Annotated in this window: 57 protein-coding genes, 1 tRNA gene and 2 other RNA genes (2 of these 60 cut by a window edge); 16 read left to right on the top strand and 44 right to left on the bottom strand. The window is 61.4% G+C overall.

What is annotated here, in order from left to right; all coding sequences use genetic code 11:
- The 18 genes from C3Y92_RS05780 to C3Y92_RS05700 form a co-directional block, all read right to left on the bottom strand.
- Positions 1-245, bottom strand: partial view of a tape measure protein gene (locus tag C3Y92_RS05780; RefSeq protein ID WP_129350504.1) — the 5' portion only. Its footprint begins 4,141 nt before the window's first position; the window shows 245 of its 4,386 coding nt (coding positions 1-245); its start codon is at positions 243-245; its stop codon lies off the left edge, out of view.
- 3 nt (positions 246-248) lie between these two features.
- Positions 249-386 carry a hypothetical protein gene (locus C3Y92_RS21095; RefSeq protein WP_165352070.1) on the bottom strand — a complete coding sequence of 46 codons (138 nt, stop codon included), beginning with the start codon at positions 384-386 and terminating at the stop codon, positions 249-251.
- A 71-nt stretch (positions 387-457) separates the two neighbouring features.
- A complete protein-coding gene (locus C3Y92_RS05775) occupies positions 458-955 on the bottom strand; it encodes a hypothetical protein (protein ID WP_129350501.1) in 498 nt (165 codons plus the stop codon).
- A 25-nt stretch (positions 956-980) separates the two neighbouring features.
- Positions 981-2,150, bottom strand: coding sequence for a phage tail tube protein (locus tag C3Y92_RS05770; RefSeq protein WP_129350498.1), 1,170 nt, complete (start codon positions 2,148-2,150; stop codon positions 981-983).
- A gap of 12 nt (positions 2,151-2,162) precedes the next feature.
- Positions 2,163-2,603, bottom strand: a complete 441-nt coding sequence (locus tag C3Y92_RS05765; RefSeq protein ID WP_129350495.1) for a phage protein Gp37 — start codon at positions 2,601-2,603, stop codon at positions 2,163-2,165.
- On the bottom strand, positions 2,596-3,093 hold the full coding sequence (locus C3Y92_RS05760) for a phage virion morphogenesis protein (protein WP_129350492.1): 498 nt from the start codon (positions 3,091-3,093) through the stop codon (positions 2,596-2,598). The genes C3Y92_RS05765 and C3Y92_RS05760 overlap by 8 nt, the downstream gene beginning before the upstream one ends.
- The gene (locus C3Y92_RS05755; RefSeq protein WP_165352069.1) at positions 3,093-3,548 is read right to left on the bottom strand and encodes a gp436 family protein; all 456 of its coding nucleotides are present in this window, start codon (positions 3,546-3,548) and stop codon (positions 3,093-3,095) included. Before C3Y92_RS05755 ends, C3Y92_RS05760 begins: the two co-directional genes overlap by 1 nt.
- A 9-nt stretch (positions 3,549-3,557) precedes the next feature.
- Positions 3,558-4,532: a major capsid protein gene (locus C3Y92_RS05750; protein ID WP_129350486.1), complete on the bottom strand. Its 975-nt coding sequence runs from the start codon at positions 4,530-4,532 to the stop codon at positions 3,558-3,560.
- A 12-nt stretch (positions 4,533-4,544) separates the two neighbouring features.
- Entirely contained in the window at positions 4,545-5,141 is a 597-nt protein-coding gene (locus tag C3Y92_RS05745; RefSeq protein ID WP_129350483.1) for a hypothetical protein, read from the bottom strand.
- Positions 5,142-5,150: 9 nt separating this feature from the next.
- The gene (locus tag C3Y92_RS05740) at positions 5,151-6,098 is read right to left on the bottom strand and encodes a hypothetical protein (RefSeq protein ID WP_129350480.1); all 948 of its coding nucleotides are present in this window, start codon (positions 6,096-6,098) and stop codon (positions 5,151-5,153) included.
- Positions 6,099-6,555: 457 nt separating this feature from the next.
- Positions 6,556-7,836: a phage minor head protein gene (locus C3Y92_RS05735; RefSeq protein WP_129350477.1), complete on the bottom strand. Its 1,281-nt coding sequence runs from the start codon at positions 7,834-7,836 to the stop codon at positions 6,556-6,558.
- On the bottom strand, positions 7,829-9,337 hold the full coding sequence (locus C3Y92_RS05730) for a phage portal protein family protein (protein ID WP_129350474.1): 1,509 nt from the start codon (positions 9,335-9,337) through the stop codon (positions 7,829-7,831). The genes C3Y92_RS05735 and C3Y92_RS05730 overlap by 8 nt, the downstream gene beginning before the upstream one ends.
- Positions 9,334-10,803 carry a hypothetical protein gene (locus C3Y92_RS05725; protein WP_129350471.1) on the bottom strand — a complete coding sequence of 490 codons (1,470 nt, stop codon included), beginning with the start codon at positions 10,801-10,803 and terminating at the stop codon, positions 9,334-9,336. The genes C3Y92_RS05730 and C3Y92_RS05725 overlap by 4 nt, the downstream gene beginning before the upstream one ends.
- Entirely contained in the window at positions 10,800-11,411 is a 612-nt protein-coding gene (locus C3Y92_RS05720) for a hypothetical protein (protein ID WP_129350468.1), read from the bottom strand. Before C3Y92_RS05720 ends, C3Y92_RS05725 begins: the two co-directional genes overlap by 4 nt.
- 3 nt (positions 11,412-11,414) lie before the next feature.
- Positions 11,415-11,660, bottom strand: coding sequence for a hypothetical protein (locus tag C3Y92_RS05715; protein ID WP_129350465.1), 246 nt, complete (start codon positions 11,658-11,660; stop codon positions 11,415-11,417).
- Complete coding sequence (locus tag C3Y92_RS05710; RefSeq protein ID WP_129350462.1) at positions 11,660-12,070, bottom strand: hypothetical protein; 411 nt, start codon at positions 12,068-12,070, stop codon at positions 11,660-11,662. Before C3Y92_RS05710 ends, C3Y92_RS05715 begins: the two co-directional genes overlap by 1 nt.
- 1 nt (position 12,071) lies before the next feature.
- Positions 12,072-12,524, bottom strand: coding sequence for a hypothetical protein (locus C3Y92_RS05705; protein ID WP_129350459.1), 453 nt, complete (start codon positions 12,522-12,524; stop codon positions 12,072-12,074).
- A gap of 2 nt (positions 12,525-12,526) precedes the next feature.
- Positions 12,527-13,027 carry a lytic transglycosylase domain-containing protein gene (locus C3Y92_RS05700; protein WP_129350456.1) on the bottom strand — a complete coding sequence of 167 codons (501 nt, stop codon included), beginning with the start codon at positions 13,025-13,027 and terminating at the stop codon, positions 12,527-12,529.
- A gap of 194 nt (positions 13,028-13,221) precedes the next feature.
- Between C3Y92_RS05700 and C3Y92_RS05695 the strand changes: the two genes are divergently transcribed.
- Both C3Y92_RS05695 and C3Y92_RS05690 read left to right on the top strand, forming a co-directional pair.
- The gene (locus tag C3Y92_RS05695) at positions 13,222-14,046 is read left to right on the top strand and encodes an Ig-like domain-containing protein (protein WP_129350453.1); all 825 of its coding nucleotides are present in this window, start codon (positions 13,222-13,224) and stop codon (positions 14,044-14,046) included.
- On the top strand, positions 14,046-16,997 hold the full coding sequence (locus C3Y92_RS05690; RefSeq protein WP_129350450.1) for a tetratricopeptide repeat protein: 2,952 nt from the start codon (positions 14,046-14,048) through the stop codon (positions 16,995-16,997). The genes C3Y92_RS05695 and C3Y92_RS05690 overlap by 1 nt, the downstream gene beginning before the upstream one ends.
- Positions 16,998-17,030: 33 nt before the next feature.
- On the opposite strand, the gene C3Y92_RS05685 is transcribed toward C3Y92_RS05690, so the two are convergent.
- The 10 genes from C3Y92_RS05685 to C3Y92_RS05640 all read right to left on the bottom strand — a co-directional run bounded on the left by C3Y92_RS05685 (position 17,031) and on the right by C3Y92_RS05640 (position 23,274).
- Complete coding sequence (locus C3Y92_RS05685) at positions 17,031-17,483, bottom strand: helix-turn-helix domain-containing protein (RefSeq protein ID WP_129350447.1); 453 nt, start codon at positions 17,481-17,483, stop codon at positions 17,031-17,033.
- Positions 17,480-17,896 (bottom strand): hypothetical protein, encoded by a 417-nt coding sequence (locus tag C3Y92_RS05680; protein ID WP_129350445.1) that lies wholly within the window; start codon positions 17,894-17,896, stop codon positions 17,480-17,482. The genes C3Y92_RS05685 and C3Y92_RS05680 overlap by 4 nt, the downstream gene beginning before the upstream one ends.
- Positions 17,897-17,965: 69 nt before the next feature.
- Positions 17,966-18,307, bottom strand: coding sequence for a hypothetical protein (locus tag C3Y92_RS05675; protein ID WP_129350442.1), 342 nt, complete (start codon positions 18,305-18,307; stop codon positions 17,966-17,968).
- 3 nt (positions 18,308-18,310) lie between these two features.
- Complete coding sequence (locus C3Y92_RS05670; RefSeq protein ID WP_129350439.1) at positions 18,311-18,889, bottom strand: phage protein GemA/Gp16 family protein; 579 nt, start codon at positions 18,887-18,889, stop codon at positions 18,311-18,313.
- A gap of 63 nt (positions 18,890-18,952) precedes the next feature.
- Positions 18,953-19,019, bottom strand: an RNA gene (locus C3Y92_RS05665) — hammerhead ribozyme type II.
- A gap of 3 nt (positions 19,020-19,022) precedes the next feature.
- Entirely contained in the window at positions 19,023-19,298 is a 276-nt protein-coding gene (locus C3Y92_RS05660) for an HU family DNA-binding protein (protein WP_129350436.1), read from the bottom strand.
- On the bottom strand, positions 19,295-19,828 hold the full coding sequence (locus C3Y92_RS05655) for a host-nuclease inhibitor Gam family protein (RefSeq protein ID WP_129350433.1): 534 nt from the start codon (positions 19,826-19,828) through the stop codon (positions 19,295-19,297). Before C3Y92_RS05655 ends, C3Y92_RS05660 begins: the two co-directional genes overlap by 4 nt.
- Entirely contained in the window at positions 19,821-20,441 is a 621-nt protein-coding gene (locus tag C3Y92_RS05650; RefSeq protein WP_129350430.1) for a hypothetical protein, read from the bottom strand. Before C3Y92_RS05650 ends, C3Y92_RS05655 begins: the two co-directional genes overlap by 8 nt.
- The gene (locus C3Y92_RS05645; protein WP_129350427.1) at positions 20,438-21,160 is read right to left on the bottom strand and encodes an AAA family ATPase; all 723 of its coding nucleotides are present in this window, start codon (positions 21,158-21,160) and stop codon (positions 20,438-20,440) included. The genes C3Y92_RS05650 and C3Y92_RS05645 overlap by 4 nt, the downstream gene beginning before the upstream one ends.
- Entirely contained in the window at positions 21,157-23,274 is a 2,118-nt protein-coding gene (locus C3Y92_RS05640; RefSeq protein ID WP_129350424.1) for a Mu transposase C-terminal domain-containing protein, read from the bottom strand. The genes C3Y92_RS05645 and C3Y92_RS05640 overlap by 4 nt, the downstream gene beginning before the upstream one ends.
- Positions 23,275-23,373: 99 nt before the next feature.
- Here C3Y92_RS05640 and C3Y92_RS05635 point away from each other — a divergent pair, with 99 nt between their 5' ends.
- Positions 23,374-23,736: a hypothetical protein gene (locus tag C3Y92_RS05635; RefSeq protein ID WP_129350421.1), complete on the top strand. Its 363-nt coding sequence runs from the start codon at positions 23,374-23,376 to the stop codon at positions 23,734-23,736.
- Between the two features lie 56 nt (positions 23,737-23,792).
- Here C3Y92_RS05635 and C3Y92_RS05630 read toward each other — a convergent pair.
- The 4 genes from C3Y92_RS05630 to C3Y92_RS05615 form a co-directional block, all read right to left on the bottom strand.
- Positions 23,793-23,858: hammerhead ribozyme type II (locus tag C3Y92_RS05630), an RNA gene on the bottom strand.
- 14 nt (positions 23,859-23,872) lie between these two features.
- Positions 23,873-24,055 carry a hypothetical protein gene (locus tag C3Y92_RS05625; RefSeq protein ID WP_129350418.1) on the bottom strand — a complete coding sequence of 61 codons (183 nt, stop codon included), beginning with the start codon at positions 24,053-24,055 and terminating at the stop codon, positions 23,873-23,875.
- A gap of 145 nt (positions 24,056-24,200) precedes the next feature.
- On the bottom strand, positions 24,201-24,419 hold the full coding sequence (locus C3Y92_RS05620; RefSeq protein WP_129350415.1) for a helix-turn-helix domain-containing protein: 219 nt from the start codon (positions 24,417-24,419) through the stop codon (positions 24,201-24,203).
- A complete protein-coding gene (locus C3Y92_RS05615) occupies positions 24,416-24,850 on the bottom strand; it encodes a hypothetical protein (RefSeq protein ID WP_129350412.1) in 435 nt (144 codons plus the stop codon). The genes C3Y92_RS05620 and C3Y92_RS05615 overlap by 4 nt, the downstream gene beginning before the upstream one ends.
- A 319-nt stretch (positions 24,851-25,169) precedes the next feature.
- On the opposite strand from C3Y92_RS05615, the gene C3Y92_RS05610 reads away from it, so the two are divergent.
- The 3 genes from C3Y92_RS05610 to C3Y92_RS05600 all read left to right on the top strand — a co-directional run bounded on the left by C3Y92_RS05610 (position 25,170) and on the right by C3Y92_RS05600 (position 26,780).
- Positions 25,170-25,679, top strand: a complete 510-nt coding sequence (locus tag C3Y92_RS05610; RefSeq protein ID WP_165352067.1) for a helix-turn-helix domain-containing protein — start codon at positions 25,170-25,172, stop codon at positions 25,677-25,679.
- A 360-nt stretch (positions 25,680-26,039) separates the two neighbouring features.
- The gene (locus C3Y92_RS05605) at positions 26,040-26,384 is read left to right on the top strand and encodes a P-loop NTPase family protein (protein ID WP_129350406.1); all 345 of its coding nucleotides are present in this window, start codon (positions 26,040-26,042) and stop codon (positions 26,382-26,384) included.
- 102 nt (positions 26,385-26,486) lie between these two features.
- Entirely contained in the window at positions 26,487-26,780 is a 294-nt protein-coding gene (locus C3Y92_RS05600; RefSeq protein ID WP_129350403.1) for a hypothetical protein, read from the top strand.
- Positions 26,781-27,335: 555 nt separating this feature from the next.
- Here the strand turns inward: C3Y92_RS05600 and C3Y92_RS05595 are convergent.
- Genes C3Y92_RS05595 through C3Y92_RS05585 form a run of 3 tightly spaced genes read right to left on the bottom strand, consistent with a single transcriptional unit; the run spans position 27,336 to position 31,196 of the window.
- Positions 27,336-28,298 (bottom strand): glycyl-radical enzyme activating protein, encoded by a 963-nt coding sequence (locus C3Y92_RS05595; RefSeq protein WP_129350400.1) that lies wholly within the window; start codon positions 28,296-28,298, stop codon positions 27,336-27,338.
- Between the two features lie 55 nt (positions 28,299-28,353).
- Complete coding sequence (locus C3Y92_RS05590) at positions 28,354-30,744, bottom strand: glycyl radical protein (RefSeq protein ID WP_129350397.1); 2,391 nt, start codon at positions 30,742-30,744, stop codon at positions 28,354-28,356.
- 53 nt (positions 30,745-30,797) lie between these two features.
- Positions 30,798-31,196, bottom strand: a complete 399-nt coding sequence (locus C3Y92_RS05585) for a GlcG/HbpS family heme-binding protein (protein ID WP_129350394.1) — start codon at positions 31,194-31,196, stop codon at positions 30,798-30,800.
- Positions 31,197-31,702: 506 nt separating this feature from the next.
- On the opposite strand from C3Y92_RS05585, the gene C3Y92_RS05580 reads away from it, so the two are divergent.
- Positions 31,703-33,679: a PocR ligand-binding domain-containing protein gene (locus tag C3Y92_RS05580; protein WP_129350392.1), complete on the top strand. Its 1,977-nt coding sequence runs from the start codon at positions 31,703-31,705 to the stop codon at positions 33,677-33,679.
- Complete coding sequence (locus tag C3Y92_RS05575) at positions 33,669-35,132, top strand: sigma-54-dependent transcriptional regulator (RefSeq protein ID WP_129350389.1); 1,464 nt, start codon at positions 33,669-33,671, stop codon at positions 35,130-35,132. The genes C3Y92_RS05580 and C3Y92_RS05575 overlap by 11 nt, the downstream gene beginning before the upstream one ends.
- A gap of 319 nt (positions 35,133-35,451) precedes the next feature.
- Here the strand turns inward: C3Y92_RS05575 and C3Y92_RS05570 are convergent, their stop codons facing one another.
- From C3Y92_RS05570 to C3Y92_RS05545, 6 genes are all read right to left on the bottom strand, one after another.
- A complete protein-coding gene (locus C3Y92_RS05570) occupies positions 35,452-37,542 on the bottom strand; it encodes a S8 family serine peptidase (protein WP_129350386.1) in 2,091 nt (696 codons plus the stop codon).
- 476 nt (positions 37,543-38,018) lie between these two features.
- A complete protein-coding gene (locus C3Y92_RS05565; RefSeq protein WP_129350383.1) occupies positions 38,019-39,749 on the bottom strand; it encodes a hypothetical protein in 1,731 nt (576 codons plus the stop codon).
- 1,091 nt (positions 39,750-40,840) lie between these two features.
- Positions 40,841-42,337 carry a WG repeat-containing protein gene (locus tag C3Y92_RS05560; protein WP_129350380.1) on the bottom strand — a complete coding sequence of 499 codons (1,497 nt, stop codon included), beginning with the start codon at positions 42,335-42,337 and terminating at the stop codon, positions 40,841-40,843.
- Positions 42,338-42,760: 423 nt separating this feature from the next.
- Positions 42,761-42,836, bottom strand: a tRNA-Thr gene (locus C3Y92_RS05555).
- Positions 42,837-43,015: 179 nt separating this feature from the next.
- A complete protein-coding gene (locus C3Y92_RS05550) occupies positions 43,016-43,429 on the bottom strand; it encodes a MucR family transcriptional regulator (RefSeq protein ID WP_129350377.1) in 414 nt (137 codons plus the stop codon).
- 342 nt (positions 43,430-43,771) lie between these two features.
- Complete coding sequence (locus tag C3Y92_RS05545) at positions 43,772-44,491, bottom strand: EAL domain-containing protein (RefSeq protein WP_235669627.1); 720 nt, start codon at positions 44,489-44,491, stop codon at positions 43,772-43,774.
- A gap of 153 nt (positions 44,492-44,644) precedes the next feature.
- Between C3Y92_RS05545 and C3Y92_RS05540 the strand changes: the two genes are divergently transcribed.
- The 8 genes from C3Y92_RS05540 to C3Y92_RS05505 all read left to right on the top strand — a co-directional run bounded on the left by C3Y92_RS05540 (position 44,645) and on the right by C3Y92_RS05505 (position 53,303).
- Positions 44,645-45,988, top strand: a complete 1,344-nt coding sequence (locus C3Y92_RS05540; protein WP_129350372.1) for a radical SAM protein — start codon at positions 44,645-44,647, stop codon at positions 45,986-45,988.
- Positions 45,985-46,563, top strand: a complete 579-nt coding sequence (locus C3Y92_RS05535) for a DUF4416 family protein (RefSeq protein ID WP_129350369.1) — start codon at positions 45,985-45,987, stop codon at positions 46,561-46,563. The genes C3Y92_RS05540 and C3Y92_RS05535 overlap by 4 nt, the downstream gene beginning before the upstream one ends.
- On the top strand, positions 46,548-47,429 hold the full coding sequence (locus C3Y92_RS05530) for a YicC/YloC family endoribonuclease (protein WP_129350366.1): 882 nt from the start codon (positions 46,548-46,550) through the stop codon (positions 47,427-47,429). Before C3Y92_RS05535 ends, C3Y92_RS05530 begins: the two co-directional genes overlap by 16 nt.
- A gap of 96 nt (positions 47,430-47,525) precedes the next feature.
- A complete protein-coding gene (locus C3Y92_RS05525; protein ID WP_006920716.1) occupies positions 47,526-47,786 on the top strand; it encodes a DUF370 domain-containing protein in 261 nt (86 codons plus the stop codon).
- The gene (gene gmk / locus C3Y92_RS05520) at positions 47,776-48,408 is read left to right on the top strand and encodes a guanylate kinase (RefSeq protein WP_129350363.1); all 633 of its coding nucleotides are present in this window, start codon (positions 47,776-47,778) and stop codon (positions 48,406-48,408) included. Before C3Y92_RS05525 ends, gmk begins: the two co-directional genes overlap by 11 nt.
- An 87-nt stretch (positions 48,409-48,495) precedes the next feature.
- Positions 48,496-49,386 (top strand): tetratricopeptide repeat protein, encoded by an 891-nt coding sequence (locus C3Y92_RS05515; protein ID WP_129350360.1) that lies wholly within the window; start codon positions 48,496-48,498, stop codon positions 49,384-49,386.
- Between the two features lie 490 nt (positions 49,387-49,876).
- Positions 49,877-51,577 (top strand): single-stranded-DNA-specific exonuclease RecJ, encoded by a 1,701-nt coding sequence (gene recJ, locus C3Y92_RS05510; protein WP_129350356.1) that lies wholly within the window; start codon positions 49,877-49,879, stop codon positions 51,575-51,577.
- Positions 51,578-51,851: 274 nt separating this feature from the next.
- Positions 51,852-53,303 (top strand): outer membrane homotrimeric porin, encoded by a 1,452-nt coding sequence (locus C3Y92_RS05505; RefSeq protein ID WP_129350353.1) that lies wholly within the window; start codon positions 51,852-51,854, stop codon positions 53,301-53,303.
- Between the two features lie 393 nt (positions 53,304-53,696).
- Here the strand turns inward: C3Y92_RS05505 and C3Y92_RS05500 are convergent, their stop codons facing one another.
- The 3 genes in view from C3Y92_RS05500 to C3Y92_RS05490 are tightly spaced (at most 2 nt apart) and all read right to left on the bottom strand, a layout consistent with a single transcriptional unit that may run on beyond the window.
- Entirely contained in the window at positions 53,697-54,302 is a 606-nt protein-coding gene (locus tag C3Y92_RS05500; protein WP_129350350.1) for a PqiC family protein, read from the bottom strand.
- A complete protein-coding gene (locus tag C3Y92_RS05495; RefSeq protein WP_129350347.1) occupies positions 54,299-55,309 on the bottom strand; it encodes an MlaD family protein in 1,011 nt (336 codons plus the stop codon). The genes C3Y92_RS05500 and C3Y92_RS05495 overlap by 4 nt, the downstream gene beginning before the upstream one ends.
- Before the next feature lie 2 nt (positions 55,310-55,311).
- A protein-coding gene (locus C3Y92_RS05490; RefSeq protein WP_129350344.1) for an ABC transporter ATP-binding protein crosses the window boundary here: on the bottom strand, positions 55,312-55,431 show its 3' end. It continues 690 nt past the right edge of the window; only the last 120 of its 810 coding nucleotides appear in the window; the start codon falls outside the window, past its right edge; it ends in the stop codon at positions 55,312-55,314.

Genomic DNA, 55,431 nt, shown 5'->3' with positions numbered 1-55,431 from the left:
ATGGCCGCGCCGGCGTCCTCGCCAGCCTTCTTGACCGTGGCCCCCAGGCCGTCCACGGCTTGGGTCGCCTTGGCCACCGGCTGCGTCACCGCGCTGGCATCCAGCTTGAGCACGCCAGCGAGGTCGACAGCCTTCCCCTTGGCCGCCAGGGCATCCAGGTCGGCAACGGTCTCCTGGATGCCCCGACGTCCCGAGGCGTTGTCGGTCTCGATGACGATGCGGACGCGGTTTTCGGGGGTGGACATGGCTTAAAACAATCTCGGTTGCTGGCTTTGGTAATAGAGTTCGAGAATTCCCAGATCGATCCAAGTTTGTTCGGCCAGGTCCTCCTGGCCGAAGGGATAGCCGCCCAACCGCTTGGTGCGCAGGTAGATCAGGTAGCTCACATACGGGCTACGGACGGCCTGGCGCTTGTCGCAACCGGCGCAGGCCGCCCGCAGCCACGGCCCATTGGCGTCTAGGCATTCGGCAAGGGGGCGGTCTGGTCCGGCGCATCCTTCGAAGTGTCGCCGGACAACGGATTCGAAGGGTCCTCGCCGAAGTCCTCCACGACTTCGAAGAGGCCTTCTTCCTCGGCGGTTTCCGTGGTTTTGAGGACCCGCTGCCCGACGGCGGCCAGGAGGTCCGGCCGGTACTTTTCGAGCAGATCCTTCCAGTCCGGATTGAAGTCCGGATCGGTCTTGTCCGAGCTGATGATCCGGCCGCTTTCATCGGCCAAGGGGCCTTTCTTGAAGCCCATCAGCACCCGTTTGCCCAGGGCGGCCTGCTCGGTGAAGACGTTGGCCTTCGACCGGACCTTGTTTCCTTTGTGCTGGACCGTGGCCTTGGTGTAGGCGTCCCGCTCGGCCTGGATCGGCAAACGGTAGTGGAACTCCAGGTTCGCCCCGGACAGGCGATCCTTCATCTCCAGGACGTACTTGCCGCCCAAAACGAGCATGGGCTGGTTTCCCGACATACGTGCTCCTTTGCGTGAGAAGGGGTTAGAGGATGGTCATGCGCCATTCGTCGTCGCCTTCGTCCCGGTGGGCGTTGGCGATGTAGTTGGCTGTATAGGCGGCGATGCCCGAGCGCTCGGCGTGTTTGAGGCCGTCGTATTGGGCGGCCGGCAGCTCCAGGCGAACCCGGTTGCCGGGGTCGCTGCCGAACAAGGTGGCGATGCGCGAAGTTTGGGCCGCCTTCCACTTGGTCCAGGGGTTGAAGCTGGCCAGGGCGTCCATTTCCGGATTGACCGTGCCGGTGGCTTCGCGGCCGGTGATGAGCACGCCCACCATGCCGTCGGCGGCGTTGGCGTCCAGGCGATCCACGATGGTGTTGCCCATGGCGTAGGTGAGTTCGGTGACCACGGGCCGGTAGTCGTCGATGACCAGGTTCGCGCCCATGAACATGGGCGGCTTGTGCTTGGGGTAATCCGGGACGGGCATGGTCGGGGCGTCGGCCGGATCGGTCCAAAGGCCGGTCAGCGTGTATTCGATCAGCGGATACTTGTTGACGCCGCAGTTGAGGGTGAACGTGCCGCGCGCCCCGACCACGGTGTAGAGGATGGCGTTTTTGTGGAACAGGACCGAGGTCGAAGCCTGGTCCTGGGGGTCGGCGGTAATCGGCCGGTACTCGATGCCGGGCGCGGCCGAAGTCACGTCGGCCAGGGTGGTGGACGACGCGCCGGTCACCGGTTCGGGTTGGAACGTGCCGGTCACGGCCTTGAGCACCAAGGTATTGTCGCCGTCGATATGATGCAGGGTGCCCTTGGCGTTGGAAGTCGAGCCGGCAATCTCTTCGCCGAGCAGGAAGCCGGCCACCGAGGACACGGCCAGCCGCACCACGTCGGTGCGCTGGACGCCGCAGGCCAGCAGGAACGGTTCGGAGTCCGGCGGCAGCACCTTGCCGGTGGCGTCCAGGCCGCCGCCGCGCAGTTCCACCGTGGCCTTGAAAATGATCTTCTTGGCCCCGATGACCGCGCCGGCCGGCGAAAAGGTGCGGCGCACCACGTCGCGCTTGACCTTTTCGCCCGTGGGTTCCACGTCCACGCCGTTGTTGACCAGGACGCCGTTTTTGGCCTCCATGGCCGGCGGCTGGCCATAGGTCTCCTCGACCTTGGCCAGAACCACGGCCTTACGGGTCAGCTGGGTTTTCTGTTCTTGCTGTGCGGGCATGTGCCTGTCTCCTTATTCGCCGAGCAGATACGGCTGGGCGATCTCGTAAACCGCGTAACAGGCCGTCAGATCCGGCCGGGACAGAAAGGTTTCCTGGCGCTTGAGCAGCGCCGGCATGTCCGGGAAGATTTCCTGGCCGTGCAGGGTCCGCCGCACCAGGCCAAGGAGCGGATAGACTCCCATCGCGCCGCCCCGGGCGTCCTGGTTGCTGCGAAGCGACTTGGCGCAGGCAAAAACGAAGTAGGCTCCCCGGTCGACCTGGCGCTGGCCGTGATCCACGATGACCGAACCGGCGTAGACCACGAGCAAGGCCGGCAGGTTGGGCAAGAGCTTGGGCAGCTGCTCGGGAGCCAGATCGTCGCCGTAGGTCTTGATCTCGCGCACGCCGTGGCTGTCCCGAAGGGGTTCGAGTCTGGCCACCAGCGCGTTTTCCATCTCGTGGATTTCAACCATGGGCGGCGACTCCCAGGTATTCGATGAGCACGTTCCCGATGGTGTTCCAATCTTCGGCGCTCATGCCCATGTAGGGCCGGGCCGGGATGCGGACCACCTGGACCGTGCGCGCCTGGCCGTCGGCCCCCCGGAAGAACAGCGCCTTGGCCGACTTCGGGCGAATCTCGCCGCCTTCCTGATGGATGCGCGCATACTTGAGCGAGGGACCGCTCGGCCCGACGGTGACCTGGTCGGCGGCGGCCTCATGCACGATGCCGTTCATGAGCGCGCCGGTATCGACCAGGGTCTGGCCGCCCTGGAGCACGGCCCGGCGGCTCGGTTTCCAGCGCTGGCCGTCCGGGGAGTGCCCCAGCTCGAAGTTTTCCTGGATCGACGACACCAGGGCCAGGCCGATCCGGTCCATGGCCGGCGTCATGTCGCCAAGCAGGGCCGCGATCCGGCCAAGCAAACCGGCCGCCGGGCCGACGATCACTTCAACGAGCAGGTACATCAGCCCATCCTCCGCCAGAAATCGTCCCCGAACCGGCGGGGGGCGCTGGCCACGGACAGGCCGCTATCGCCCGCGACAATCGGTTGGCCATTGACGGTGCCGGGCAGTGTGAGCGTGCCGGCGGCGAACTGCGCCAGGAGGTCAACGGCCCCTTTGTAGTCGGCGGCCACGGGTTTGATGATGTCCCCGAGGTTGGGGCGGCGCTGGTAGAGCCGGTACCGCGCGATCCGGGCGGCTAGGTTGCGCACGATCTTGGGCGGCGTGGCCAGCGGCACCTCGGCCACGCCGGCCAGATGCGCGTCGACCTCCTGGGACGCCTGGTCAAAGACCTCGGCCAGGATCAGGGCCACGGCCGGGTCGGTCAGGTCCGTGGCTGTGCCGGCGTCGTTGACCAAGTCCAGGATGTCGCTTTCCTGGATGACCGCCCGGAGGTCCGCGAGGGTGACGTAGGCCATGGCCATGCCTCACAGCACCACGGCGTCGCACACGCCCCGGGTGTTGACGACCGGGAACGGCTTGGACTCGGCGATGAGCTGGTAGCCGCTCGGGTTGTCGGTCTTGACCGGTTTGACGAACAGCGGCAGCGGCTGGAGATTGGCGTCCAGGTCGTCCACGGCGCAGTACGGCAGCTTGTGGCCGGCATCGAGGGCGATCATGCGCACGGTGCCGTTCGGCACGGCCGGGACCATGGTGCCGGACTCCGGGTCGCGGTGCTTTTCGGACCGGCGCTTGACCAGGTAGCCGCCGACGTTGATGCCCTGGCTCGTGATCTCCACCCGGATTTGCGCCGTGGTCTTGGAGTTCTCGGCGATGACGAAAAGGGCGTTGTAGGCGTCCTTGCCGGCCCAAATCTCAACCTGACCGCCGAAACCGCCGTCCTGGATGGCTTCTTCCATGTCGGACAGGCAGGTGTAGACGTCCTTGAGTTTGACGTCGGCGGCGTTCCAGGTCTTGTCCGGGGTGACCGACAGGATCGCGCCATAGACGACCTCGAACACGTCGAAGCCGCCTTTTTCCAGGGCGACCGGCCAACGCAGCTTGCCGGACAGCGCCCGGGCGCACAGGGCTTCGGTGGTACGGCGCACGGCCCGGCGCAGGTAGTCGGTCTTGCCCCGGGCCCAGGTGTCCAGGCTTTCGCCCTTGAGCACCTGCAAGGTGCTCAGGTCGGCCGCCGTGGTCGACTTGTGGACACGCACGGGCAGCGGTTCGTACATGGCGATGCCGCCGCCCTCGGACACGGCCGCTATGCTCGGGCCGCCTCGCCGGATAAAGGGCAAGGGCACGGCGTCCACAGCGATGTCGTCGGCTCCGAGCAGCGCCAGGGGATGCTGGGGCCGTTCGGTGAAGATGGCGTCCATGACCGGCGTCTTGAGCACCGGCAGGGACTTCAAATAGGCGATGATGGCTTCGCGGGTAAAAAGGCCGCGCAGGTTGAGCATGTCGGGACTCCTTTAGTTGGGCCAGATGCCGGCTTCGGCCAGCAGCGACAGCACGGCGGCCGAGGGCGCGGCCGGGGCGACGGCCCCGACCTTGAGCACGTCCTTGCGGACGCTGCCGTGGACGATGACCAGGCCGGAACCGGACGCGGCGGTGTCCACGACTTCATCCAGCACGCCGCCCAGGCGGCGGCAGTAGGCGGCGGCGACCTCATTGCCGTTCGCCACGTTGGCGGCGAATTCCACGGCCACGGCTCCGGTGACGTAATTCACAGTCCCAAGGCCGCCGGCGCTGCCGACGAGCCGGCCGAAACCGTCGTCGGCAAAGGTCTCGACGCCGTCGGCCACGACGACCGTTCCGGGCTGGACCGGGGCCTTGGCCAGGACGTCGGCGTAGGCCTTGACGGCTCCGGTGCCCATGCCAAGGGCTTCCCCGGCAACCGTTTCAAAGGGCACGGCCAGGTCCGAAGCGTCCCGGGCCAGGAGCAGGCCCACGGGCAACACGCCCTGGCCGGGTTTGAGTTTGCGTCCGACAATGACCGGGGGATGCCCGTCGCCCCGGGCGCGCTGGTCGTCGTAGCTGATGCGGGTGACGACGCCGTCGATGGTCATGGCTCCCCCTTAGACCTTGCCGGTCAGGTCGACGGCCTCGCCGCCTTTTTGCCCGCCGCCATGGGCCGGCGCGGCGAGTTCCGTCAGCAGGCCGTTTTCCGGCCGGTCTTCCAGCTCGCGCCAGTAGGCTTCCTCGTGGCCGACTTTCGCGGTCTTGCCGTCGCCGGCCGCCAGTTCGATCTCGCCGCCGGCGTTGCCCAGGGCGGCGGCAAAGGCCAACACCTTGGAACGCTCCCCGGGCAGGGCTTTGCCGGCGGCCACCAGGGCGTCGAAACGGCTTTCCCGGCCCTTGGCGGTCTGGTCGTTCTTGAAGTCGGCGAATTCCTTGACCGCCTTGTCCCGGTCGGCCTCGGCCGCCTGGACGCGCCTGGTCAGATCCTCGATCTGGACCGCCAGCTCCTTGGTTTTGCCTTCGCCGGCCTTCTCGGCCTTGAGCCGGGCGATTTCGTCCCGGGTTTCCTGCAAGGCCTTCGTGGCGTCGGCGAGTTCCTGCCGCAGCCGCGCCAGTTCATCCATGTCCGTCTCCTTGGTCGCCTCCTTGGCGAATTCGAAGGTGTATCCGTCCTCGGCCCCGGCAAGCCGGACTTCCTTGAGGCCCGGTATGGCCGGCTGGGCCGCGCCCAAAAGCCCGACGTGCCAAAGCCGCCAGCCCTTGGCGAACTTGGCCGAGACGTTGCGGTAGCGCCCCTGGTCCACGGCCTCGCGCACCGGCTCCGGGACGTCCCCGAAGCGGGCCAGCAGCACGTCGCCGTCGCGTTTGACCTCGGTCAGCCAACCGAAGGCCGGGTCGTCGAGCTTGGGATGCCCCAGGACCAACGGCACGCGGCGGTCGGCCGGCGCGAAGCTGGCCACGGCCGCGTCGAGGTCGTCGCGGGTGATGCTGACCGCCTCGCCGGACAGGGCCGTAAACGGGCCGCCGGCCCGGGCGATCTCGATCCATTTGGTGCGTGCTGCCATGGCCCCTGGTATGCCCGAGGCGGCGAACACAAAGGAGCGCGCTACGGACGCGCACGGACACGATTGCGGCAATGCCCCGGGTTTCGGGGGAGAGGTGGGATAATCCCGGGATAATCCTAGGTCTAAAATGGGTCTAGGATTTGCGGAGGCGATTGCAAGGGATGGGAGGCCTGGGCGGCCGGGGGAACGGATCACGGATGCGGGATAGGATCAGGCGGTCAAAAGCAGGCCAAGGCTCTCCAGCGCGGCTTGACCGCACCGGGTAGAGTTCCTACAGGATGCTTGCGAAGCAATGACGCCGCACCTGAACCTCGCCCGGGCGGGGGTAGCAGCAAGGGCGGCGTCTGTTCGGCTGGCCCGGGACGGCCGGATGCTTCGCGTCTGGCGAAGCCATGGCGTCGCGGCCGAGCCCCGGCACGGGGGATCGGTAGGCCGCATGTCGGCTCCGGAGCCGGCCCTACCGGAGCGCTTCGCGGTAAACCAGCGTTCCCACCCTCTGCTTTTCCAAGTAGGCCATCATTCGGGCCGAGCCTTCGGCCGTGACCTTGGGAGTGAAGGCCGTGGCCGCGCGCCACTGCCGCCCCCGCACCAGGTTGAACACGGCAAAGCCGCCGATCCGCTTGTCCTCGGTGGTGAACAGCCGGATGAGCCGCAGCACGTCCGTGGGTTTGCCCGCCACCTCGGCCGGGGTCATCCACACCTCGTAAGGCGACAGGATGGTCCTGGCCAGGAGCCGGACGAAAGGCTCGCGGCCTTCCTTGTCCACCTTCCAGCCGCCGGTCCGCTTGTCGATGAAAAATCCCTTGCCGACCACCATGGGCAGCTCGACGCCGGGCAAGGTCACGACCTTGGTCCCCTCAATGTCGGCAATCCCGAACTCGGACAGGAACGCTTTCACGTACCGATCCGGAGCCAAGCCCGCCGGAAGGATGTCGGCCGCGTCCACGGTCAGGACGTGCCGGGGATCGATGCCCGCCAGCGGCGGCCGGCAAGGATCGTCGGCAAAGGCCAAACCGCCCCGGCAGATGGCCCGGGAGACGAGCGGCCTTATCTCCTCGGCCAAGGGGCTTGGCGTCAGGGAGTCCAGCCAACCTTTTCCCACATTGGTTGCAAAACCCTGGTCGGGCGTCAGGCGCACCGGACCGGTGGCCGTGTCGATCTCCTCGGGAATCTCGCTCTCGACGGCAAGTCCCCGATCCTCGACCTGGGACCGGGTGAGCGCCCGGACAGAACAGCGGCAGTTGAAGCCGTTGGGCGGAAACCAGGTGTCCCAAAAGGGATGGCCGGCCGGGTAGACCTTGCCGGAGAGCGCCCGGTGGGCCGGCCGGGTGCGGCCGTCGTTGACCGCCGAATACTGCCAATAAGGAAACGTGTCGGCCATGGCCGTCATCTCGGCGTAGCGGCCGGCCATGTAGGCGGACTGGACGTTGGTGCGAAAGATCGTTTCCAGGCGAAGCGCCCGGTCTCCGGTGTATCCGGCTGCTTCCAGGGCCTGGCCCACGCTCGCCTTCCACTCCTTGAGGGGGATGCCCTGTTCCATGGCGTCGAGCATGGAGCGGCGTACGGCCTCGACCATATCCACCCGGGCTAGGCCCGAGACGGTGAAGGCCCGGGCCTTGGCCGCGTCGGAAAGCCGGTCGAATTCCTCACGAGTGACCGCAACCTTGTCTTGCAGGAACCGGATGGCCTCGGCCGGCCGCACCGGCCCAAAGACGATGGACGTCGGACGATCAGGCACGGCCGGTCTCCAGGCGCACGGCATGGCGGCCAAGCAGATCGGCGGCGACCTGGGCCGCTTCCACGGTCTTTTGGAAATCCCCGTTGTCCAGGTCCGGGAAGGCTTCGAGCAGGAGCAGTTCCGCGTCTTCCCAGGACTCGGCGCGCTCCATAAGGTCCACGATGCGGCCGGCCTGGGCGCGCACGGCCTGGCCGCCCTCCTTGAGGGCTTCGGCCACCAGCCGTTCCACGGCCTGCTGGTCCGGGGTGAACCGGTCTTCCCCGGCCGCGAATGCTTCGCCGTTTTCCGGGCCGGCCGCCACGGCCGCTACGCTGAATTCCTCGGATGTCAGGCCGAAGCTCTCGAAGTACGGCGCTTTGAAGCGCGCGCCGAGGTCGTAGAGCTTCTTGCCAAGCGTCGCTTTCTTGTCCAGGTCTTCCGGCTCCACATAGGCAAAGACCGGCGTCAACGCGTCCGGCGCGTTAACCTGGCCATACATCCAGGCCAGATCATTCATGCCCGTGACGACCAGGGTCTGGTCGGCCTCGGCGTAGTCCGTCAGCACGTCATAATGGGTCTGGCTGGCGGCGTAGCTGCCCTTGGAACCGATTTCCTGAGTGAGCGTCTGGCCCTGGATGACCTGGGCAATAGCCGCGTCCATGTAGCCCACGATGGACAGGTGGATGCCGCCCGTGGCCTTGCCTTCCACGGATTCGATATGGACCTTGGACCCACCCGAAACCACGGCCACGGCATCGCGGACCATGGCCGACAGGCTGGCCAGCATATCCCGACGCTCCGGTTCCAGGGCTCCGGGCCGGGCCTCGCCCACCACCCAAGGCATCCCGAACTTCTCGGCAAAGCGCATCATGAATTCAATGCCGCCCCGCTTGAAGGCCACCGGGAACAGACAGCGGGAGAGCAGGCGCAGCCCGTAGGGATTCTTGAAGGTCGGGAAGTGCCGGGAGACCATCATCTTGAAGGGATGCACCTTGTCGCCGACAATGGCGTCCTCGCCCCGGAAACACAGCGCGCCGTCGACGTCGAAGACGAACCACTCGCGCGGTTTGGGAACCAGGTCGCGCACGCGCAGCCGGTCGCCGTCCCGGCGCCACAGGATTTCGGTCGGCGTAAAGCCGTAGTACGGCGCATCGAGCACCTGGGAGAACAACGCATAGAGGTCCACCCGTTCCAGGTCGCGGGTCAGGTCGTCGCACAGCCGCTTTGCCTCGGGCGTGGGTTCCTGGCCATCGGCCTTGCCGGGTGAAAACCGGTAGTCCCGTTTGTTGAGCGTCTTGATCTTGCGCCCTTGGATCGAGGAGCACACCTTGCCGTCGGCGGTCAGGTCTTCGAGCACCTTGACGTCGTCGCCGCGCTCCCGAAGCACCGGGTCCGGATCGGGCAGCAGCCCCAGCGTCCCCCAGGAGGCCGGAGCCACGGCGACTTCGCCGAGCAGCCCGGCCAGGGGCCGGGTGCCGAATTCCATGAATCGCTTTTCGTCAAGCCACAGGCCACTGGTCATCGAAACCCCCGAAACAGGTTGCCGGCCGTGTAGGGCATGGCCGTGGTCACCGTGAACGGCTCGTATTGGATGGTCTTGACCGCGAACACGGCCAGGGCAGCGGCCACGCCGGCGTCGCCGTGGCGCTTCTCGCCCTTGGCCCCGGTGCGGGCCTCGGGAATCTTGGCCACCCCTTTGATGACCTTGAACGCGCGCAGATCATCCAAAATGAGCGCATCCCTCGGGGCCAGGAAGGTCTTGTCCTCGAAGGCCGCCTTGAGCTTGGGCATGTGCTCCCGGTACCAGCCCTCGGTCAGCATGACCTCCTGGATGATCTCCGGGCCGTAGGCCTGCCGGGCCACCTCGGCCAGGTACTGGCCGTTGCCGCGCGCATCGAGGGCCGCGCCGGAGAACCGGGGCAGCCGGTCGCAGATGAAAAAGAGCATCTGCCGCTGTTGGTGAAACGGGCAATTGCGCAGTTCCAGCACAAACGGCGTCACCAATTGCAGGTTGGGCATTTCCAGTACGGGCCAGTTGACGCTCAAGTCGCCGGTGCGGCCGAAGTCCTCGCCAAGGTAGGACCGGGCATCCCGATGCAGGATGGCCAGGATCGGCCCCAGCTCGGCGTCGAGCCAATCCCGGACCTCCCGATGCCGGCGCTCCTCGGGCCAGTCCACGAAATCGACGGCCGGCGGCGACCAGCGCAGCACCGGAATGTCCGGCGACATGCACGATTCAATCATCTGGCGAGTCAGATAGGTGCCCGTGCCCTGGGACGGGACGCAGAACAGTTCTTCATCCGCGCCTTCGCCGTAGATTTCGACCAGGCTGGCCCGCCAGGCGGCTTCCTCTTCGGGCGACCAGGTCAGGCCGCGCACCTGGCAGATGCGTTGATAGAGGCCTTCGGCCAGGGCGTCGTCGAGGGTGATGCGGTGCAGGCTGTAGGGCAGCTTGCCGGCGCGGATGTCCAGGATGTAGTTGTTGAAGGGATTGGTCTCGCCGTTGTGGGTGGAAATGACTTCCACCATGCCGCCCCACATGGTCAGGGCGATGGCGGCTTTCAAGAGCTCTTCCAGGTCGTCGCAAAAGGCAGCCTCGTCGATGACGATGCGGCCTTGCTTGGAGCGCAGATTTTTCGGCTTGCCCGAAAGCGCGATAACGGCCTGGCCCGAGGCGAAGCGCACCCGGTAGGCCAGCACGTCCTTGTCCTCATCTTCCAGGACCACCTCTTCGAACTCCGAGGCCGCCAGATTGAGGCGTTTGGCCCAATCGGCCACGTCCTTGATGTAGGTCTCGGTCATCTCCTTGTTGTAGGAGATATAAAAGGTGTTCATGCCGCCGTCGCTCTTCTTGAGGCTGGCCAGCATGGCGGCTTCGGCCGCGTCAGCATAGGACAGGCCGATGCGCCGGGACTTCTCGCAGAACTTGACCGGGTTGCGATCCTGGTTCCAACGCACCTGATACGACAACAGCGGGGCGTCGTTCATGCCTGCCCCCCGAGCAAGGCGCGCAGCCGGTCGGCGGTGTCGGCGGACAAGCCGTTTTCCCGGCCCGGCGTCTTCTCGGCAGCAGCGCCGGCGGCGGCCCGCATGTCCTTGAGCAGATCGAGCACCTGCTTGACCTCGCGAAGCGCGGTCAAGGTCACCTTGTCCGGGCTGGCCAGCATGGCGTTAAGCCGCAGGCCCACGGCTTCCTCCAGGGCGGCCACGGCGTCGGACTCGGTGGCGATCTCGCGCATGGGAAGCCCAGCCGGCGCGGCCTCGGCCCGCTTGTCCGCGACCTCGGCCGCCTTGATGGCCATCTCTTCCATCTTGGCCACGGCAAAGGCGTCCATGGCGTTCATGCTGGCCAGGCAGTTCTGGATGAGCCGGGCGCGCAGGCGGATGGTGTCGGCCCGGATGGACGCCAGGGCCTGCCGGATTTCATCGCGCTTGGCGCGCCAGCCATACCGCTCGGCCCATCGTTTGAGGGTCGAGGCGGCCACCCGGGTGCGCGTCGCCACCTCGTCAAACGTGAGGCCGTCCACGCACCACAGTTCTTCGGCGCGCTCCACGGTCTCCATGGGATGCTCCCGGCGTCCGGCCACGGCGGGCATGGGTCAGCTCCCCAGGTGCTTGTTGATGGCCACGATCTCGGCGCGGACGGCCCGCAGCCCGATCACGGTTTCGGCCAGCTCCAGGGCCTGGGAGGCGATGCGCTCGTCATTGAGTTCTTCCACCGGCGTGGTGAGCAGCAAGCTCAAGCGCAGGGAGTCCCTCAGGCCCGACGCCTTGATGGCCAGGCCCTTGGCCGTGAGCTCTTTTTCGGTCTTCTGGCCGACCATGGCCGCGCGTTCGAGGTTCATCAAATTCCGCTCCTCAAGGGGCTTTCGCCCTTGGCAATGCGCCCCGACGGGCAAAACTGGTTGGTGCAAATGGCGTCCACCATGCGCTGCATGACCTGCGTGTTGAGCACGACCTGATCGTGTAGGCTCGCGGCCAGGGATTGGTAGCCCTCGACCAGCTTGACGTTGTCCTTGTAATAGGCGGTCACCAGCCGCAGGTCGTCGCCGTAGGTCTTGAGCAGGTTGTCCATGTCCTGGCGATACCGGGCTAAGTCGGTTCGCCGGCGGCGATCCTCGACCTGCCAGAAGACCACGATGAGCAGCACCAGCCCCATGGGCGTGAGCGTGACAAGGCCCGCCACAAACGCAATCGTGCCCGCGTCCATGGCCGACAGGATTTTAAGCAAGGTCGCCGCCAGCGATTGATCCATGTTACGCCTCGATCCGCCGGCCGCCCTTGATGGTGCGGGCGGCGATGTAGATGCCGGCCACGCCGGCGATGCACACCTGGGTAATGGGCGACAGCTCGAACCCGATGGGGTGCTGGACGGCCAGGGTGGCCACGGTGCCGATCATGGTCCAAAAGCGGCTGGACGTGAGCAGCGGTTCCCGGACCCGGCCAACCTGAGCCGCCATCGGCAGATCAAGGACGTCGGCGAAGCGCGCGATGCCCTCGACCGAAGTCGGTAAGGCGGCGGCCGGGCCGGCAGTCGTTTCGGTCGCGGGCGCTTGCGCCAAATCGGCCGCAACCGGTTCAGGTTTGGCAAGAAGCCCCTTGGCCACTTCGCCCAGGATGTTCAGCGCCGAAGCCACGGCTTCCGGGGTGATGGCCGGGGTGTGGCCCGGGGTGGTGGCGGGCGCGGGGGGTGGGGTTTGCGTCTGCATGGTTAAAAGCCCTCCTGCGGCCAGACGCCGCCCGGCAGATGCGCCAGCACCTTGGCCGGATAGGTGTTTGCGGGATTGTGGGCATTGCCGGGACCGCCGTTGTAGGCACGACAAACGACTTCCCAGCCGCCGGCATTCAGGAACCGGTCGCGCAGCCGAGCCAGATATTTGCAACCCCATTCCAGGCCGACTTCCGGGGTCAGCAGCTCGCCGAACCAGCCGCGAAAACCGATGGAGCGGGCCGTTTCGCCCATGATCTGGAGCAGGCCCCAGGAGGTGGCGCGGCCGATGGCCTCGGTATCTTTGGAGCAACCGGGCGGGGCGAAGGATAATGGCTTGCCTTTTATGTAGCGGTCGTAGAATATTTGCTCGAACCGCATAGCAAACGGGTTTATACCGGATTCAACTGAGACGATGGCTTGGACGATTTCTGGCGGCTGGACATGTTTTATTGCTGCGGATTTGATGTGGTTTTCAATGTTTGTATCAGAAAATTGAGTCATGCTTCACCTCCAGAAGGTATAGGGTGAACATAGACAGTTTCGTGTTTTAGGTCAGATGTCGGCTGGACGGAAATGGACTCAAAATAATGCAGCAATGTGAGAGATGTTTTTTGAGCAACTGTAGACCTCCCTTAAAATAGGACCAACGAGAAGTTGAGATTTCTGTCAAACCCACCCCAGGAGGACGCTAGGCTGTGAAAAAGAGTAATCCTAGAATTTCTTATAGATTAATTGTTGTGGTTTCGTTGTTCTTGATTGTAGGGACATCTATAGCGATTCACTTCTTTCAGGATATTCAACGAGCTGAATGGATTGTTAGGCTTGGACTTGCAAGGAGTATTTATTATATAATATTATGTATCCTTGCTGCTTCTGTTGCAGGCTTTCTTTTTGGCATTTTGCCATCATCGGGTACGTATGAAGGCGATGTTTTAGGGGGCAAATTAAAACTCGGCGGTGCTGTAGTCGGCTTTGCACTTGTTCTTGTAGGAGGGTATGTTTTTCGTCCCTTGGAAGATTTCTCAGTTATAATTTACGTTCATGGCGAAAAAGGGCGAAATGACCTCGTCTTAAAGAGCAAAGGTGTTGTCCTGTTGGATGTAAAAGGGCGCAGAAGCGAAGCTATTGACGCCAAGGGGCAAGTGCATTTTTCAGGACTGTCAAGTAGTTATCGAGAGAAAGAGGTTGTCGTGTCGTTGGAGGGGGTTGATTTTGAGCCGATAAACAGCTCCGTCTCCTTGAGTGAAGAGGTTTATCTTGCTGTTCGTCCTATGACATGCATTGTCTCTGGCACGGTTCAGGACGAAGACGGAAATCCAATTTCTAACGCCAAGGTGACTCTAGATCGAGTTACGCTACACTCGGACGAGAGCGGTTACTTTGTCGCAACGCTCTCATCGGACCTTGCAATGAAATCTGAATTATCCATGGTAGTCGAAGCTTATGGATTTAGTGTGTGGCGAGGCCGTTTGATTCCTCGTGGAAAATCTCCGGTTGTTCAGCTTTCAAGGAATCTGTAATGCGTAGCATTGCTGTCATTATAATATGTGTACTGTATCCTTTCTGTGATGGTCTTGCGTCTGTTGTGCTAAAGGGTAAAGTGGTCGAGAATAGGCTTGGAGGGCCTGCGGTCGTAAATGTTCAAATTCATGCAAATGGGGCGAGTGACACTGTAACGGGTAATTTTGGAGATTTTTCATTAGTTTTTGAAACTCGAAATATTGGTGATATTACAGATGTTACAGTCAAGAAGTTGGATTACGAAGTTGTGAATTTTTACGAGCTTTACAATGTTGTGTTGCCCAATAATCCAGATATTAAACCTTTATTGGTTGTTATTTGCAAATCTAGCGCGCGCGAAGAGATGGCTAGGCTGTATTACGGCATCAAAGGCACTGAAGTTGTTGAGACTAATTATAGAAAACGCGTTGAGGATTTGATGAAAATTAATGATGATGCGGCTAAGGAGATTGCCAGTCTTCAGAAAGAGCGTGACCGCCTCTTGGCAACTATACCTAAATTCGCTGAAGAGGCTGCCCGCATTAAGCCGGGACAAATGTCGGACATCTATCGGGAGGCTATGCGTTTGTTTTTAGGCGGGGATATTGATGCGTCCCTGAATGTCTTGAACCAGGAGAGATTACGTCAAGCGATGGATGCAGCGAAGCTTAAGAAAAAAGAGGCGGAGAAGGAGATTGAGAACGTAGTTGAGGCCTATTTGTTAAAAGCAAATCTGTTTGCCCTCAAATTTCAGTTTGCAGATGCAGAAAATGTACATCAAGAGCTCGTAGATACTGTTCCGGACAATTTTAATGCTCTATTAGCTTATGCTAGATTCGAGCACAATTTAAACAACTTCGCAAAAGCTCTGCCTCTTTACGAGACTTGTCAGATAATTGCTATTCAGTCTAAGGACTTGTCAAATAAATCTGTTGTACTCAATGGGTTTGGCAACTTGCTCTCTGATTTGAACCGCATGAACGATGCGCGGGCGGCATACGAAGAGGCCCTCAAGATCAGTCGCGAACTGGCCGCGACCAATCCGGCAACTCACCTGCCCAAAGTGGCCACGACGCTCAATAATCTAGGCAATCTTCATCATGTTCAGAACCGCATGAACGATGCGCGGACGGCCTACGATGAGGCCCTCAAGATCAGACGAGATCTGGCCACAACCAATCCAATTGCTCATCTGCCCAAGGTGGCCTCAACGCTCAACAACCTGGGCAACCTGTTCTCTGATTTGAACCAATTGGACGAGGCGCGGGTGGTCTACGAGGAGGCTCTCAAGGCCTTTCGGGATTTGGCCGCAGCCGATCCGGCCACCTATCTCCAGGATGTGGCCAAAACGCTCAACAACCTGGGCAATCTGCTCTTTGGTATGAACCGCCTTGACGAGGCACGGGCGGCCTACGAAGAGGCCCTCGAGGCCTTCCGTGTTTTGGCCGTGACCAATCCGGCCACCTATCTCCCGGATGTGGCCAAGACGCTCAATAACCTGGGCATCTTGCACAGCGATCAGAACCGCATGGATGAGGCGCGGGTGGCCTACGAGGAGGCCATCAAGGCCTTCCGTGATCTGACCGTGGCCAATCCGACCATCTATCTGCCATATGTGGCCACTACGCTCAACAATCTGGGCAATCTTCTCAAGAGATTGAACCGCATGGATGATGCGCAGACGGCCTACGAAGAGGCCCTCGAGGCCTTCCGTGTTTTGGCCGCGACCAATCCGGCCACTTATCTGCGAGATGTGGCTAAGACGCTCAACAACTTGGGCAATCTATTTTATCATATAAACCGCCTGGGCGAGGCGCGGTCGGCCTACGACAAGGCCCTCAAGGTCTTTCGTGATCTGGCCGCGACCAATCCGGCCACCTATCTGCCGTATGTGACCACGACGCTCAATAACCAGGGCAATCTGCTCTCTGATTTGAACCTCATGGATGAGGCTTGGTCGGCCTATGACGAGGCCCTCAAGGGCCTTCGTGATCTGGCCGCGACCAATCCGGCCGCCTATTTGCCGGATCTGGCCATGACGCTCAGTAACCTGGGCAATTTGCTCTCTGAGTTGAACCGCATGGACGAGGCGCGGTCGGCCTATGAAGAAGCCCTCAGAATGAGACGCGATCTGGCCGCGACCAATCCGGCCACCTATCTGCCGTATGTGGCCAAGACGCTCAACAACTTGGGCAACTTACTCTATCGATTAAACCGTCTGGATGAGGCGCGGGCGGCCTACGAAGATGCCCTCAAGATCAGTCGCGAACTGGCCGCGACCAATCCGGCCACCTATCTCCCGGATGTGGCTATGACACTCCACAATATTGGCAGCCTACATCGCGAACAGGTCCGCCTGGACGAGGCGCAGGCGGCCTACGAAGGGGCCCTCAAGATTAGATGTGATCTGGCTGCAACCAATCCGGCCACCTATCTGCCGTATGTGGCCATGACGCTCAACGATCTTGGCAACCTACATCGCGCCCAGAACCGCCTGGGCGAGGCGCGGTCGGCCTACGACAAGGCCCTCAAGGTCTTTCGTGATCTGGCCGCGACCAATCCGGCCACCTATCTGCCGTATGTGACCACGACGCTCAATAACCAGGGCAATCTGCTCTCTGATTTGAACCTCATGGATGAGGCTTGGTCGGCCTATGACGAAGCCCTCAAGGGCCTTCGTGATCTGGCCGCGACCAATCCGGCCACCTATCTACCTTATGTGGCCATGACGCTCAACGATCTGGGCAACCTACATCGCGCCCAGAACCGCCTGGGCGAAGCGCGGGCTGCCTACGAAGAGGCCCTCAGGATCTACCGTGATCTGGCCGCGACCAATCCGGCCACCTATTTGCCCAAAGTGGCTGAGACGCTCAACAACCTGGGCAATATGTACCGCGACCATAGTCGTATGGAAGATGCACAAGCAGCTTACGATGAATCATTTAACATTATGAAAAAGAACAAGAAGTGAGTGCTGTGGACTACAATTGAGGAACAGTAAATATCATGATAGATAAACGTCGGTTCTCTCCAGCTCTTTCCTGACGCTCTCCGTAAGCACTCGCGCTGGCGGTGAATCCGGATGCTTCTCCAGTCTCCCTTCCTGAATCATTTCCCAAACTTTGCTTCTGCCAATAGACAATACAAATGCCACTTCCGCTATCGTCAACCACGCCTTTTTCGTGACCAATTCACGCGCCGAAACCGCCGGCAAGCTCGCAAACGCCAGTTTCTTCGTCTGGTAAGTCACTGGCAGCATCAACTCGAATCCCACAGGATCGACCAGACAGCACCGCTTAACGCAGCCCAGGCAAACGTATTTGCGCTCCTTCCAAAACCACCGTGGCTTGCGCTTGGGGCCGCAGCCAAGGGGCTCGTAGACGTGCCCTTCAATTTGCCCCTGGTAGGGCAGATAGCCCTTGTCCAGGAGCTTCAAGACGTCGTCGATGATGCTCATTGGTCACCCCCTGTCGCGCGAAGCAGCGTGTCCACGGCCACAGGCAGATCGCGGCCTGTGACCGTCACCCACCAACGGCCATCCAGCCCCAGGATCGGCAGGCCGGACACAAAGGTCTTGTCGTAAGCGCCGGTCCCGTTAGGAACGCGCACCCGGTCGCCCCAGCGAAGCCTGGGGCATTCCTCAGGCTGCACCGGAGCGCCGCTGGCCAGCGCGACGACGAGCCCGGCGATGCCGCCCGGCGCGAAGAATTCGTGCTTGCTGCCGCCGGGGCTGTGCCAGCAGCCGTCAAGGCGCAGGCGGTAACAGCCTGCCGGGCCTCCCCAAGCCGTTGCCGGGAACAGTTCCAGCTTGACGGTTTTGCCCTGGTTACGAAGCAAAATGGTGATTTCCTTGGCGCGCTTTTCGCTCATGCCGCTATCGCTTCCTTCAGCCAAATTGAGAAAACCATCGGTTGGCCCTGGCCCGGTTTCGCCCGCTGCTTACGCATCAGCTGGCCCAAACAGGCCGGTCAGCGCCTCGGCCTGCTTCTCCCAAAGGGTGCGGCAACTGCGGCAGCGGCGCTTGTCCGTGGCCCGGCAGCGGGCGCAGCCGATGCGCTCGAGCACCGCAAACACCGCTCCGGGTGTCACGTCCAGAACCGGGGCATCGGCCAGCGCGGCCCGGATGCGGGCCGTCTGGCGTTCCACGTTGCCGGGATAGCGCCCGGCCAGGAGCTGGAGCACGACGCTTTTGGTGATGCCGGTGGCCTTGCAGAAAGCGTAGAGGGTCCGATGGCGGGCCAGGATGGCGGCCCGCAACGCCTCGCGTTCGTCCGGCCCCATGCGTCATGCCGCGCCGCGCCGGCCGCTTCCGGCCTTGCCGTTGCCGGCCATGCCTTCATGGGGCTCGGGATCGATGCCGGCTTTGCGGCAGCGGCTCCACAGGTCCTTGGCCAGGGTGGCCAGGGCGGCCGGATCGGTCAGCCAGACGAACCGCTCGACGCCGAACTGCTTGGACACCCGGCCGTCGAGGCTCTTGGGTTCGTAGCCAAGCAGCAGCCACAGGGTCACGATGTAGCGCTTCTGGCGCGCCAGCGGCCCGGCGGGAATGTCCAGGCGCTCGTAGCCGTCGGCCTTGTCGCCTTTCTTCCAGTCCCGGAGGCGCTTGGGCAAAAGCGGAATGTCCACGGCCGCATGATCGGGCAACCACTGCGCCGCCAAGGCGTCCAGGACCTGGTTGCGCTCCCCTAGGGAGAGCTTCGACCAGGAAGCGCCTTCGCCGCCCAGGATGCGGCCGAAGAGCTCCACAAGAAGCGCCTTGTCGGTCTCATAGGAAAGCGACGTGGCCGGCAGCAACGTGCCGAAGAACACCTTGCTTTGCATGTTGTAGATGGCCGCGCAGGAGACAAACGGTCGCGTTGCCATGGATACCTCGTTTGGTTGTAAGCGCCCCGGACCTCCTGCTTAGAAGGCAGATGGTCCCAAGCGCATCGGCTGCTCGTCAGGCCCGGGCCGCCACGCCCGGACGACCGCCCGCATGGGGGCGGTTTCGCAGGGATCAGGCAGTCAGCGCATCCTTGAGGGCCTTCCCGGGCTGGAACTTCACGCTCCGTTTGGCCTGGATGTCGATCTCGCCGCCGGTCCGGGGCTTGCGGCCCTTGCGTTCTTTGCGTGTGACCGGCTCCAGATGCCCCAGGCCCGGCAAAGTGACCTTGTGGCCGCAACACAGCGCGCCCATGACGTACTTGGTCAGGGTATCCAGCCACTGTTCCGCCTGGGCCTTGCTCACGCCTTCATGCTCGGCGAGGCAGTTGACCAGATCAGCCTTGTTCATGCGGCAGCCTCTTTGATCGTTTCACCCTTGAGTTCGTAATAGAATTCATCCTCGGCCACCTTGCGGACGCCGACCGTCTTCAGGCGTTCTTCCGGCCAGTCGCGCATGGCTTCCTTGTCCACCTCGACCTTGGTGCGCAGCGCTTCGCGGAAAGGCTTGCCCGCATCGCCTTCGGCCAGCTCCTGGAGCCGTTCCAGAACGAGTTTCCAGGTCCATTTCACCGCAGTCTTGAGCTTGGTGGACTGCCGGAATCCCAGGACGCCGAAAGTCATTTCCAGGGACTTCTTTTTCGGGAAAAGATCGTCCTTGCGGGCCGTGGCGAAATTGGCCAGGGCCGCTTCCAGGTCTTTCTTGCGGGTCAGCAACGGTTCCGACTGCGCCTTGGCCTCGGCCTTGATCCGGTCGATGGAGTCGTTCATGACGCACTCCAGGGCAGCCACGTCGCGCTGGATGCCGGCCAGTTCGGCCAGGGCCGCGTCCACGTCCTTGACGTCGGCCAACACGGCGACCTTCGGTTTCGTTCTAGCCATGGGACACCTCCTCTTCCTCCTTCTCGAACCGGGCCAGGATGGCCCGGCAGTTGTCGACGATCTTGGCGCGGACGGCCGGTTGGTAGGGGTCGCGCTCCATGAAGGCCCGCACCAGTCGGCAGGCCGCGTTGCGCTCGATCTCGAAAGGATCGGCGGAATCCTGGGGAGGATATGGCGTGTTCACCGTGTCCTTGGCCCGAAGCGTGGCCCGGAAAAGGTGCGTCGCCCCATCGCGGCCGTGCCGTTCTACAAAGCCCTCATCAAGGAGCCATTGCCCGTATTTCCGAACGTGGGTGTAGGAAACCCGGGACACCTGGGCGATGCTTGTCCAGGAAAAGCCAGGTTTTGCCGAACGGATGGCCCGCCAAGCCCGTTGGTAAAACTCCCCGCTGCGCACCCTGGCTTTGGGGTTGTAGGTGTACTTGCCGTCCTCAATACGGGTCAGTTCCGCGCGCTTGATGAGGTCATTTATCCGTGAGCGCAGCCGGGCCTTGGCCGGCTCGTTGTCCAACCCCATGGCCTCGTAAAGCAGGGCATTGGTGACCGGCTCCTTGCCGTTGACCGTAAGGCCCTGGATGACCAGGCGCAGGCGATCCATCTCCTCGGTTCTCATGCCCGCCTCCAGCTCTTCAGCTTCTGGATCGCCGCCACCATGGCCGCGTCGACCTTGTCGGTCTCGCGGGCCTTGGCCGCCTGCCCCAGCAACTGCACCATGTTGCGAACCAGCCGCATGTCGCCATCCGAGGTGGCCCGCACCATGGCGCAGGCTTCGGGCGTCATGTCGAGGCCGACAGCTTCAAAGGCAAAGGCTGCAATGTCGGCTTCATCCACAGGCCCGAAGGCAACTTCCTGGGTCACACGGGACCAGATTCGGCGGCGCTCGGACAGGAGCCCAATAAGTTCTTCCTCGCCGATCAGGATCACGGCCGCGCCAGTCGCCTCGTGGATGTCGCGCAAGTCCTCGATGCGCCCGAAGTGCAAGCGGTCGGCCTCGTCCATGTAGATGGTGACGGTCTGCCCCTGGTCGCGCCGCTTTTCCAAGGTTTCGATGATGCGAACCTTGCAGGCATGGGCGGAACGCGGCGTTGTCTTTTCTCCCGTCGTCTCCTTGCAAAGCCGTCCCAGGAAGGCGGCTTGCGTCATCCCCTCCCAGGCAGAGAGGAAGACCCCACCGCGTTCGGAGTGAGAGTTACGCGCGGTAAACGTCTTGCCTCGGCCGGCCTGTCCCCAGGCCACGACAATGCCGGGCTGTCCGCGCTGGGTGTCCTCGACGGTCAGCACGGCCCGCCGAAAGGCGGTCACATTGCCCGTCTCCACAAAAACCGATTTCATGCGTCTCCTCCCCCGTTGGCGGCCTTGCGGCGGCGTTCGTAGACCGTGCGCAAGCGCGCGTAACGCCCAGCCGCGCAGGCAGCGTATTCCTCGGTTTGCTCGTAGCGGGCCATCCAATCGGCGTCGGGCTCACGCAGGGCCACGCCGTCCCGAACGGCCAAGTTGAAAAGGTATTCGTAGCGGTCGAGTTCGCTGACGATGGCGGGCATTTGCGCCGGCGGCACATAGGTCGGCGCGGCTTCGAGCTTGGCCCTGGCCGCGCTTTTGGCGGCCTCGATGCTCTTGACGTCCGGCGTGCGAGGGGCCGACGAAACGGCCGGCGCAGCCTTGGCCGCGTCCTTGGCAGCCACCAAGCGCATCCGGTGTTGTGTCTCGGGCAGAACGACAGTGTTGAGGAAATCCCGAGCATCGGCAGTGACGTGGTTTTCAAGGGCCTTTTTGTAGGCGATCTCGGATTCCAACACGGCCTTGTCCTCGGTCGTGCCAAGCAGCGCCGCCGCAGGATGGACAGACGGGGCCGGGGTGGCCTCGCAAATCAGGTTCTTGCCGGCCTGGTCGTAGACCAGCACTGTCCGCCGATCCTGGTCGTCGTAGCGGACAAGGACGGGATGGCGCAGGCTGTGCAAGAAGGGGTGGCGGTAATGCTGCCCGAAGAGTTTGACGCCGTTTTGTTCGATGTGCCGAACGGCCTTGGAAAGCATACACAGCCGCAGCTTGAGCAAATCGGCGTCGGTCAGGCCCGGTCCGGCTCCTTCCTGGAAGACCTCAAGCGGCGACCGCCCCTTCAGATGGCCGCGCTGGGGCCGCCCGACGTAGTCGTCAAACCACATGGCCACCGCCGCGTGGGTTTCCTCCAGGGTGAGCGGCCTGTAGCCCATGGCCTCGTAGACCTTGCGGTGCAGGGTCTCGCCCCGCTTGAGGCGCGGCGGCTTGGTGGCGATTGACGTGCCGACATAGGAAGGGCACCAGCGCTCAAGCTCGCCAAAGGACCGGAAAAAGCGTTCGATGGTCTTGGATTGCCCGTGGTAGGGCCAGGCAAAGATCGTGGCTATGCCGAGCACCTGGAACACGCCGCCAAGGCCGCACTGCTCTAGGTCAACCCCGGTGAAGAACTTGCCCTTGAACGCCCGGCCGTTGTCCAGATAGGCCACTTTGGGGAACTTCCCGAGGCGCAGGCAGGCCCGGCGCAGGGCCGAGGCGATGGCTTGCGTGTTTTCCGTGGGCAGAATTTCCCAGCCGAGGGGGTAGCTTGAGGCCATGTCGTACCAGAGCACCAGTTCCATGCGTGTGCCCTTGCCGGTCTCCGGGTCGATGGTCTCGAAATTGAGGGCATGGCCGTCGGCCACCAGGATGTCGCCCACGCCGATCTTGGTGTAGTCGCGCACGATGTAGGGGCAACATTCGTCGTTCCAGGCTTTCTTGCCTTTGCGCGAATACACGAATTCCCCGTAGTTCTTGGCGATCCACTTTTTCACGAAGCGGTGAATGGTGATCTCGGAGCAAGGCGGCAGGCCGGCCGGTTTGAAGGCCTTGAGCGCTTCGCGGCAGACTTCGGCGATGTTCGGCTGGTTGGGATGCCGGACCAGGGCAGTGATGATGGTCTGGTGCGCCACGGTCAGAATCGGCTCGACATGAACCCCGCCGCGCGTGTCAGCCAGGGACAGGGCGGAACCGGTGCGGCGCAGTTTGAGCTTCCAGCGTTCCAGGGATTGCGCGGACACCGCGTCGCCAAGCACTTCCTTGATCTTCGGCCACACCCCGGCCCGGTAGGCCGAGAGAAATTCCTTTTGGGCTATCCCCTTGCGGGGAGCCCGGGCCATGGCTTCGGTGTAGAGCCGCACCAGGTCCGCCCTGGCCAGGGCACCGCGACGCTGGTCTTCGGTCAGGGCCGTTTCATCGGCCGCGACGGCGGCGGGGAGACTTGCCCCCTCATAAGCAGTCAAGGCGTCCTGGACCTCGGCAGGCAGGGAAACGGCGACATACAAGCGGCGGCGGCCCCCACGGCAGGACTGCTCTTCGAAGGGCCAGGACTCCTTGACAGCCCTGGCGTGCGCTGCCCGCTCCGTGACCTCCATCGCTTGCGCGATTTCCTTGACTGTGTAGCTGTCCTGCATGGTGCCGCCGTCCGTCCGCTTGATAGAGTTCCGCGCCCCCTGATAGGGTCTCCGTTACCTGTTCACCCAACCGTCAACCCGCAAAGGAGGCGCGGGAATATGATACAAGCTAGCTCTGTTCAAGAAATATTGTATAATTTCAGCATGTTTTCTTTCAGAGAGTTCGCAGCCAAATCCAAGACTGTTCCGCTTTGTGAGCACGCAGAATCCCGTGTGTTCAAGATGCTGCTTAAGTCCGATAAAATCACAGCGACTGAAGCAACTATGCTGTCGGACAAGGATAAAAAAGTGTTGTTTGAGCTATTGACACAGCACATAATGTTTCTCGAACTGGCTCCAGATTTCACTTTCCCGGATGGTTTGCTTGATGGTTCTTCAGGAATGGAATTAGGACTGCCACTTTTAACTTATATTCATGAAACGGCATGGCTCTTTCCAAAGCCGACTCAAGAAAGTTCTTGAGTCCTTGTAGGTCTTCCCTGATCTCTCTAATGTCACGCATATCGACTCCTCTCTTTGTTTGGCTGCTCATCAGGCCGAGGCCGCCACGCCCCGACGACCGCCCGCGCAGGGCGGTTTCGCAGGTCTAAGCGGGGGCCTAGCCGGTGGTGACGGCCTCGGCCGCCGCGTCGCTTCCCGTCGCCGACGCCTTCATCTCGACGCCGCACATGGCCATCAGGGAAACCTGAATGGCGCTTTTCGGTAGGCCGTTTTGCCTCAAAACCTGGGCAACCTGCCGGAGCTCCTCCGCAAACCCTCTCGCCCGCGTTCGTTTGCTCATCCCCTCAACCCCCTTTCTTATTGTGATATTTTCCGCGTCCCCGCAGGGGATGGCGATCGTGTCGCTCTGCCTCTCGCGCCGGGTGGACTGGCGGTCTTGCCGCGCGGCCCCTGGCTGCCGCGAAGGCGCGGAAATCCCTGGCGGCCTAGGCCGCTTGCTTGCCTTTCATGTCCGCCGGCAGATCGAGCAGCCGAGCAGGGCAACCGGCGTCCAGCAACGCTTGCAGCGCCCGGCGGTTATTGCGTTTGCCGTGGATGGTGTCGGACACCAGTGAATGCGAAATGTCGGCTTTGCGCGCTATTTCAATAACTTTGATCTTCTTTTCGGCCATCCAGCCTTTAATTTTGTTGCCTGCGCGTCTCATAATCCCGCCTCGATTTTCCGTTTGCGTTCGCGCAAGAGCTTGATCTCCCGTTCGGTGCGGGCCAGCTCCAAGAGCTTCGCGTCGTCGCCGTCGATGACCCGCCACCCCAGGCCGTGAGACCGGGCCAGGAGGTCCAGGGGTTCGGCCGAGCCGAACACATGGCAAAACAGGTTCAGCGCCCGAACGCTCGGCACGTAGTCGCCTTCTCGCGGATTGAGCCATTTATCGAAGGTGGCCAGGCCAAGCTCCTTGGCGCTGCCGGCCGCCAACCGCACGCCGAACCGACGCGCGGCGGCGTTGAGTCGGTCGACGGCTTCGGCCCGCGATACCCCGGCCGCCTGGATGATCCGATCCATGGACATCGCTATGTCCGCGTCCGGATTGAGCTCGACCAGTTCGAGCAGGCTGAGGCGTCGAGAGTGGGCAGCCAATTCCGAGTGCTCCGATCCAAAGTTTCCGGGCCGCTGGACATTGAGGATTATTGCCGGCCCTGGTAGCTACGTTCGTAACGGTGACGTTCGTCACCCCACAGGCATGAAATAAACATTCGTTTTGTCTCGTGTCAAAGCATTTGTTTGCTTCAGGCTTAATTTATTTTGTGTCACCGCCGTAACCTGGGGATTGTTCAAGTATATGAGCAGACTAGACGACAAAACAAACGAAAGGCCTCCTTCAGGCTTTGCTTCAGGCTTTCCCCAAGAAAGCCCGAAATTGGGGGAAAGGCTCCGTGAAGTCTGGTCTGGGACAGGTTTGAAGCAAGACGACTTTGCGGCGAAGCTCGGGGTAACGACTGTAACTCTTCAGAATTATTTCAAAAGCGTTCGTTTGCCTAGTAGTGACTTCATTAAACAAACGTGTGTTGAGTTCTCAGTTCATCCGGAATGGCTTCTCATGGGTTCTGGCCCTATGCGCCGGGGAGAAGCCGCGAAAGAGGCCCCAGCGCCGGCCCCCGCTCCTGCGGAAGCGTTTTTGACCGCCCCGCAGGAAGAGTTCCGCATGTCGGACATGCTGACCAAAACGGCCGAAGTGCTGGAGTCCGACACGATTTACCGGACGGCTTTAGCCAGCAATATCAACGCATTTCATCAAGCGGTGAGAAGCGAGCGGACGCTCGCGCGAATCGAAGAGCGGATGGCGGAATGGGAAGCCAAAACCGACGCGATGGTGAAGCGCATGGAAGAATTAGAGAGAGAAAACAGGGAATTGAAGCAGCGGCTGGAGCCTTCCAGCAGAGACAAGGCGGTGGGTGCGGAGGGGTAATCTTATTGTTGTATCAAAATGGGCACTTAGCTCTTTTTTTTATGCCTATAGCCTTAGACAATTCTATATCTTCGTTGTGTTCTTTTTAGACTTTCTGCGGTTTCTCGTTTTGCCTGATAATTTCACCCCCATTTTTGCCGAATTTCTTATCTTGCTCGTTACGGCCCGCGCGCGCCCGCCCAATCCCCCCAGGCCCGCGTCAGTCCTACGTTTAGCCCACGTCCGTCCTGCCCGATCTAACCCCCACGCCACTTCTCACTTTGCCTGACTCCCCATAGTGGCGCGCCGTCCTTCCCCGGACTTCCTGATCCATCGACATTCAGATATAAGGGCAGGCATCCATCCAGGGAGTCATGGCCCATGTCCACGCAGCAGCAGGTCCAGGCGGGCGACAACAATATCGTCGGCGATAGACCCCATCTCACGATTCACTGCCCACCTCAGGAGCGCAGCAAAGTCACAGAACCGACCCCAAGCGATGCGGCCCTGCTGCGGCCGGGGGTTGAGGCGACGGAATTCGTGGGCCGCTCAGACTTTCTGGACGATTTTACGAGATGGGCGCGGGCGCACGACCCGAAACGTCCAGTCTCCGTGCGTGTCGTGCACGGCGGCGCGGGCGTCGGCAAAACCCGCTTCGCCCTCGAACTGTGTCGCGCCCTTGGTCCAGACTGGCAGGCAGGTTTCGTTCCCGTCAAGGAGGCTTGACGTTTTTTGGGCCAGACCAACCTCACGAACTGGGGTTAGCAGAAATCCACCCTTATGGTGTTCGACTATGCGCTTTCCTTGGTGGATGTTCTGCCGGATTGAATGCGCGAGTTGTGCACCGTGACGCAGAGTCGCCATCCACTACGCATCCTTCTTTTGGAACGACAAGCCGAGGAGCAACGCGGCTGGCTTTACGAGGCATTTCCCGGCGACCTCGGTCATGGCGCGACGGGACCGCGCGATCTGCTCGACGGCCCGCCGAAGTTGTTGCCGGGCCTGTGCGCCCCGGACATGCAGCGGGGCATCATGCAGAACATGCTGGATCGCCTGGGAAGCCGGGTCGTCCTGTCGGCTGACAATGCAGACTTCCAAGCCAAACGTGCCGCGACGGACTAGGCCGGCACGCCGCTCTATCTGATGATGGCGGCCATGGTCATGCACCAGCAGGGCGACGCAGGTGAGGTGTTGCACCTGGGGCGAGTCGATTTGGCCCAGACGGTGGCGGAACATGAGCATAAGCGGTTGCTGCTGCCCTGCGGCGACAATGCATCCATGCAAATATTGGTCGCCCACATGGCCGCCTTTGCGACCCTGCGCGGCGGCATCGGGGCACGGGAGATTGGCTCGAGCTTGGCCCGGGAAAGGGAGGCGTTTGGCTGCGGCGGCAGCGACGTGGCAACGTCTCGGCGTCTGCTTTCGGATGTGTTGCCGGACGGCAACGAAGGCGTCGCCCCGATCAAGCCTGACATCGTGGGCGAGGCTTTTTTGCTCAAACATCTGGCCGGCGGCCGGCAAATAGATGGCACGGACGCCGTGCTGCGCGTTTTTGGCGACCGCCCGGTGGTGGCTCCCGCAATGCATAGCCGAGCCGGCGGCAAGAGCGATGCCCTGCCGGCAGACTCGACGAACGGGCCATACGTTGGCCGGCAGCAGATAACGCCCCGCCCCGGATCAGCCGCCGATGCCGACGCCCTCGACGTGCCGCCCGGCCAGACAGGCCTTGGCCAGAACATCCTCGCGCGTGTGCGGCGCAACGTCGTGCAGGGGATAGACCCGCCCCAACTGTCGCCACTTCGCTTCGCCGAGGCGGTGGTAGGGCAGGATGTCAAACCCCTCAAGGGTCGGCAGCCCTGCGGCGAATTGCGCGCTGGCAACGATATTGGCCTCGCTGTCGTTGACGCCGGGCACAAGGGGCAGGCGCAGACGCAGGGCGCTGCCGGCCTGGCTCAGATGGGCGATGTTGTCCAGGATGCGTTCGTTGGGCATCCCCGTCAGCTCCCGGTGGCGCGCCGTGTCCATGTGCTTGATGTCGCACAAAAACAGGTCAACGACGTCGCGCAAGGCGGCCAACGTCTCCCAGGGCGCGTGTCCGCAGGTCTCCACGGCCGTGTGCAGCCCCCGGGCCTTGGCCGCGCGCAGGCAGGACAGCAGGAAATCCGGCTGGGACGTCGGCTCCCCGCCGGAAAAGGTCACCCCGCCGCCGGACTCGGCGTAGAACTTCCGGTCCCGATCCACCTCCTCCATGACTTCCCCGGCCGTCAGATAGCGGCCCACAATGGTCATGGAGCCGGCATAGCAGGACGTCACGCAGTCCCCGCACAGGTCGCACCGGACACGGTCGATGTCGATTTCGCCGCCGCCATCGTAGCAAATGGCCTGCTGGGGACACAGGGTCATGCACTTCACGCACGAGATGCAGTTGTGCGGGATGCGCAGGATTTCCGGGCCGGGAAACATGGATTCGGGATTCTGGCACCACTGGCAACGCAGCGGACAGCCCTTGAGAAACACCAGGGTGCGGATGCCGCCGCCGTCATGCACGGCGAAACGCTGGATGTCGAAAACAAGCCCGGTGGGACCGGGGCGATCCCGGTCGGACAATCGAAACGTGTGCTGGCGCTGTTTCCAGTTCATGCAAGGCCTTGGGCCGGGGGACACCTGGCGTCCCCCGGCCGTGGGTTGGCGTGGGTTAGAAGGTCTGTTCGGTCCGGGCGATGATGTCGTCCTGCAGGGACTTGTCCAGCGCCGTGAAAAAGGCGCTGTAGCCGGCGACGCGCACCACCAGGTTCTTGTAGGCCTCGGGCTGGGCCTGGGCTTCCAGGAGGGTTTCCCGGCTGATGACGTTGTACTGGACGTGGAAACCGCCGTTTTGGAAGTAGGTTTCGGTCACGGCCTTGAGGTTGTTGAGCCCCTGGTCGCCTTCCAGGGCCGTGGGGTGGAACTTCTGGTTGAGCAAGGTGCCGTTGGAAGCGATTTCATGGTCGAGCTTGGCCACGGACAGCACCGAGGCCGTGGGGCCGCAGGTGTCGCAGCCGGAGATGGGCGAAACGCCGTCGGCCAAGGGGCTCCAGGCCTTGCGTCCGTCGGGCGTGGCGGCCACCACCGAACCCAGGGGCACGTTGGCCGAGGCCGGGTACAGCCCCGGCTGGAAGCGGCCGCCACGCGGATTGGTGTAGCGGTTGACTTCTTCGCAATAGATGAGCGCCGCTTCCTTGGCCACGGCGTCGGCATAGTCGTCGTCGTTGCCGTACTTGGGGGCGCGGTTGAGCAGCATCTGGCGCAGATCCTCGCGGCCCTCGAAATCGCTGTCGAGCGCCTGGCGCAGTTCGGCCAGGGTGAGCAGGCGGTCGTCGAAGACCAGCTTCTTGATGGCGGTCAGGCAGTCGCCGGCGTTGGCCACGCCCACGCCCTGGGGACCGGTGAAGTTGTAGTGGGCGCCGCCTTCCTGGAGGGATTTGCCGGCGGCGATGCAGTCATCGACCAGGGAGGAAAGAAACGGCAGCGGGCAACGCATGGCGTGGGCCATGTCCACGGCGTTGTCGGCCGCGGCCATGAGCCGGACGAAGTAGGCGGTCTGGGCCTTGTAGGAGGCCATCACGTCGTCAAAGGTCTTGAAGGTTTCCAGGCTGCCGGACTTGGGGCCGATCTGCTTGCCGGTGCGCTTGTCCACGCCGTCGTTTAGGGCCAGTTCCATGACCTTGCCCATGTTGAAAAAGGCGGCGTCGTGCCAGCCCTCGGTCTTGCCACCCACCTGCGGCTCCACACAGCCGATGATGCCGTAGTCCCGGGCATCCTCGCGGGTCAGGCCCCGGGCCAACAGGGCCGGAATGATCACCCGGTCGTTGTAGTAGGCCGGGTAGCCCATGCCCAGGCGGCTTATTTCGCCGGCCTTTTTGTACAGCGCCGGCGGCGTGCCCTCGTGGATGCGGATGGACAGCGAGGGAGCGTAGAGCTTGGTGTTGGCCGCGGCCTGCAGGCACATAAACGACAGATCGTTGGTGGCGTCGGAACCGTCGCGCTTCTGGCCGCCGACGATGAGGTTCATGAACATGGGATAGCCGGCGAAGGCCATGGTGGAGTTTTCGTCGCGCACCTTGTTGAGTTCGGCAAACTTGATCCAGAGCAGATCCAGGAGTTCCTGGGCTTTTTCCGGCAACACCCGGCCCTTGTCCCGGGCATGGTAAGGTTCCATGTACTGGTCGAAGCGCATGGGCGAGATGGAGTGGCCGTTGGACTCGATCTGGATGACCAGATGGACGAACCAGAAGGCCTGCACCGCCTCGTGGAAGGTTTCGGCCGGCTGGGCCGGGACCTTGCGGCAGATGCGGGCGATTTCCTGCAGCTCGTCGCGCCGGATCGGATCGGCGCAGTCGGCGGCCAGGGCAGCGGCCAGGGCGGCGAAGCGGCCGGCGAAATCGATGACAGCCTGATTGGCGATGATGACCGCTTCGAGGAAATGGCGCTTTTTGAGCTGTTCGGCGTCGGCATAGTCCAGGGCTTCAAGGGCCTGGCGGGCGTCGGCGATGACCCCGGACAGGCCCTGGCCGATCGCCTTGGCGTAGTCCACGGATATGTGGCCCACGCCGTTGTAGAAGTAGTTACCCACGGTATAGACCACGTCGTTATGGGCTTCCAGGGCTTGGGGCGGCATCATGGCGGCGGCGAACTCGTTGGTGGTCTTGCCGTCCCAGTAGGCGAAGGCTTGGCGCAGCTTGGCCTTGGTGTTCTCGGAGATCAAAAAGACGTCGGCCGTGCGGTTGGCCAGACGGTCCAGCTCGGCCTCGACCCATTTGCACGAAAATTCCGGAAAGATGGGGGCGCTTCTGGGCTTGCTGGCCTGGTTGCCCACGATGAGTTCCCCGTCCTGGATGAAAATCGGCATCCCGGCCAGGATCTTCTCCAGGGCCTTGGCCCGGCGAAGGACCATGGGCAGGGCCTCGGTCTCCTTGTAGGATTCGGTGATGAGCATTGCCCGTTCGGGACAGATGGTCGGCGTGGTGTCGACAAACCGGGCCAGGGCGGCAGTGGTGCGTTGGGTGGGGCCATGGAGATCGGGCGCTTGAACCTGATGCTGGGACATTGCTTCCTCCGGATGGTTATGTGTCGTTGCGACGTGCCGCCGCAAAAAGCGACTCAATAGGCGGCCAGGCCGGCTTCGGCGCAGGTCGTGTCCTGGGCCACGCTGCCGCCGCTGACGCCGATGCCGCCGACGACCCGGCCGTTTTCCAGGATGGGCAGGCCGCCGCCAAAGGTGACGATGCGTCCGCCGCAGGCCCGGCCAAGGCCGAACAGTTCGGCTCCGGGCTGGGACAGGCTGCCGATGGCGGCGGTGTCGGCCTTGACGGCCACGGCCGAATAGGCCTTGTCCCGGGCCAGATCGATGCTGACCAGCAGGGCGTCGTCCTGGCGGTCCAGGGCGGCCAGGTTGCCGCCGGCATCGACCACGGCCACGACCATGGGGACGCCCAGGGTGTCGGCCTTGGCCTTGGCCGCCTCGATCATGCGGCGGGCGGCTTGGAGGGTGACGGGCATGACGGGGCTCCTTGTCGTTGCCGGAGGCGGCTTAAGCGTCCGGGCCAAGAGTGGACGTTGCTCTGGACAGGACCTTGTTCAAACGCTGTTCCAAACCATAAAATACATTTTATTTTAGCATTTTAACATAAAATTTGACGCTTCAGGAACGGCCTCGCTCCGCCCTCCCCCGCAACCAAGGTTGACAAAAACAGGCTGACCGGACAGGCCAAAGGCCCCGGCCCCAGGCCGGACGGGCCTTGGAGGCCGTCAACCGTGGTTGTCGCCAGCCGAGGGCGGTTGTCACGATCACGCAAGCGCGGGCAAAAACGCCGGGCTGGCGGCCGGCAAGAGGCTTTCCCAGGACAGAAACAGGGCATTTCTCCGGAAAAAGCGTGGGGAACCGTCTGCCAAGGCCCGTATCCGGCTCGGGCTGGGCGAGACCGGGAAGGCCGCGGCGGCACGGATCTGGCAATGCTGCCCCGGACTCGGGAGGGCGCGGCCAGAGCGCGCCGGGAGGGAGCGACATGGAGCCACGGGAGCATGGGCCGGCGCAACAGCGTCCGGCCAGGGGGACGCTGCTGCGGGAGCTCGAAAGCCTGCGCGCCCGCATTCGCGAACTGGAAACAGGCTATGGCCTGTGCCTCCTGCGCGATCCGACGCGGCCGGGATTTCGCTGGCCGGCCGAAGCGCCGGCCGACAGCCAGCTGGCCTTCCGCGACATTTTCAATCTTGAGGCCATCCAGGAAATCCAGGACGCCTTTGCCGCCGCCACCAACGTCGCCTCCATCATCACCGAGGTCGACGGCCGTCCCATCACCCGCCCGAGCCGCTTCTGCCGCCTGTGCCGGGAAGTGGTGCGCCGCACGCCGACCGGCCTTGCCAACTGCATCCGTTCCGACGCGGCCTTCGGGTCCAACGACCCCCTGGAGCCGATCATGCGTCCGTGCCTGAGCAGCGGCCTGTGGGACGGCGGCACGAGCATCTATGTGGGCGAGCGCCATGTGGCCAACTGGGTGGTGGGACAGGTGCGCATCGAAAGCGGCGACGACGACCGGATGCGCGCCTATGCGGCCGAGATCGGCGCAGACGAAGAACAATACCGGACCGCCCTGGCCGAAGTCCCGGTCATGACCCACGAGCAGTTTCTCAACGTGTGCCAGGCGCTTTGCCTGATCGCCTACCAGATCTCGACCCTGGCGGAGAACAATTACTTGCAGGCCCAGGCCATCGAACGGCTGCGGCAGGCGGAACTGGCTTTGCGGGAGAGCGAGGAACGTTTCCGACAACTCTCCGGGGCCACCTTTGAAGGCATCTTCATTCACCAGGGCGGCAGGATCCTGGACGTCAACAAGGCCGGCTGCGCCATGTTCGGCCGTACGCGCCAGGAGCTGCTTGGCCGCGACGTCGAAAGCCTGGTCTCCTTAGCCGACCGGCCTCTGGCGACGGCCGGTCACGACGCCGACGACGGGGACGCCTGCCTGGCGAAATTCCTGGGGCCGGGGGGCAAGGAGCGGGTCTGCGAAATCCGGGAGCGCGACATGGCCTACCAGGGCCGCGCCGCCCGGGTGCTGGCCGTACGCGACATCACCGAGCAGGTGTTGGCCGATCAGGTGGCCAAGGAAAAACAGCAGCAGCTGATCCAGGCCGACAAAATGGTTTCCCTTGGGGTGCTCGTGGCCGGCATGGCCCACGAGATCAACAACCCCAACAGCGTGATCACGCTGAATCTTCCGCTGCTTCAGGAGGTCTGGGAAGACGTCGCGCCCATCCTGGACGCCTATTATCGGGACAACGGCGATTTTCTGGCCGGGGGCCTGGAGTATTCCGAACTGCGCGACCAGATGCCCGATCTCCTGGCCCGCATGTTTGAAGGAGCCGCCCGCATCCGTGGCATTGTCGGCAGTCTCAAGAATTTCTCGCGCCACTCGCCCGAGGATTTCAAATGGGACATCGACATCAATGCCGTCGTACGCAGTTCCTTGGAACTTGTCGGCAATCTTGTGGCCAAGAGCACCCGCTGCTTCACCGTGTCCCTGGCCGAGGGCCTGCCGCCGGTGACCGCCAATCCGCAAAAGCTCTCCCAGGTCGTCATCAATCTCGTGGTCAACGCCTGCGAGGCCCTGTCCACGCCCAGTCAGGCCATAGGCGTGAAGACCTTTTATGATGCCGCCACGGATTGCCTGGTTGTCCGGGTGACGGACGGGGGCATTGGCATATCGCCGGACGTGCTCTCCAAGATCATGGACCCGTTTTTCACCACCAAACGGGAAACCGGCGGCACGGGGCTTGGGCTTTCCGTCTCGGCCACCATCGTCGAGGAACATGGCGGGCGTTTGACCTTTGCTTCCGATCCCGGCGTCATGACCACGGTGGAGCTGCGGCTGCCCGCCTGCGCGGCCGGCCGGGCCAAGACAACAGATCGGCCCGCCCCCAATGGGTCAGGCCGATCAATCCCGGCGTCAGCCGGTTCCAGGGGCCAGGGTGACAGGAATGGAGCGTAACAAGCCAAAACCGGTTTCGCCCCGCTATCCGGTGTTGCTCGTGGACAACGAAGAGGCGTGGCTGCGCAGCTTTCAAAACGCCCTGCGCGCCTCGGGCGTGGACAACGTCATGACGCTCTCCGACAGCCGGTTGGTGCTCGAAACCCTCGGGCGGCAGCAATACTGCGCCGTGGCCGTGGACCTCATGATGCCCCATATCGCCGGCGAGGAACTCATCCCGCTTATTTTGGCCGAGCATCCGGAATTGCCGGTGCTTGTCATCTCCGGGCTCAATCAGATCAAGACCGCCATCAACTGCATCCGCCTTGGGGCCTTTGATTTCATCGTCAAGACCGAATCGCGCAACACCTTGATCGCCGGCATCAAGCACGCCATCGAGATCTTCGAGTTGCGCCGGGAAAACTCCACCCTGCGCCAGCGCCTGTTTCAGGAGGAGCTGGACTGTCCGGAACATTTCGCGGCCATCGTCACCGCCGACAAAACCATGCGGGCGGTGTTCCACTATGTCGAGGCCGTGGCGGAGACGTCCTGGCCGGTGCTGCTGATCGGGGAAAGCGGCGCCGGCAAGGAGCTGATCGCCCAGGCCATGCACCGGGCCAGCCGACGGACGGGGAAATTCGTGGCCGTCAACATGGCCGGGCTGGACGACAATATCGTGGCCGACACCCTTTTTGGCCACACCAAAGGGGCCTTTACCGGGGCGTCCCAGGTCCGGGCGGGCCTGGTCGAGACGGCCCGAGGCGGCACGTTGTTTCTGGATGAAATCGGCGATTTGAGCCCGCAGTCCCAAAAAAAACTGCTGCGTCTGCTCCAGGAGGCGGAATACGCGCCCCTTGGTTCGGACGTTTCGCGCAAGTCCACGGCCCGCATCATCGCCGCGACCCACCAGGATCTCAACGCCCTGCAGGAACAGGGGCTTTTCCGACGCGACCTGTATTTCCGGCTGCGCGGCCATATGGTGACCCTGCCGCCGCTGCGGGAGCGGATCGGCGATCTGCCGTTGCTCATCGACTATTTCGCGGCCCAGGCGGCCCGGGAGATGGGGGTTGCGTTGCGTCCGGACGTCCCGGGCATCGCGGCCCTGCTGGGCAGGTATGACTTTCCGGGCAATGTCCGCGAATTGTGCCATCTCGTGCACGACGCGGCCCGTCTGGCCGACGGCGGAGAGCTTGGACCAAAACAATTCCGCCTGGTCCTGCCCTTCGACCCTGCGGCCGGGCAAGCCCTCCCCGGCGCAACGTCGGATAAGGGACTTCTGGGCTTTGGTCCAAGGCTGCCCACGCTTAATCAGGCGCGTACTCTGCTGTTTGAGGAAGCGTTGCGCCGGGCGGGCGGCAACCAGTCCGTCGCCGCCCAGCTCCTTGGCGTATCGCGCCAGGCGGTCAGCAAATACCGGCAATCGCACCATGATCACGAAGAGGACCAACCCCGGTATTCCTCAAATCCATCCTAAAGCTCGCGCACGTGCCGTTTGACCTCTTCGTACAGGGCGTCAGGGGCTATGTCCGCCGCGGGCGGTCCTAGCCCAGCAGCGCGGGGGCACGTGGCCGCTGACCCGCCAAGCGGAACCTGGGTTTTGCCTTGATGCGTGTTCCCCGCAGTCGCGGGGATGATCCAAATATTGGCAAGGTCGCCAAGCGGCATAACGTTCAGGGTAAAACTGTCCAAGAAAACCCAAGACCAATCTGCCAGGGGCGCTTGACTCATTCAGCGGCAAGATACCATTACATGAGCATTTTCAAACAACAACAAGCGGCAAAGAACAGAAGTTATTATAAAACTCCGACCGCAAGAGAATATGTTGATGCCTGGACTGTTTTCTGCGACAGCAAATCATCAACTAAGACCATCCTGTCTACAAAAGACAAAACTTCAACATTATTTATTGACTTAGCACCTTGTATACTAGAAACAACGATGCCACTATTATTTGTTTCAATCAAGTAAGAATCATAATTACGCTCGAATCCGACGACATCGTACCCCTTGCCTCCGTCAAGAGCATCTTTCCCCCATGTGGTCATCATTATATCATTGCCGCGCCCTACAGAAATATTGTTGTTGGCGGAATTATCAACGACCAGATCGTTTCCGTCCCCTGTGTAGGCATTTTCTATGACGGTGAAAGGGGCGATGACCAACGGAGCCCCGTCCACGAGACTGATTGAACTCGATTTCAAGTCGATCGCTGCGCCGGCAGTCACTGGAGACATGTTGAAGGTGTCGGTTCCGGAAGCATCGACGACAAGGGCGCGGGAAGCATCCTGCTCGACATAGGCACGATATTCATTCGTATACACATAGCGGGTGTCGTCGGTTGCCGCTGAGCCATATAAATTGAGCGTCCAGCCCCCAAAAGAAGCAGCACTCCCGTCTGCTTTCGTGTCAGAGACCGTGATCGTCCAAACACCTTGGGAGGATTCTCCGAGGTATTGGGTCGAAGACATCGAAAAATTGGCCGGGTAAGCAGCATGCAAACCGGCAGCGTCAAACAAAGTGCTTTTTGTGCCGGCCGGGGAGGTCAAAACTATTTCTAGATCCGAAGCATCGGCATCGGTTAAATTGAGAACGACCTCAGCCCGCTCTACAGAGATGCCCGCAGGCAAAGCAATCGAAGAAGACGCCGAGCCGGTTCCGTCTCCAAGGGCCGCTTGCGCATCGGCCCCACCCGTATAGACCATCAGATTGGCCATAGTGCTTTGCGTGTCCCAAGTCTCGGCCAAACGTACTGCCGCTGTAGCGTCAACCAGTCCATAACCGACATCGCGGCTGGTATGCATGCCGCCGCCATTCCAGTTGGTCGCGCCGTTAATGCTCCAGGAACCTGAAGCATCCGTGTTGCGGGCTGTAAGAGCAAGGATGTCCTGAACATCGCGATAGCCAAGCTCGGGATTCGCTTCCAGCATGAGCGCCACGACGCCGGCAACTTCCGGCGCGGCTGCCGAGGTGCCGCCGAAATCGTAGGCGTAATCGCCCTGAGGCGAGGCCGCCGTGTTGTAGCCGTTTTCTCCTACCCGGTCACTGGTAACAACCTCGCCATAGGTGTGGGGAACCAGTTGTTGGATAACTTGGTCTTCCTCATCTTCGTTCTCAGCCGGTATGACTGTAGTCTCTAGAGTATAGTAGTCAGAGCTGGACGGGGCCGCCACCAAGATAGAGGCCCCAGGCGTACTGTAGGAGGAGACCTTGCCGGCGTTGTCGATTGCCGCGACGGCGATGGTGTAGGGAGAATTCGTCAGATTGTCTGCGTTGGCATCATAGCCTTTTTCGCGATCATTTCCGGCTGCAAAGATTACTATCGTTCCCAACCCGTCTCGTCCATTAGTTGCTGCATTCGTGAGAGCTTCGCTCACGCCCTGACTGTCGGCGTCGTTGAAGTTGTTAAAAACGCCGCTAAACCCCCAGCTGTTGTTGACAACATCATAGGAAGTGACGGCCTGCACCAAGACTGCTGTAAATCCAGCGTTAAGATCAGCGTCTGAGGCTGTTTCAGAGAGGTCGATATATACTGAAGCCAAGGTCGCGTCATAGGCCACTCCGACACCGCCGATGCCGTTTCCGGCCACTGCGGCAATTTCGCCGGCAACGGCCACACCATGACTGTCGTCAGAGGTAACAGGTTGTCCATCACTACCGTTGATGCTTCCAGAAAAGCTGATACGCGTATCGATATTCGCCGCCAAGTCAGGATGTGCGTACTCAACACCCTGGTCAACAACTGCAACAGTTATTCCCTTGCCGGTATAATCTTTCCAGACAGGCAAAACGTTGAGGTCGATACCGGGCGTCCCACCATTTTGGCCGGTATTAAGCAAATACCACTGCTGACTAAAGAGGGGATCGTTAATAACGGTTTCGCTCATCGTTTTCTCTCCATCCTTTTCAAACAGCCAGAACAAGGACAGCAACAGACCACTGACATTCAATCATCCAACCTCATCGAAATTATATCCAGCCGCCGATGAAGTAAAGCAGCATTTTAAATTAAATTCTCTTAAATTTCAATGGACAGCCGTTGTCCGCAGAGAAAAATCCAAGCATATCCATTCAAACCGATACTACTCAAAAAAGTGCCGACAATATCGATCACGCCGGAGCCTCTGACAAAATCACAACATCCTGTGTTGACACAACTTCCCGGAGAAGAAATGCGGACAGGGCTGGAATCGTGAATAAATCGGCTCTGCCGATGGATCAACCGACACGGCCCGTGGAACACGGGAATGAGCGTAGGACAACCGCCCCTAACACCTTGAGATACTGCAGTCAGCACAAAGGCTTGAACTCCAGGCATGCTTTACGAAGCCGAACGTATTGGCACATGACGCGAAAACGGAGATCATCTAGATTCTTGGCGCTTTGTAGGCCGACTGCCAACAACCCATTTGCGATGAACAAAAGTTGTTACGACAACGAACCCGGCAAAAAAAAGAGACACTCCAGTCAGCAGCATGCCGCGGCTGCTGGAGTCTGGCTCAATAACCACAGGACTGGCCGCAGACGTGACCTCGATGACTGTCCCGCCATAGGGAGATTCTCGCAGGGGTCTGGCTCCATGGAACATATGATGCCCAACAGCGCCCCAGGGAAGCCAGGGCAAAAGGATGTGGTGGCCAGCAACACCAGCGGGAATGATGGTTACGCTTGTTGGAGTTGCCGTAACAGGCAACAGCGTCTGGCCAGACTGAGCGACGATGCGGTTGCTGTAGAATTCCGAGATAGAAAAATCACCGTAAAAATTCGGATTTTCTGTAAGATAAGGCATAAGTTCACGGTTTCGGTCATAAAATGTCAGACAGGTCATCGTCAGCGCAGCATAAATCACAGCATTCCGGATGCGCCCGGAGAATCTGGCGTGGCAACGACCAATGCGATCGACCACAAAAAAAATCATGAAGTTGTAGGCGACAAAAAGAAAACGAAAGGGATATATCTCGGACGAAGACAGGAGTAAATAGCCAGAGACAGTGCGCCAGATCGTGTTCCAGCCTAGGAGAAAAAATACTGATGCGGCGAGCAAGCAAACTCCGTCGCGAAGACGGAGGGCATTAACAATGCGAAGCTGGCTGAGATATTCAAAAACAAGCCAAACGACGAGCAAAACAAATACCGATCCAACCAAAAGCGAACCGTCGTAAAAGGCCACGTTATATTTTGTGTAAGTCTCGGGAAAGAGAAACATCGGAAAAGAGTCGTCAGTCAAAAGCCCCCAGACGTCTGTCAACGAGGCATACCCGACGGCGGGGAAACGCTCCCAGACGCCGTAGACCTTTGACACCGCATAGACTTTCGGCAAAACAAGTATGAGCGTACCCATGAAAAAAAAGGCTGCCCGCCACAATACATCGGCCCGGCGACCAAGCAGCGCGATCATAGCAATAGTCACCCCCATAGCCATGCAAAGCCAAACAAATAAATGCAGCGCACCTTGGTAGAATATCCAAGCGGCGACGAGCGACGCACCGGCCAATTGAATCGGCCGAAACTGCTCTGAAATCAACAGGGCGACCAAAAGCGGCACTAGGCACAGGCTTATCTGGGGCGTGTAACCAATAGCCAAGTGCTGGACCAGCCAGGGGTTTAATAAAAAAAGAACCAACAACGCCATAGTCTGTACAGTGCCGAGGCCCGTTCGCGCGGCCAAGAACCGCACCCCCCAGACAGCCACAAAAATGTGTGCGGCAAAATAGGCTTTCATAAAGGCCATGAAAGACATTACGTAGGCTAGAGGAAGAAAAGGAGACAAGCTAATGACTTCAGGATTAGACCAGTAAGACAGATCCTGGAGAGTAGAAAACCATGCTATATCCGACGGGATAGCTAAAAACGAGACTGGAATTACTCCAAAATTATGCAAAGAGTCGTATAAAAAATGAAAATAAAAAAGATCTTTCCTCCAATCCAACACACCAACTCGATCTGAAAAAATAAATTCTCCGTAAAAAGAATACACAATCCCAAAAGAAAAGAACCAATAGAAGGCAAGACTATACCACGATTGTATTTTTTTAAAATTATAAAGACAGCAAACATCGCGGACTTGTTGCCCGGGTCCAATGACAGTTAACATTTTAAAAATATATTCCTTTTCTTATCCGAAATCGGTTTAAAGCCTACCCTCAACAAACAAGCAACCAATTGCGAGCTGGTTTTATAGCCAAATCAGCTACCACCGGCATAGCCGGTGGTATGATGATGCCCCCTCGAAGGGGGCTAACGACTCAAGAATAAGAAACTTCCGGTATCATGCCATTATGAATCACTTGTCGGATTGATTACCGAAGGCCAGATTCCCGGAACGGTCGAACCGATTCGGGTCACACCGCCAGAGGCGGTGGTTTATCTGTTGGAATTAAGCTTCTTCATCATTTCCACAACAAATCGGAATAATTTTTTTTATGCGTGGATTGTATTGCAAAATACCACAAGTCGCCTAGAATAATCAGCTCGTCAAAAACCCATCATCATTGTTTGACAAATAAAAAACAAATATCGAGTGTATTACAGCGCTGAAAGTCTCGTCATGACAAACTCCTCAGTATCATCTGCGCCCATGCACAGAGTTCATACACGATCTGGCGCATCGTCTACACTCATTAGCAGTGTCATGTTCGCTCGGTTCACCAGTTTCACTCCGACAGACTCCGCACATTCCGCAGCGCTTATCGTATATATTTTTAATCAATAATCATCTACGCAGTCCGCTCTGCCAAAGTCACTCGAATCATTTCAAGACCCTTAAACAATAATCTATAGAAAACAGCTATCCGCTGAATCTTTACCACAGAAAAGACAAAAGAGAAAGAGGATAAAATAGTGGCCAAATCGGGTCCGCCAACGGCGCCAACAGACATAGACCGCTGAACATAGAAAAAGGGGCCAGGACTTTTATATCCTAACCCCTTGAAATCATGGAGCCAGCATGGAGACTCGAACTCCAGACCTGCTGATTACGAAGCCACAAAATTTGGCTAATTAGTTGATTTTATAGGGACTTCCAAACTGATTTGTTGGCGACCAGCCAACAAAATATCTTCGCGCAAAATTGAGCATTTGGCTATTCTTTGGCGAACACTTTGGCTCAAATTACCTTGAGGGCACTTAATCTACTTAATCACCTTTGACCGACAATACTGTATACACAAAAATTGGAATGCCCTTTTATTTTGGCTTAGAATGCACAACCGTAGAGATGACCAGATTTCCATTTCTATCGATGTACCCCCATCTTCCGGGAAGTTCCAGGGCAGGAGCAAAAAAGTTCATAAATAATTGACGCAGCATTGATCCTCTTGTGTCAACTCGAACAGCAGCAAGACCTTCGTGAAAATCATTAGCTTCATAAAATTGAAAGGGAATAACTACATTCCCGCTTTGGTCAATATAGCCCCATCCTTCCTTGTCGACGTGTACGGCGGCGAGACCCTCATGGAAGGGTTTGGCCTGAAGGTAGAGAGGTTTCATGACTTCATTTCCAGACCAATCACAGTAACCATATTTTGGCATTCTCGCATCTTTGACAGGGTAGAAACCCTCTCCATAGCGTAAAATTTCATCGTACTTTGGCTCAAGAATCCAGGTTCCATCTCGCGAAATCAGCCCCCAGTTTCCACCGCCCTTGCTGATTTTTTTTACAGGAGCTGTCCCCATATCGTTAAAGTCTCGTGCGTCGTTGTATGTTGTGTCGATGACAAGCTTCCCATTCTCATCTATAAAACCATAATTATCTCCTGAGCGCACTCTGGCCATGCCATATTGAAAAGGCCAAATTTCCTTGTACACGCCAGGCTCTATAACCCATTGCCCTTGCTTATTGATAAGCCCTGGCCGACCTCGATTGTAAGCGATGGCTACATTTTGATAAAAATGTTTAATTTCATCGTATTGCGCAACGAACTGTCCGGATGTGTTGTCAATTACTCCTGCCGTGCCTCGAACAAACATATTATAATCTAACTTTGCTACTTTCTCGAACCCTTCTCCAGGCTCTATGTCGTCAAATCCAGTACCTGTCATGACCCCAGGTTCCCACTTAGTTTGATATTTAACAGTAATTGTATTTCTTGAGATAGGCATCACTAAACCTGTCCTGTCAATCGAATAATTAGTGCCTTTTTCTTCAACACGAGCTTTCCCTTCTTTGAAGTCTCCAGCCCTCTCAAGGTATACCTTGCCAATACTTGGCTTGCTTTTCTCTCTGAGAATTGACACCAAGGAATACTTTGGACCAAGATATACGTCTATAACTTTGTATGCAGGGAAGGCGAGCGCAATTGACATGACAATTCCGCCAAGGGCCTCGATCGGTATTTTTTTCTTTTGAATATTTTTAAACGATGTAATCATAGAGGTTATTACCAGTGAAATACCTACTGCTAGCAAAATTCCAGGGATTAAAACCCAAATTGCTAAAGTCATTATCAACAGAAAAACATATGGCCCCATATTAAATACACCGACAAGGAGTACCCAGGCCAAAATAATGGCAAATACTATAAGAGTAATTCGTAGCAGCTTCAAAAAAAGGCTTCTATTTTCCATCATACTTGAACCCAACCCAGGATAGAAGTGCAGAATATACGGCCAAAGACGGATGGCGTAATTAGATAACATTACATCAGATAGGATAATAATATATCTTTCTGCCAATGGGGGCAAGGCCACTCATCGGCAAATATCTCCCATACGAACTTACCAATAAGACGGATTGAATCGCCCCCCTTGCCCCCCTTGCCCCCCCACCCGCAGACGTCTGCGCCTTATGTAGCGCCTCACCCCGCCCTCATTTTCCGGTTCATTTCGCCCCAACCGCTCGAAATCCCACCTCGTTTAAAATTACCTCTAATTTGACGCAACACACTGAAATTTCGAGCGATCCATCGGACGCCGGCGTTCAAAATCGTTCAAATTTGTTCAACATACTGAAATAGCATGAAAATATTCCGGCAGCGCCGAAAGTCATGGAAAAATGGGAACAGGGGGATTGCGGACAAATCGGGTCCGCCAACGGAACCAACAGGCAGGGGCATCTGATAAACGAAAAAGGGGTCAGGACTTTGACGCCCTAACCCCTTGAAATCATGGAGCCAGCATGGAGACTCGAACTCCAGACCTGCTGATTACGAATCAGCTGCTCTACCAACTGAGCTATGCTGGCGAATGTGTGGAAAGGCTTGATACACGCGGCTTTCTGGGGCGTCAAGAGACTTTTGCCGACCGGCCGAAACTGGTCAGCACTGGTCGCTTATGACCGCGTCTTGCGGTCATAAGCGCGTATCTCCAGTCAAGTCCATCGCCCCGAAAAGCCCGACAGGCTTTCCCGCCGGGGGAGGCCGCTTATTTCGCGCCGCCCTTGACGCGCTTCTCCCAAAGCTTCATTTCCTTCATCTTCTTGCGGCGCTCACGCTGCAATTCCTTGCACACCAGCGGCATGCCCTTGGGATAGCCCCACTTCGCGCGGTATTCCTCCGGGGTCAGCCCGAATTTCGCCAGATGCTTCTTGGTCAGGATCTTGAACGACTTGCCCGACTCCAAGCAAATGATGCTGCGCTCGCGAACGGCCTTCTTGGGGTCCACCGCCGGAGTCGCGCCGACTTCCTCGGGAGCAGCCAGACCCGGACCAGCGGACACAAGCCCCCGAATATCATCAGTCAGGCGGCGAACCATGGAAGTAATCTCTTCCTCGGACATATTGCGCACGCTCGCCTGGGCCTTTACGATCTCCAACGCCTCTTTCAAAAAGTCATCCATAAGTAATCCTCACTTTATACTTCGAGGCCTACGCCGGCTCAGCCTCCATGTCTACTAAATTATTGTTCATACTTGTCTTCTCCATGGCGCACATGAAATAAATGCAGACGGATAAGCACATATCCGTAAACCAACGCCGAAGATCGTATCCCGCAATCTGCCATCTAAGAAACGAATTCTACACGAAGAAGCGCGGTCCCGATTAGACGACGATCACCATGTGCTGATAAAAAAGACGAAACGGCGACACATGACAAAAAGCAACTTGGCGCAAGAACCCGAGGGCAGCGAGATCCTTCCGCCAAGTCGCTCCATCCCTCAAAAAAGGGATGTCTCAAAATGCTAGGGCCAATATCCCGTATTCGGAATAACGCCGGCTGTGTCGCGCTTCCAGACGCCCTGCGCGTAGCGGACGCCGAGTCGTTTGAGGGCAAGTTTATAGCTGCGGCATTCCACGCCGGCAACAGCGACATCCATCAGCAAGTTGTCGGCAAATTGCACCAGCGAGGACATGGCTTCCGAGCGCTTCGCTTCATCCCAATGCCAGGGAAGCTGGCGCGGCGTAACCCGCAAAATATCCGCCGGCAACAGCTCCATAAAACGAGCCGGCGGATTGTCGAGGTCAAAATTGTCGAGCAGCACCCGGACGCCGCGCCGCTTGGCCGTGAGCAGCACGTCGAGGCTGCGCGCCGGATCGGCCATAAGCATGCCCACATCGTACATGGCGATGATCCGCTCCGGCAAAACGCCAAGCGACAAGCCCAAATTGCCGCCGGCTTGCTGATGGTCGCCCCGCAGCAGATACGCGGCAGGTTCGCGCAACTCCCGTCCCCAGGCGGCCAGGGCATCCCCTTCACCATCGACGGTCCCGAGCGCCGGACGAAGCGACGCTTCTTCATGGCGCGAACCCAACATGCTGGCGGCCTCAATGCCGGCCACGCCGCCGTCGCCGAGATCGACCAGGGCTCGAAAATAGAGATCCTGCCGCACAACGCCGGCATCTTCCCCCAGGGTTCGAACTCCCCGCACGACCGGTCCTGTGTGATCAAATGTCTGCGCCATGGCACCCATCCTCAAAAATGACATAGTGCATACAAGAAGCGATCCACAATTATCATCAATTAAAACGGCATATTAAAGTCCAACAACTGTCCTTTTTTCAGGACTGAATCCCAAATTGTCCTGTTTGTCCCAAATCCAGGACTCTCCTGCACCATGGACCCCGACCCCGCCCTTTGCTATGCCCCGCCCATGCCGCACACATCACCACGCCGTTTCTGGCTCGCCACCCTGGGCTGCAAGGTCAATCAGTACGAGGCCCGGGCCCTGGCCGAGGCCTTTGCCGCCCAGGGCTGGAGCCCGGCCCCATCCCCGGCCGACGCCGACCGCATCGTGCTTATATCCTGCGCCGTCACCGCCAGGGCCGAATCCGAAAGCCGCCGCCTGGCCCGGGCGCTTACTCGCGAAGCCAAACCCGGCGCCGAAGTCGCGGCCACGGGCTGCGCCGCTGCCGTCCAGCCCGAGGCTTTCGCCGCCCTGGGGGCCGTGCCCATGCCCGACAAGGATCGGCTGGCGGCCGCCTCCGACAGGCTGGCCCCTTGCCCGCCTCGTCCCGGCGACCACTTTCCGAATCTGGCCGTCGCCGGCTATGACCGGGCCAGGGCCTTGCTCAAAATCCAGGACGGCTGCTCACACGGCTGTTCCTATTGCATCGTGCCCGCCGCCCGGGGACCGTCGGTCTCCCGGCCCTACCACGCCATCCTGGCCGAAGCCCGGCGATTGCTGGACGCCGGCCATGCCGAACTGGGGCTCACCGGCATCAACCTCGGCCACTTCGGCCCGGACCTCGCCCCGGCCATGACCTTCTGGCGGCTGGTGGCCGATCTGGAGCGCGACCTGCTGGCCAGCCACGGTCCGGCCTTCCGCCTGCGTCTGGGCTCCCTGGACCCGGCCATGCTGGACGCCGAGGGCCTGGCCGTCCTGGCGGAGAGCCGCCGCGTCTGCCGCCATCTGCACATCTCCCTGCAAAGCGCCGATCCGGGCGTGTTGGCCGTCATGAACCGCCGCCCGAATGATGCCGAGGCCGTGTCCTTTTTTGTGGACAAACTCGGTATGAAATGGGGCCCCATGGCCCTGGGCCTGGATCTCCTGGCCGGATTTCCCGGCGAAGCCGACACCGCCCACGCCGCCACCGCCGCGTTCCTGACTCGGCTGCCGGTCAGTTATGCCCATGTCTTCCCCTATTCGCGCCGCCCGGGCACTCCGGCCGCGACCATGGCCGGACAGCTGCCCAAGGAAACCAAAACGCTCCGGGCGGCCGAGCTGCGCCGCACCGCCGAGGACAAGGCCCAGGCGTTCTTGGCCCGACTGGCCACCGAGGATCGGCTGGAGGTGGCGGTCGAGCGCGCCGCTCCGGCCGCCGGCTCCTGCGGGCGCTATGTGGATTGCCGCTTTGTCGATGCCGCGCCCCTGACGCCCGGCGGACTGGTCGCGGCCCGGCCGGTCGGCCTCGATGGCGACAGCCTGCTTGTGGCCGTCCTGCCCGAGGCGGCCAGATGAGTCGCCCCCGGGAACCCCGGCCGGGCAAGCTCATGGTCTCGTGCCTGTCGGCCGAAGCGAACCGGCTCTGGCCCGAGGTCCTTGGCGCCCTGGAAGACCTCTTCGGCCCGGCCGAGCTGGTCTACCCGGCCCTGCCCTTTGACCAAACGGCCTATTATAATGATGAACTGGGCACGCCCATCATCCGCCGGCTGGCCGCCTTTGCCCGCCCCTTCCCCCTGGACGGGCTCGTGGCGGCCAAGCTGACCACCAATGCCCTGGAGGACCGTTTGGCCCGGCCGGACGGCTCGCGCCGAATCAATCTCGACCCGGGCTTGGTCACCTGCGAACGCCTTATCCTGGCCACGGGCAAGAACTTCACCCACCGCGTCTACCTTGCCCAGGGAATATTCGCCGACTTGACCCTTGTCTTTCAGGGCGGCTCCTGGCAAATCCTGCCCTGGACGTTTCCCGACTACGCCGCGCCGGAGATGCTCGCCATCCTCACCGACATCCGCGCCCGTTGCCGTCGCGATCTGCGCGAAGGGGCCGTCCTTCACCCTTTCTCCAAGGAGCTTCCATGCCCAAGAGCATGACCGGATACGGCAAAAGCCGCATCGAATCCGACACGTTCACCCAGGTCTGGGAAGTGCGGGCCGTCAACAGCCGTTTCCTCGACCTCAAATGGCGGTTGCCGCTGTTTTTGCGCCCCAGCGAAGCGGCCCTGGAGCGCGTGGTGCGCGAGGCCGTGGCCCGGGGCCGGGTGGAAATACACCTGGAATTCACCCCCACCCGGGTGGACATGTGGAAGGCCAGCTTCAACACCGGCCTGGCCGGGGCCATGCTCGACGAGCTGGCCGCGTTTGCCGCCCAAAAAGGCGTGCCCTTCACCCCGGACGTAAGCCGCATGATCGGCATTTCCCACCTCTGGCAGGAAGAGGCCGTGGACCCCGATCCCGAGCTTTTCGCCAAGCTGGCCGCCGGCCTGCGCCAGGCCCTGGTCGATTTCAACGACGCCCGCGCCCGCGAGGGGCGCAACCTGGCCGACGACCTGCTGACCCGCTTGGGCCGGCTCAAGGACTGGCAGGCGGCCATCGAAGCCGGCGCGCCGGCGGTGGTGGCCGAGCGCACCGAGCAGGTCGTGGCCCGCATCACCGCCCTGCTGGAAAAAGTCGGGGTCGAACCCACCCAGGACCGTCTGCTTCAGGAAACCGCCATCCTGGCCGACAAGCTCGACGTTTCCGAGGAGATGACGCGTCTTTCCGGCCACCTCGCCCGTCTGGAGGGACTTTTGCGCCAGGGCGGCGAAATCGGCAAGAAACTCGACTTCCTCATCCAGGAAGCCTTCCGCGAGATCAACACCTGCGGCAACAAGGCCCAGAACCTGGACATCAGCCGGCTGGTGGTGGATTTCAAGGCCGAACTGGAGAAATGCCGCGAGCAGGTGCAAAATATCGAGTAGGCGGCCGGGCTTCCCTTTGCCGCCGTTTCCGGTATGCTGGCCGCGTCGCGCCCCCGGCGTCGCGGCTTTTTCGTCGTCAAAAAGCTCAGGTGAGGCATGGCCCAAGGACTGCTCAACATCGGTTTTGGCAACTACGTCGCCGCCTCGCGGGTGACGGCCATCGTCAACCCGGCCTCCTCGCCCATGCGCCGCTTGCGCGAGGAAGCCCGGGCCGAGCGTCGCCTCATCGACGCCACCCAGGGCCGCAAGACCCGCTCCATCATCATCACCGACTCCAACCACGTCATCTTGTCGGGCATCCAGGCCGAAACCCTGGGAACCCGCTTCGAAGCCCAGGAGGAAGACCATGCCGGCTAGACGTTTAGGCATGTTTTTGGTCATTTGCGCTCCTTCCGGAGCCGGCAAGTCCACCCTGATCAAGAAGCTGTGCGCCGAGTTTCCGGCCATCAGTTTCTCGGTCTCGGCCACCACCCGCGCCCCGCGTCAGGGGGAACGGCCCGGCATCGACTACCATTTCCTGTCCCGGGAAGAGTTCCTCGCCTGGCGCGAAGCCGGCAGGCTGGCCGAATGGGCCGAGGTCCACGGCAACTTCTACGGCACGCCCATCGCCCCGGTGAAGGACGCCCTGGCCGCCGGGCGCGACATCCTGTTTGACATCGACGTCCAGGGCGCGGCCCAGCTGCGCGACAGCCTTGGCCACGACGGGGCTTACATCTACATTCTGCCGCCGTCCCGGGCCGAACTCTACCGCCGTCTGTCCGGCCGGGGCACGGATTCCCCGGAAGTGGTGGCCAAGCGCCTGGCCGCCGCCCAGGGCGAACTGGCCCAAGCGCCGCTTTTCGATTATTGGGTGGAAAACGCCGAACTGGAGGCCGCCTACGGCGACTTGAAGGCCATCTATCTGGCCGAGCGCCGCCGGCCGGGACGCCATCCCGATTTTCTGGGCGAACTCCTGGCCCAGTGGGAGGCGGCCGTTTGACGCCACCCGATACAGGCCTGCGGCGTTGACCGGTTTCCCTGTTCCCTGATAGAGATGCGTAAACAGGATCGTCACAAAGCATAAGCCATGAGCCAAAAGACTCCGGAATCCCACGATGCCGCGACCTCTCCCGCGCGCGAACGCATCAAGGGCATCTTCTCCACCCAGGCCATCCAGAAGGTCGGCACGGGCACGACAACCCGACGCACCATTCAAAAAATGTACTGGTTCGTGGAAGAAGACGACAAGCATGTCCTGGAGATCCAGCCGCTCAACAAAAATTACGTGCCGTCCGGCCCCAAGCGCAACATCAGCCTGGACGAGCTCTTGGAAAAATTCTCCCCCGAGCCGGAGTTTTACGTCTCCACGGTGTATCCGCGCCTGCGCGAGCTCAACATGGTCATCCAGAAGGGCGAGCGCCACCGCGAAAAGGGCGAGACGTTTTGCGCCGAACTGGAATTCGGCCAGGCCCTGGCCGTGGACGAGGACAACGTCCGGGCCAACTTCGGCCTGGGGCTCACCTACCTCGACCGGGGCGAGGCCAACAAGGCCGACGACATCTTCCAGCGGCTGGTGCGTCTGGACGCCGCCTTTGAGAAAAGCCACAAGCACCTGTTCAATGAATTCGGCATCAATCTGCGCAAGAACAAGATGACCGACCAGGCCCTGGAGTATTACCGCCGAGCCGAGGAACTCTCGATTCGCGACGACAATCTCATGTTCAACATCGCCAGGGCCTTTTTCGACAAAAAGCAATACGCCCAGACCATGGAGTATCTGCAAAAGGCCCTGGAGCTCAATCCCGACCAGGCCGAGGCCCGCAAATTCGCCGAGTTCCTCATCGCCAAGGGTTTGGCCAAGGCCGATCTGCCCGAGACTTCCCCGCCCCTTGGCGTCTCCCCCACCGACGACGCGGCTGCGGCCCGGGCCGCTGGCGTCACCATGGACACCGAGCCCCTGACCGACGACGCCGGCTGACGTTTATCCGCCCTGCCGCCGGCGGGCCGGACCGTCGCGTCGGCCTCGGCTGGAGCTCCCGGCGATGGCGCGCCGGCAGTTCCGCCGTCGGAGCGTTGCCAAACAGCCTCGCGCGCGGCCAAGGGTAACGATGGCGCCCCTGGACTCTGACCCAAACCGCCTCGTGCGCCCGGCAGAGGGCATGGGGCCAGCTCCAGGCCATGTCCCCAAGCGGCGAACCCTCGGCCTTCCCGGGTCGGACCCTTGAGAACCCGCCAGACGTCCACAGGCAACAGATCGAAACGCTTCGTTTTATGCGACTACCACCAGCCTTCTTCTTCGGGACGCGACGCAACTCCCGCCCTTTGATAAACGCTCCCCGCGACGACAGGCCCTGCCATGCCGCCGTCCCGGCGACTTCATGGCCGACCAGCTTGAAAAACAATCCCGACGACGGTAGGCCCCAGGTCTGCCGGCTCGCGCCGCTTGTCCCGTTTTCCCGGAGGAACCCTTGCCCAAGAAATGGATTTTCCCCGCCCCCCTGGCCGACGCCGCCCGCATCGCCGCCGTGGCCGATGGCCTGGGCGTTTCCCAGCCCATCGCCGCCCTGCTCGCCACGCGCGGCTACGACACGGCCGAGGCCATGGACCGCTACCTGTCGCCGGGCCTGCGCCATCTCATGCGTCCGGCTGACATCCCGGGCCTGGAAGCGGCCGTCGGCGTCATCGTCCGAGCCGTGGCCGCCGGCCAGACCCTGGCCATCTGGGGCGACTACGACGTGGACGGCATCACCGGCACGGCGCTTCTGCTCGATTTCTTCCGGGAGCGCGGCCTAAGCCCCCTTTACCGGCTGCCGGTGCGGGCCGAGGAGGGTTACGGCCTCAACATCGGCGGCATCGAGGAACTGGCCGCGGCCGGGGCCGGGGTGCTCATCACCGTGGACTGCGGCATCACCGCCGTGGCCGAGGTGGCCCGAGCCAAGGAACTTGGCCTTTCCGTCGTGGTCACCGACCATCACCTGCCGGGCGAGGAGCTGCCGCCAGCCGACGCCGTGGTCGATCCCAAGCTGGGCGACGGCCCGGGCAACGATCTGGCCGGGGTCGGGGTGGCCTTTTTCCTGGCCGCCGCCTTAAGCCGCGCCCTGCCTGGCGAGCCCGGCGATGTGCGCCGTCTGCTTGACCTCGTGGCGCTTGGCACCCTGGCCGACGTGGTGCCCCTTGGCGGCCAAAACCGCATCCTGTCTAAAAACGGCATGTTGCTGTTGGCCGAGGCCCGCCGGCCCGGCGTCTACGCCTTAAAGGAAGTGGCCGGCCACAACCCCAAGGCGACGCTCGGCGCGTCCCAGATCACCTTCGGCCTGGCCCCGCGCATCAACGCCGCCGGCCGCATGGGCCGGCCCGACGCCGCCCTGGAGCTGCTCCTGGCCCCGGACCTGGAGACCGCCCGGCCGCTGGCCGCCGATCTCGACGCCGAAAACGCCCGCCGCCGGGCCGAGGAGGACGCCATCCTGGCCGAGGCCCTGCGCCAAGCCGAGGCTGCCCCGGACCACTTCGGCCTGACCCTTTTCGCCCCCCACTGGCACCAGGGCGTCATCGGCATCGTGGCCTCCCGGGTGGCCGAGGCCCGCTACCGGCCAACGCTCATCCTCACGGCCGATCCGGCCAAGGGCCGGCTCAAGGGCTCGGGCCGCTCCATCCCGGAATGCGATCTGCACGGCCTGCTTGTCGGGATCGCCGACAGCCTGCTGGCCTTTGGCGGCCACAAGCAGGCGGCCGGGTTCTCCATCGATCCCGACAATCTTGGCGAGGTGTCGCGCCGTTTCAACGAGGCGGCGGCGGCGGCCCTGGGCCATGTGGTTCCGACGCCGAGCCTGCGCCTGGACGGCGAGTTGGCCTTTGGCGAAATCAGCGCCACCCTGGTGCGCGAACTGGCCCTGCTCGAACCCTTTGGCTGCGGCAATCCCGAGCCGGCCTTTGCCTCGCCGCCGGTGACGGTGCAAGCCCGGCGGGCCTTCGGGGAAAACCATGTGGCCCTGACCCTGCGCGACCCGGCCGCCGGGGTGTCGTTCAAGGGCAAGGCCTGGCGCATGGCCGCTCAGATCGGCCAGAAGACGGCCGGCCGCACCGTGCGCGTGGCCTATTCGCCCAAGATCACCTACTTTTCCGGCATCCCGGAGATCGAGCTGCGGCTGCGCGACCTGGGGCCGGCCTGATCGGGCTTGTCAGATTGCACTGCTTGCCATTGAAATGCAGCGAGTTAAGCACGATCTGCCATGGCCCCTCCCCCTGCAGGCCGCGTCGGATGCCGTGGTTCCTGGCGGCCACGGGCTTGCGTAAAAAAATTTTGACTCGCGTAAAAAAACGCCCCATTTTGTCTTGCCAAGAAGTAATGGATAACATTATTGCTAAACCAAGTCGGCGGGACGCCACCCGTCGACGGCGTCGGACACCGTTTAACGCCAACTGTTTATTTTCAGGAGGAAGGTTATGAAGCGTTACACTGTTTGGGCCCTGCTGGCCGCCCTGGTTCTGGGCATGGCCGGGTTCGCCCAGGCCGCCACGGAAGTGAAGATGACCGGCGACGCCCGCGTCTACGGCGTCTTCTTTGCCAATCACAACTTCACCGGCTGGAACACCGGCAGCTGGGACAACAACAGCGGCGCCTACACCGGCGCCGGCACCCAGACCGAAGACCGTTTCCAGATCTGGGAACGTTTTCGTCTGCGTTCCGACTTCGTGGCCAACGAGGCCGTGAAGTTCCGTCTGGGCATCAAGGTTGAAGACGTCTGGGGCCACGGCACCCTGACCGCCGCCAACCCGCAGGTCGCCATCGCCGTCTACCAGGCTTACCTGCAGTTCAAGCTGCCGGATTGCGACATCGAAGTCACCGCTGGTCTGCAGGATCTGTCCCTGCCGGCCAACGCCTTCTTCACCGACTCCGTTGTCTTCGGCGGCGACCGCGCCGCCGCCCTGGTCGTGAACGCCCCGCTGATCAAGGACACCCTGGCCGTGTCCGCGGGCTTCTCGCGCATGATCGACACCAACCGCACCTACGACACCACCACCACCCAGGTTGCCGACGAGCTGGACATGTACTTCCTGGCTCTGCCCATCACCCTGGACGGCTTCAAGGCCACCCCGTGGGGCGCCGTGGCTGTTGCCGGCGACAAGGCCGGCTACTTCAACGCCGGCTTCGCCGACTACCTGATGTCCGCCGGTTCGGTCCTGTACGGTTGGAAGAACGACCAGAACGCCTACTGGTGGGCTGGCTCGACCTTCGAAGTGACCGCTCTTGACCCCGTGAAGTTCTACGCTGACGTGATCTTCGGCGCGGGCGCCATGTCCGACCGCAAGTACGCCAAGCGCCAGGGCTGGTTCATCGACTTCGGCGCCGAGTACACCGGCTGGGATATCCTGACCCCGCAGGTCTTCGGCTGGTGGTCCACCGGCGAAGACGGCTCCATCCGTAACGGTTCCGAGCGTCTGCCGCAGATCCTGCCCAACTGGGGTCCGGGCAACAGCTTCCTGTTCGACGATTCCCAGGAGCTGGGCAAGGAGTCCAACATGGGCGCCAACCCGGTCGGCGCCTGGGGCCTCGGCGCTTCGCTGAACAACATCTCGTTCATCGAAAAGCTGTCCCACATCCTGACCTTCACCTACATGCGCGGCACCAACCAGCCCGGCGCCATCCGCAAGATGAACGTCCTGCTCGGTTCCAACCCGTACTACACCATGGGTCGCGACCTGACGACCGAGGAATCCCTCCTGGCCGTCAACTTCGACTCCAAGTACATGATCTACGAGAACTTGGCCGCCGTCATGGAGACGGGCTGGGCTCACGGCGACTTCCAGTCCAGCGTCTGGGGCCATCGCCTGGCCAGCAAGTCCCGCGAGGGCGACGCCTGGAAGGTCGCTTTCGGCCTGACCTACAAGTTCTAGTTCACCCGCGGCGTTATCCGACTATCCGATGCCACGCCGGGCCCCTTCGGGGGCCCGGCTTTTTTTGCGCCCCGCGACGGCTGATGGGAACTTCGCCGACCCGGCGAAGCCGCGAGCCCCAACGTCAAAACAAGAGAAGACGCCGCCAAGGGCCATCGCCATTTCGGCCAGCCCCGGGCCGGCGAAGCTCCCGGCCTCGACCGCCTGTGGAAAGCCGCAGCGGCCTCCAGCCGCCCCTTGCCGTTGCCACGCCGCGCTCCCTGCCCGATCCACCGGACCGTCGCCTTCCCGCCCGCTGAGGCCGCCGCCCCCGACCGCAGCCCAATGCAAAGCGGGGCAAGGCACGCCAAACGCGCGCCCTGCCCCGCTTCAGGCGGCAGTGCCGACAAGACGCTATTTAACGGCCAATGTGGCCGCGACTTCCTTGGCGAATTTCTCCACCAGCCGGCTCTGCGCCGCCGCCAAACTCGCATAATCCGGGCCGGAGACCGGCTCGCGGTAGTCGCCGGAACGCCACTCCAGGGTCTTGTGGTCGGCGTCCAGGACGGACCAACTGACCCGCAGCACCGCTTCCTGGCCCAGGGTCCCGTCGAGGCGGGCCACCTGGATGACAACCTGGCGCTCCAGGCGCGCCCCCACCGGCCAGGGGTAGGTGTAGATGGGCTTGACGCAGACAAGCCGCGACAAATTCTCGGCCAGCGCCCGCTGGAAGTTGTCGTGGGGGGCCTCGATCCACTGCTCGAACTCGGCCAGATGCATCTGGTTGGTCCCGGTGCGGGTGACGATCTGGGAGCGGTCCAGGTAGGACGGGAAGTCCACCGGCCCGATGCCCACGGCCAGGCACGGCCCGGACGGCCCGTCGCCCTCGGCGGCCGGGGCCGCGCCGCTTAAGGAATAAAAATGGGTGGGCGCGGATTTGCCGCAGCCGGCCAGGATCGGCAGCAGGCAGGCCGCGCCGACGGCCAGGGTCATGGACAGACGACGGATGGCGGAGTTCATTTGCGGGGTCCTCCCTTGCCCTGGATGAGCGCTTCGGGGTGGCGTTCGAGGTAGTCGGCCAGCTCCCGGATGGCCCTGGCGGCGGCGGCGATTTCCGACAGCGCCCGGTTGAGGTCGGTGACGGTGGGCGAATCGCTGTTGATGATCTTCTGGAACCGGCTAATCGCCGCCCGGCTCTCCTTCATGGTGGCGTCAAAGGAATCCATGGCCGTCTTGGCCGAGACGCTAATGCCTTCGGTGCGCTTGTCGAGGTGCCTGGCCAGTTCGGTGAAGCTTTGGGCCGCGTCCTCGAAGTTCTTGGACAAGGGGCCGACCTGGGCGCGCAGTTCGGTGACAAGCTCGCTGCCGCTGGTCAGCACAGCGTCGATCTTGGCTGGCATCTTGGTCAGTTCGGGCGAATTGACGAGCTGTTCGATGCCGGTCACCGCGCCGATCAGGCGATTGACCAGCTCTTGGAGCGGCAGTTGCTTGATGGTCTCGGTGAGCTTTTCAAAGGTCGAGGGCACGGTGGGGATTTCCGGCAAGGGCGCGCCGCCGACCAGCCGAACCGGCGTGTCGGGCATGAGGTCCAGGGACACGGCCAACTGGCCGGTGACGAAGCTTTGGGTCACAAGCTGCGCCCGCAGCCCTTTTTCGATGAGCTGGGACAACAGATCGCCCGGGGTTTCCTTGCGGGTCTGGACCAGGGTTTCCGCGCTCTTGGTCTTTTCGCTCGGGGCCAGCTTGATCTTGTTGCCCAGGATCTCGATCACCACCGGAATGTAGAAATGCAGCCGCGAGGCGTCGGCCTCGATGCTGATCTCCTTGACCGAGCCGATGGGCACGCCGCGAAACAGCACCGGCGCGCCGACTTCCAGGCCCGAGACGGAGTTGGGGAAGTACATGATGCAGGGAAACGTCTTGGTGAAAAACACGCCCGAACCCAGGGCGACGATGGCTGCCAGGGCCAGGGTCAGCGCCCCCAGCACGAAAAGCCCGATCATGGTCTTGTTGGCCTTGCCGCTCATGGTCAGTCGTCCTTTTGCTGTTCCTGGCCCCGGGTGAGAAACCGGCGGAGCTGGGGGTCTTGGCTGTGGGCCAGCAGTTCCTTGGGGTCGCCGCTGGCGGTCATGGTCCGGGTTTCCACGTC

The organism is Solidesulfovibrio carbinolicus (assembly GCF_004135975.1).
In the GTDB taxonomy this organism is placed as follows: Bacteria; Desulfobacterota; Desulfovibrionia; order Desulfovibrionales; family Desulfovibrionaceae; genus Solidesulfovibrio; species Solidesulfovibrio carbinolicus.
This window is presented reverse-complemented; position numbering and strand designations above follow the sequence as displayed.

Excerpts from the sequence above, each read along its gene's own strand:
- C3Y92_RS05775 (WP_129350501.1), bottom strand. The coding sequence starts at position 955 with ATGTCGGGAAACCAGCCCATGCTCGTTTTGGGCGGCAAGTACGTCCTG.
- C3Y92_RS05770 (WP_129350498.1), bottom strand. The coding sequence starts at position 2,150 with ATGCCCGCACAGCAAGAACAGAAAACCCAGCTGACCCGTAAGGCCGTG.
- C3Y92_RS05765 (WP_129350495.1), bottom strand. The coding sequence starts at position 2,603 with ATGGTTGAAATCCACGAGATGGAAAACGCGCTGGTGGCCAGACTCGAA.
- C3Y92_RS05760 (WP_129350492.1), bottom strand. The coding sequence starts at position 3,093 with ATGTACCTGCTCGTTGAAGTGATCGTCGGCCCGGCGGCCGGTTTGCTT.
- C3Y92_RS05755 (WP_165352069.1), bottom strand. The coding sequence starts at position 3,548 with ATGGCCTACGTCACCCTCGCGGACCTCCGGGCGGTCATCCAGGAAAGC.
- C3Y92_RS05750 (WP_129350486.1), bottom strand. The coding sequence starts at position 4,532 with ATGCTCAACCTGCGCGGCCTTTTTACCCGCGAAGCCATCATCGCCTAT.
- C3Y92_RS05745 (WP_129350483.1), bottom strand. The coding sequence starts at position 5,141 with ATGACCATCGACGGCGTCGTCACCCGCATCAGCTACGACGACCAGCGC.
- C3Y92_RS05740 (WP_129350480.1), bottom strand. The coding sequence starts at position 6,098 with ATGGCAGCACGCACCAAATGGATCGAGATCGCCCGGGCCGGCGGCCCG.
- C3Y92_RS05730 (WP_129350474.1), bottom strand. The coding sequence starts at position 9,337 with ATGACCAGTGGCCTGTGGCTTGACGAAAAGCGATTCATGGAATTCGGC.
- C3Y92_RS05725 (WP_129350471.1), bottom strand. The coding sequence starts at position 10,803 with ATGAACGACGCCCCGCTGTTGTCGTATCAGGTGCGTTGGAACCAGGAT.
- C3Y92_RS05720 (WP_129350468.1), bottom strand. The coding sequence starts at position 11,411 with ATGCCCGCCGTGGCCGGACGCCGGGAGCATCCCATGGAGACCGTGGAG.
- C3Y92_RS05715 (WP_129350465.1), bottom strand. The coding sequence starts at position 11,660 with ATGAACCTCGAACGCGCGGCCATGGTCGGCCAGAAGACCGAAAAAGAG.
- C3Y92_RS05710 (WP_129350462.1), bottom strand. The coding sequence starts at position 12,070 with ATGGATCAATCGCTGGCGGCGACCTTGCTTAAAATCCTGTCGGCCATG.
- C3Y92_RS05705 (WP_129350459.1), bottom strand. The coding sequence starts at position 12,524 with ATGCAGACGCAAACCCCACCCCCCGCGCCCGCCACCACCCCGGGCCAC.
- C3Y92_RS05700 (WP_129350456.1), bottom strand. The coding sequence starts at position 13,027 with ATGACTCAATTTTCTGATACAAACATTGAAAACCACATCAAATCCGCA.
- C3Y92_RS05690 (WP_129350450.1), top strand. The coding sequence starts at position 14,046 with ATGCGTAGCATTGCTGTCATTATAATATGTGTACTGTATCCTTTCTGT.
- C3Y92_RS05685 (WP_129350447.1), bottom strand. The coding sequence starts at position 17,483 with ATGAGCATCATCGACGACGTCTTGAAGCTCCTGGACAAGGGCTATCTG.
- C3Y92_RS05680 (WP_129350445.1), bottom strand. The coding sequence starts at position 17,896 with ATGAGCGAAAAGCGCGCCAAGGAAATCACCATTTTGCTTCGTAACCAG.
- C3Y92_RS05675 (WP_129350442.1), bottom strand. The coding sequence starts at position 18,307 with ATGGGGCCGGACGAACGCGAGGCGTTGCGGGCCGCCATCCTGGCCCGC.
- C3Y92_RS05670 (WP_129350439.1), bottom strand. The coding sequence starts at position 18,889 with ATGGCAACGCGACCGTTTGTCTCCTGCGCGGCCATCTACAACATGCAA.
- C3Y92_RS05660 (WP_129350436.1), bottom strand. The coding sequence starts at position 19,298 with ATGAACAAGGCTGATCTGGTCAACTGCCTCGCCGAGCATGAAGGCGTG.
- C3Y92_RS05655 (WP_129350433.1), bottom strand. The coding sequence starts at position 19,828 with ATGGCTAGAACGAAACCGAAGGTCGCCGTGTTGGCCGACGTCAAGGAC.
- C3Y92_RS05650 (WP_129350430.1), bottom strand. The coding sequence starts at position 20,441 with ATGAGAACCGAGGAGATGGATCGCCTGCGCCTGGTCATCCAGGGCCTT.
- C3Y92_RS05645 (WP_129350427.1), bottom strand. The coding sequence starts at position 21,160 with ATGAAATCGGTTTTTGTGGAGACGGGCAATGTGACCGCCTTTCGGCGG.
- C3Y92_RS05640 (WP_129350424.1), bottom strand. The coding sequence starts at position 23,274 with ATGCAGGACAGCTACACAGTCAAGGAAATCGCGCAAGCGATGGAGGTC.
- C3Y92_RS05635 (WP_129350421.1), top strand. The coding sequence starts at position 23,374 with ATGATACAAGCTAGCTCTGTTCAAGAAATATTGTATAATTTCAGCATG.
- C3Y92_RS05625 (WP_129350418.1), bottom strand. The coding sequence starts at position 24,055 with ATGAGCAAACGAACGCGGGCGAGAGGGTTTGCGGAGGAGCTCCGGCAG.
- C3Y92_RS05620 (WP_129350415.1), bottom strand. The coding sequence starts at position 24,419 with ATGAGACGCGCAGGCAACAAAATTAAAGGCTGGATGGCCGAAAAGAAG.
- C3Y92_RS05605 (WP_129350406.1), top strand. The coding sequence starts at position 26,040 with ATGTCCACGCAGCAGCAGGTCCAGGCGGGCGACAACAATATCGTCGGC.
- C3Y92_RS05600 (WP_129350403.1), top strand. The coding sequence starts at position 26,487 with ATGCGCGAGTTGTGCACCGTGACGCAGAGTCGCCATCCACTACGCATC.
- C3Y92_RS05595 (WP_129350400.1), bottom strand. The coding sequence starts at position 28,298 with ATGAACTGGAAACAGCGCCAGCACACGTTTCGATTGTCCGACCGGGAT.
- C3Y92_RS05590 (WP_129350397.1), bottom strand. The coding sequence starts at position 30,744 with ATGTCCCAGCATCAGGTTCAAGCGCCCGATCTCCATGGCCCCACCCAA.
- C3Y92_RS05585 (WP_129350394.1), bottom strand. The coding sequence starts at position 31,196 with ATGCCCGTCACCCTCCAAGCCGCCCGCCGCATGATCGAGGCGGCCAAG.
- C3Y92_RS05580 (WP_129350392.1), top strand. The coding sequence starts at position 31,703 with ATGGAGCCACGGGAGCATGGGCCGGCGCAACAGCGTCCGGCCAGGGGG.
- C3Y92_RS05575 (WP_129350389.1), top strand. The coding sequence starts at position 33,669 with ATGGAGCGTAACAAGCCAAAACCGGTTTCGCCCCGCTATCCGGTGTTG.
- C3Y92_RS05570 (WP_129350386.1), bottom strand. The coding sequence starts at position 37,542 with ATGAGCGAAACCGTTATTAACGATCCCCTCTTTAGTCAGCAGTGGTAT.
- C3Y92_RS05565 (WP_129350383.1), bottom strand. The coding sequence starts at position 39,749 with ATGTTAACTGTCATTGGACCCGGGCAACAAGTCCGCGATGTTTGCTGT.
- C3Y92_RS05550 (WP_129350377.1), bottom strand. The coding sequence starts at position 43,429 with ATGGATGACTTTTTGAAAGAGGCGTTGGAGATCGTAAAGGCCCAGGCG.
- C3Y92_RS05545 (WP_235669627.1), bottom strand. The coding sequence starts at position 44,491 with ATGGCGCAGACATTTGATCACACAGGACCGGTCGTGCGGGGAGTTCGA.
- C3Y92_RS05540 (WP_129350372.1), top strand. The coding sequence starts at position 44,645 with ATGGACCCCGACCCCGCCCTTTGCTATGCCCCGCCCATGCCGCACACA.
- C3Y92_RS05535 (WP_129350369.1), top strand. The coding sequence starts at position 45,985 with ATGAGTCGCCCCCGGGAACCCCGGCCGGGCAAGCTCATGGTCTCGTGC.
- C3Y92_RS05530 (WP_129350366.1), top strand. The coding sequence starts at position 46,548 with ATGCCCAAGAGCATGACCGGATACGGCAAAAGCCGCATCGAATCCGAC.
- C3Y92_RS05525 (WP_006920716.1), top strand. The coding sequence starts at position 47,526 with ATGGCCCAAGGACTGCTCAACATCGGTTTTGGCAACTACGTCGCCGCC.
- gmk (WP_129350363.1), top strand. The coding sequence starts at position 47,776 with ATGCCGGCTAGACGTTTAGGCATGTTTTTGGTCATTTGCGCTCCTTCC.
- C3Y92_RS05515 (WP_129350360.1), top strand. The coding sequence starts at position 48,496 with ATGAGCCAAAAGACTCCGGAATCCCACGATGCCGCGACCTCTCCCGCG.
- C3Y92_RS05505 (WP_129350353.1), top strand. The coding sequence starts at position 51,852 with ATGAAGCGTTACACTGTTTGGGCCCTGCTGGCCGCCCTGGTTCTGGGC.
- C3Y92_RS05500 (WP_129350350.1), bottom strand. The coding sequence starts at position 54,302 with ATGAACTCCGCCATCCGTCGTCTGTCCATGACCCTGGCCGTCGGCGCG.
- C3Y92_RS05495 (WP_129350347.1), bottom strand. The coding sequence starts at position 55,309 with ATGAGCGGCAAGGCCAACAAGACCATGATCGGGCTTTTCGTGCTGGGG.